This window comes from Dactylosporangium sp. NPDC051484, assembly GCF_040689395.1.
In the GTDB taxonomy this organism is placed as follows: Bacteria; Actinomycetota; Actinomycetes; order Mycobacteriales; family Micromonosporaceae; genus Dactylosporangium.
Map to the genome: position 1 here is coordinate 168,715 of NZ_JBFAZX010000012.1, position 42,649 is coordinate 211,363.

General features: G+C 72.3%; 41 protein-coding genes and 1 tRNA gene. 23 read left to right on the forward strand and 19 right to left on the reverse strand.

Features of this window, described 5'->3' with window-relative positions:
* Nucleotides 1-194: 194 nt before the first annotated feature.
* Entirely contained in the window at nt 195-3,389 is a 3,195-nt protein-coding gene (locus AB0367_RS21555) for a glycoside hydrolase family 3 C-terminal domain-containing protein (protein WP_366228137.1), read from the forward strand.
* Nucleotides 3,390-3,459: 70 nt separating this feature from the next.
* Here AB0367_RS21555 and AB0367_RS21560 read toward each other — a convergent pair whose 3' ends face one another.
* A complete protein-coding gene (locus tag AB0367_RS21560) occupies nt 3,460-4,014 on the reverse strand; it encodes a hypothetical protein (protein ID WP_366228138.1) in 555 nt (184 codons plus the stop codon).
* A gap of 176 nt (nt 4,015-4,190) precedes the next feature.
* Nucleotides 4,191-5,375 carry a DUF2786 domain-containing protein gene (locus AB0367_RS21565; RefSeq protein WP_366228139.1) on the reverse strand — a complete coding sequence of 395 codons (1,185 nt, stop codon included), beginning with the start codon at nt 5,373-5,375 and terminating at the stop codon, nt 4,191-4,193.
* Nucleotides 5,376-5,632: 257 nt separating this feature from the next.
* Here AB0367_RS21565 and AB0367_RS21570 point away from each other — a divergent pair, with 257 nt between their 5' ends.
* From AB0367_RS21570 to AB0367_RS21580, 3 genes are all read left to right on the forward strand, one after another.
* Nucleotides 5,633-6,574 carry a TIGR01777 family oxidoreductase gene (locus tag AB0367_RS21570; protein WP_366228140.1) on the forward strand — a complete coding sequence of 314 codons (942 nt, stop codon included), beginning with the start codon at nt 5,633-5,635 and terminating at the stop codon, nt 6,572-6,574.
* Between the two features lie 108 nt (nt 6,575-6,682).
* Nucleotides 6,683-7,354: an HAD family hydrolase gene (locus AB0367_RS21575; protein ID WP_366228141.1), complete on the forward strand. Its 672-nt coding sequence runs from the start codon at nt 6,683-6,685 to the stop codon at nt 7,352-7,354.
* Nucleotides 7,351-8,271 (forward strand): hypothetical protein, encoded by a 921-nt coding sequence (locus tag AB0367_RS21580; RefSeq protein ID WP_366228142.1) that lies wholly within the window; start codon nt 7,351-7,353, stop codon nt 8,269-8,271. The genes AB0367_RS21575 and AB0367_RS21580 overlap by 4 nt, the downstream gene beginning before the upstream one ends.
* A 4-nt stretch (nt 8,272-8,275) precedes the next feature.
* Here the strand turns inward: AB0367_RS21580 and AB0367_RS21585 are convergent, their stop codons facing one another.
* The gene (locus AB0367_RS21585; protein ID WP_366228143.1) at nt 8,276-10,144 is read right to left on the reverse strand and encodes a hypothetical protein; all 1,869 of its coding nucleotides are present in this window, start codon (nt 10,142-10,144) and stop codon (nt 8,276-8,278) included.
* Nucleotides 10,145-10,325: 181 nt separating this feature from the next.
* Between AB0367_RS21585 and AB0367_RS21590 the strand changes: the two genes are divergently transcribed.
* A complete protein-coding gene (locus AB0367_RS21590; protein ID WP_366228144.1) occupies nt 10,326-11,423 on the forward strand; it encodes a hypothetical protein in 1,098 nt (365 codons plus the stop codon).
* Nucleotides 11,424-11,527: 104 nt separating this feature from the next.
* Here AB0367_RS21590 and AB0367_RS21595 read toward each other — a convergent pair whose 3' ends face one another.
* Complete coding sequence (locus AB0367_RS21595; protein ID WP_366228146.1) at nt 11,528-11,890, reverse strand: GntR family transcriptional regulator; 363 nt, start codon at nt 11,888-11,890, stop codon at nt 11,528-11,530.
* 177 nt (nt 11,891-12,067) lie between these two features.
* Between AB0367_RS21595 and AB0367_RS21600 the strand changes: the two genes are divergently transcribed.
* Nucleotides 12,068-15,547 carry an AAA family ATPase gene (locus AB0367_RS21600; protein WP_366228147.1) on the forward strand — a complete coding sequence of 1,160 codons (3,480 nt, stop codon included), beginning with the start codon at nt 12,068-12,070 and terminating at the stop codon, nt 15,545-15,547.
* A gap of 15 nt (nt 15,548-15,562) precedes the next feature.
* Here the strand turns inward: AB0367_RS21600 and AB0367_RS21605 are convergent, their stop codons facing one another.
* Nucleotides 15,563-16,282 (reverse strand): hemerythrin domain-containing protein, encoded by a 720-nt coding sequence (locus tag AB0367_RS21605; protein ID WP_366228148.1) that lies wholly within the window; start codon nt 16,280-16,282, stop codon nt 15,563-15,565.
* Nucleotides 16,283-16,425: 143 nt separating this feature from the next.
* Here AB0367_RS21605 and AB0367_RS21610 point away from each other — a divergent pair, with 143 nt between their 5' ends.
* The 6 genes from AB0367_RS21610 (at nt 16,426) to AB0367_RS21635 (ending at nt 23,077) form a co-directional block, all read left to right on the forward strand.
* Complete coding sequence (locus AB0367_RS21610) at nt 16,426-16,944, forward strand: DUF6220 domain-containing protein (RefSeq protein ID WP_366228149.1); 519 nt, start codon at nt 16,426-16,428, stop codon at nt 16,942-16,944.
* Nucleotides 16,941-18,785 (forward strand): multicopper oxidase family protein, encoded by a 1,845-nt coding sequence (locus AB0367_RS21615; RefSeq protein WP_366228150.1) that lies wholly within the window; start codon nt 16,941-16,943, stop codon nt 18,783-18,785. Before AB0367_RS21610 ends, AB0367_RS21615 begins: the two co-directional genes overlap by 4 nt.
* Before the next feature lie 27 nt (nt 18,786-18,812).
* On the forward strand, nt 18,813-19,715 hold the full coding sequence (locus tag AB0367_RS21620; RefSeq protein WP_366228151.1) for an NmrA family NAD(P)-binding protein: 903 nt from the start codon (nt 18,813-18,815) through the stop codon (nt 19,713-19,715).
* 119 nt (nt 19,716-19,834) lie between these two features.
* Nucleotides 19,835-20,491, forward strand: a complete 657-nt coding sequence (locus AB0367_RS21625) for a helix-turn-helix domain-containing protein (protein ID WP_366228187.1) — start codon at nt 19,835-19,837, stop codon at nt 20,489-20,491.
* Between the two features lie 49 nt (nt 20,492-20,540).
* Nucleotides 20,541-21,332: a YwiC-like family protein gene (locus AB0367_RS21630; RefSeq protein ID WP_366228152.1), complete on the forward strand. Its 792-nt coding sequence runs from the start codon at nt 20,541-20,543 to the stop codon at nt 21,330-21,332.
* A gap of 278 nt (nt 21,333-21,610) precedes the next feature.
* A complete protein-coding gene (locus tag AB0367_RS21635) occupies nt 21,611-23,077 on the forward strand; it encodes a protein kinase (RefSeq protein WP_366228154.1) in 1,467 nt (488 codons plus the stop codon).
* A gap of 15 nt (nt 23,078-23,092) precedes the next feature.
* Here AB0367_RS21635 and AB0367_RS21640 read toward each other — a convergent pair whose 3' ends face one another.
* On the reverse strand, nt 23,093-23,608 hold the full coding sequence (locus AB0367_RS21640; protein ID WP_366228155.1) for an MscL family protein: 516 nt from the start codon (nt 23,606-23,608) through the stop codon (nt 23,093-23,095).
* 214 nt (nt 23,609-23,822) lie between these two features.
* Here AB0367_RS21640 and AB0367_RS21645 point away from each other — a divergent pair, with 214 nt between their 5' ends.
* The 4 genes from AB0367_RS21645 to AB0367_RS21660 are packed head-to-tail and all read left to right on the forward strand — an operon-like array spanning nt 23,823 to nt 26,368.
* Nucleotides 23,823-24,599, forward strand: a complete 777-nt coding sequence (locus AB0367_RS21645) for a PspA/IM30 family protein (protein WP_366228156.1) — start codon at nt 23,823-23,825, stop codon at nt 24,597-24,599.
* Nucleotides 24,596-24,874: a hypothetical protein gene (locus AB0367_RS21650; protein WP_366228157.1), complete on the forward strand. Its 279-nt coding sequence runs from the start codon at nt 24,596-24,598 to the stop codon at nt 24,872-24,874. Before AB0367_RS21645 ends, AB0367_RS21650 begins: the two co-directional genes overlap by 4 nt.
* Nucleotides 24,875-24,884: 10 nt before the next feature.
* Nucleotides 24,885-25,799 carry a zinc metalloprotease HtpX gene (gene htpX, locus AB0367_RS21655; RefSeq protein WP_366228158.1) on the forward strand — a complete coding sequence of 305 codons (915 nt, stop codon included), beginning with the start codon at nt 24,885-24,887 and terminating at the stop codon, nt 25,797-25,799.
* On the forward strand, nt 25,796-26,368 hold the full coding sequence (locus AB0367_RS21660) for a hypothetical protein (protein ID WP_366228159.1): 573 nt from the start codon (nt 25,796-25,798) through the stop codon (nt 26,366-26,368). The genes htpX and AB0367_RS21660 overlap by 4 nt, the downstream gene beginning before the upstream one ends.
* A 77-nt stretch (nt 26,369-26,445) precedes the next feature.
* Here the strand turns inward: AB0367_RS21660 and AB0367_RS21665 are convergent, their stop codons facing one another.
* Complete coding sequence (locus AB0367_RS21665; RefSeq protein ID WP_366228160.1) at nt 26,446-26,883, reverse strand: MarR family transcriptional regulator; 438 nt, start codon at nt 26,881-26,883, stop codon at nt 26,446-26,448.
* Nucleotides 26,884-26,997: 114 nt separating this feature from the next.
* Here AB0367_RS21665 and AB0367_RS21670 point away from each other — a divergent pair, with 114 nt between their 5' ends.
* On the forward strand, nt 26,998-28,476 hold the full coding sequence (locus AB0367_RS21670; protein ID WP_366228161.1) for an MFS transporter: 1,479 nt from the start codon (nt 26,998-27,000) through the stop codon (nt 28,474-28,476).
* A 90-nt stretch (nt 28,477-28,566) separates the two neighbouring features.
* Here the strand turns inward: AB0367_RS21670 and AB0367_RS21675 are convergent, their stop codons facing one another.
* Complete coding sequence (locus AB0367_RS21675) at nt 28,567-30,132, reverse strand: MFS transporter (RefSeq protein WP_366228162.1); 1,566 nt, start codon at nt 30,130-30,132, stop codon at nt 28,567-28,569.
* Nucleotides 30,133-30,187: 55 nt separating this feature from the next.
* On the opposite strand from AB0367_RS21675, the gene AB0367_RS21680 reads away from it, so the two are divergent.
* Nucleotides 30,188-30,856: a TetR/AcrR family transcriptional regulator gene (locus AB0367_RS21680; RefSeq protein WP_366228163.1), complete on the forward strand. Its 669-nt coding sequence runs from the start codon at nt 30,188-30,190 to the stop codon at nt 30,854-30,856.
* 10 nt (nt 30,857-30,866) lie between these two features.
* Here AB0367_RS21680 and AB0367_RS21685 read toward each other — a convergent pair whose 3' ends face one another.
* Nucleotides 30,867-31,073 (reverse strand): encapsulin, encoded by a 207-nt coding sequence (locus AB0367_RS21685; RefSeq protein WP_366228164.1) that lies wholly within the window; start codon nt 31,071-31,073, stop codon nt 30,867-30,869.
* On the opposite strand from AB0367_RS21685, the gene AB0367_RS21690 reads away from it, so the two are divergent.
* Nucleotides 30,995-31,351 (forward strand): hypothetical protein, encoded by a 357-nt coding sequence (locus AB0367_RS21690; protein ID WP_366228188.1) that lies wholly within the window; start codon nt 30,995-30,997, stop codon nt 31,349-31,351. The genes AB0367_RS21685 and AB0367_RS21690 overlap by 79 nt on opposite strands.
* A 32-nt stretch (nt 31,352-31,383) precedes the next feature.
* Here AB0367_RS21690 and AB0367_RS21695 read toward each other — a convergent pair whose 3' ends face one another.
* Nucleotides 31,384-31,716, reverse strand: coding sequence for a hypothetical protein (locus AB0367_RS21695; RefSeq protein ID WP_366228165.1), 333 nt, complete (start codon nt 31,714-31,716; stop codon nt 31,384-31,386).
* Between the two features lie 128 nt (nt 31,717-31,844).
* On the reverse strand, nt 31,845-32,177 hold the full coding sequence (locus tag AB0367_RS21700; protein ID WP_366228166.1) for a DUF1622 domain-containing protein: 333 nt from the start codon (nt 32,175-32,177) through the stop codon (nt 31,845-31,847).
* 365 nt (nt 32,178-32,542) lie between these two features.
* On the opposite strand from AB0367_RS21700, the gene AB0367_RS21705 reads away from it, so the two are divergent.
* Nucleotides 32,543-33,097, forward strand: a complete 555-nt coding sequence (locus tag AB0367_RS21705) for a hypothetical protein (protein ID WP_366228167.1) — start codon at nt 32,543-32,545, stop codon at nt 33,095-33,097.
* A gap of 351 nt (nt 33,098-33,448) precedes the next feature.
* Here AB0367_RS21705 and AB0367_RS21710 read toward each other — a convergent pair whose 3' ends face one another.
* The 3 genes from AB0367_RS21710 to AB0367_RS21720 form a co-directional block, all read right to left on the reverse strand.
* On the reverse strand, nt 33,449-33,682 hold the full coding sequence (locus AB0367_RS21710; RefSeq protein ID WP_366228168.1) for a hypothetical protein: 234 nt from the start codon (nt 33,680-33,682) through the stop codon (nt 33,449-33,451).
* Between the two features lie 228 nt (nt 33,683-33,910).
* Complete coding sequence (locus AB0367_RS21715; RefSeq protein WP_366228169.1) at nt 33,911-34,516, reverse strand: hypothetical protein; 606 nt, start codon at nt 34,514-34,516, stop codon at nt 33,911-33,913.
* A 503-nt stretch (nt 34,517-35,019) separates the two neighbouring features.
* Nucleotides 35,020-35,091 (reverse strand) — tRNA-Val (locus AB0367_RS21720).
* 75 nt (nt 35,092-35,166) lie between these two features.
* Between AB0367_RS21720 and AB0367_RS21725 the strand changes: the two genes are divergently transcribed.
* Nucleotides 35,167-36,213 (forward strand): SAM-dependent methyltransferase, encoded by a 1,047-nt coding sequence (locus AB0367_RS21725; protein WP_366228170.1) that lies wholly within the window; start codon nt 35,167-35,169, stop codon nt 36,211-36,213.
* A gap of 25 nt (nt 36,214-36,238) precedes the next feature.
* Here the strand turns inward: AB0367_RS21725 and AB0367_RS21730 are convergent, their stop codons facing one another.
* The 5 genes from AB0367_RS21730 to AB0367_RS21750 all read right to left on the reverse strand — a co-directional run bounded on the left by AB0367_RS21730 (nt 36,239) and on the right by AB0367_RS21750 (nt 40,537).
* Complete coding sequence (locus AB0367_RS21730; RefSeq protein ID WP_366228171.1) at nt 36,239-37,912, reverse strand: family 20 glycosylhydrolase; 1,674 nt, start codon at nt 37,910-37,912, stop codon at nt 36,239-36,241.
* Nucleotides 37,909-38,139: a hypothetical protein gene (locus tag AB0367_RS21735; RefSeq protein WP_366228172.1), complete on the reverse strand. Its 231-nt coding sequence runs from the start codon at nt 38,137-38,139 to the stop codon at nt 37,909-37,911. Before AB0367_RS21735 ends, AB0367_RS21730 begins: the two co-directional genes overlap by 4 nt.
* Before the next feature lie 127 nt (nt 38,140-38,266).
* Nucleotides 38,267-39,172, reverse strand: a complete 906-nt coding sequence (locus tag AB0367_RS21740; protein ID WP_366228173.1) for a DMT family transporter — start codon at nt 39,170-39,172, stop codon at nt 38,267-38,269.
* An 85-nt stretch (nt 39,173-39,257) separates the two neighbouring features.
* A complete protein-coding gene (locus AB0367_RS21745) occupies nt 39,258-40,178 on the reverse strand; it encodes a LysR family transcriptional regulator (protein ID WP_366228174.1) in 921 nt (306 codons plus the stop codon).
* A gap of 11 nt (nt 40,179-40,189) precedes the next feature.
* Nucleotides 40,190-40,537, reverse strand: a complete 348-nt coding sequence (locus AB0367_RS21750) for a YkvA family protein (protein WP_366228175.1) — start codon at nt 40,535-40,537, stop codon at nt 40,190-40,192.
* A gap of 30 nt (nt 40,538-40,567) precedes the next feature.
* Here AB0367_RS21750 and AB0367_RS21755 point away from each other — a divergent pair, with 30 nt between their 5' ends.
* Together AB0367_RS21755 and AB0367_RS21760 are read left to right on the forward strand one after the other, a co-directional pair.
* Entirely contained in the window at nt 40,568-41,677 is a 1,110-nt protein-coding gene (locus tag AB0367_RS21755) for a damage-control phosphatase ARMT1 family protein (protein ID WP_366228176.1), read from the forward strand.
* Nucleotides 41,678-41,842: 165 nt separating this feature from the next.
* Entirely contained in the window at nt 41,843-42,508 is a 666-nt protein-coding gene (locus AB0367_RS21760; RefSeq protein ID WP_366228177.1) for a response regulator, read from the forward strand.
* Nucleotides 42,509-42,649: the final 141 nt, after the last annotated feature.

Consider the following 42,649-nt stretch of genomic DNA (forward strand, 5'->3'; position numbering starts at 1 on the left):
CGTTGGAATCGGCCGCTGACGCGCCGCCGCGCTGCCCGGATTGTGGGACGCCCGCGCCGGGGATGGGCTGATTCGGAGAGCGCTCTCCTGATTGATTCCTTTCACTCCCTTGACAGTTGGCCACCCTCAGGGGAACTCTGCAGAGAGCGCTCTCTCGCTCGAAGGGCGCTTGTCCTCTCCGCCAAGAGGTCTTCATGCTCGCTGTCCTGAGACGCCGCGGCCGTATCGGAAAACTGGTGCCGCTCACCGTGGCGGCGCTCGTCGCAAGCTATCTCGTCGGCACCACGATCACCGCCTCCGCCGCGACGCAGCTGCTGTCGCAAGGCAAGCCGGTCACCGCGTCGTCCACCGAGAACGCGGGCACGCCGGCCGCGAGCGCGGTCGACGGGGACGCGGGCACGCGGTGGTCGAGCGCGTTCTCCGACCCGCAGTGGATTCAGGTGGACCTGGGGGCCGGCGCCACGATCAGCCAGGTGGTGCTGCAGTGGGAGACGGCGTATGCGATCGGCTTCCAGATCCAGGTCTCCGCGGACGCCGCCGCCTGGACCACGATCTACAGCACCACGACCGGCACCGGCGGCACCCAGACGCTCAACGTGAGCGGCACCGGCCGGTATGTGCGCATGTATGGCACCGCGCGGGCCACGCAGTTCGGGTATTCGCTGTGGGAGTTCCAGGTGTACGGCGAGACGGGGGCCGGCACGTGCGGCACCGCGAACGCCGCGCTGAACCGCACCGCGACGGCCTCGTCGAGCGAGAACGCGGGCACGCCGGCCGCGAGCGCGGTCGACGGGAACACGGGCACGCGGTGGTCGAGCGCGTTCTCCGACCCGCAGTGGCTTCAGGTCGACCTGGGCGCGAGCGCGCAGGTCTGCCAGGTGGTGCTGCAGTGGGAGACGGCATACGCGACGGCCTTCCAAGTCCAGCTGTCCGCCGACGGCACGAACTGGACCAACGCGTATTCGACGACGAGCGGCACGGGCGGCACCCAGACGATCAACGTGAGCGGCAGCGCGCGGTATGTGCGGATGAACGGTACGGCGCGGGCCACGCAGTTCGGGTACTCGCTGTGGGAGTTCGAGGTGCACGTGATCGGGACGGTGCCGACGACCACCCCGCCCACGACGACACCGCCGGCCGGGTGCCCGTGGGTCGGGTCGGCGGCGCCGATCGCGACGCGGGTCAGCCAGCTGCTGAGCCGGATGACGACGGACCAGAAGATCTCGATCCTGCACGGCAACGGGGCCGCGTCGCCGTACATCGGAAACCTGACCGGTATCCCCTCGCTGTGCATTCCGGACCTGGGCTTGCAGGACGGACCCGGCGGCGTCGGCGACGGCATGGGCGGCGTCACCCAGATGCCGTCCGCGGTGACCTCGGCGGCGACGTTCGACCCGGCGCTGCAGGAGCAGTACGGCGCGGCGATCGGCGCCGAGTTCGCCGGCAAGGGCGCGAACGTGGCGCTCGGCCCGACGCTGAACATCGTGCGGGACCCGCGCTGGGGCCGGGCGTTCGAGACGTTCAGCGAGGACCCGTACCTGACGAGCCAGATGACCGTGGCCGACGTCCGCGGCATCCAGAGCCAGGGCGTGATGGCGCAGGCCAAGCACGCCGCCGTGTACAACCAGGAGACCAACCGCAACGGACCGGCCGACAACGCCATCGTCGACACCCGCACCCTGCAGGAGATCTACCTGCCGGGCTTCCAGGCGGCGGTGACGCGGGGCGCGACGGCGTCGATCATGTGCGGGTACTCGACGGTCAACGGCACGTATGACTGCGACCACCCGTATCTGCTCAACACCGCCCTATACCAGCAGGCCGGCTTCGGCGGGTTCGTCACCTCGGACTGGGGCGCGGCGCACTCGACCGTGCCGGCCGCGAACAACGGCATGACGATGGAGATGCCCGGCGGGTACTTCTACGCAGACTTCCTGCGCCAGGCCGTCGCGGGCGGCCAGGTCAGCGCGGCGCAGCTGGACCTGATGGTGACCCGCGTGCTGACGCCGATGTTCGCGTTCGGGCTGTTCGACAAGCCGAAGACGGGCTCGCCGACGGCCAGTGTGAGCACGGCCGCGCACGTCGACGTCGCGCGGCGCGGCGCCGAGGAGGGCACGGTCCTGCTGAAGAACAACGGGATCCTGCCGCTGTCGACCGCGACCACCCGCTCGATCGCCGTGCTCGGCGTCGACGGCGGCGCGGGCGTGCAGAGCGTCGGCGGCGGCAGCGCCACCGCCACCAGCTCGGGCACGGTCTGGCCGCTGACCGGCATCCAGAACCGCGTCGCGGGGACGGGCACGACGGTGACGTACAACGACGGCACCAACCTGACGAACGCGGTCAACCTCGCCCGCAGTTCCGACGTGGCGATCGTGTTCGCCAGCAACAACTACGGCAACGAGGGCTCCGACCAGACCACGATCGACCTGCCGGGCACCCAGAACCAGCTCATCAGCCAGGTCGCGGCGGCCAACCCGAAGACCATCGTGGTGCTGCACACCAACTCCGCGACCACCATGCCGTGGCTGGACCAGGTCGCGGGCGTCTTCGAGGGCTTCTACGCCGGTCAGCAGGTCGGCACGGGGACGGCGGCGCTGCTCTTCGGCGACGCCAACCCGTCGGGCAAGCTGCCGGTCAGCTTCCCGAAGAGCCTCGCCGACGTGCCGGCCCACACCGCGGCGCAGTGGCCCGGGGCGAACAACCAGGTGCAGTACTCCGAGGGCCTGAAGGTCGGCTACCGGTGGTACGACAGCCAGAACATCGCGCCGCTGTTCCCGTTCGGCTACGGCCTGTCGTACACCACGTTCGGGTTCTCCAACCTGCAGGTCGGGGCGCTGAACAACGGCCGGGCCACGGTGAGCGCGACCGTCACCAACACCGGTGGCCGGGCCGGCACCGAGGTGGTCCAGTTGTACGTCGGGGCGCCGGCCGCCGTCGGCGAGCCCCCGCGGTCGCTGAAGGGCTTCCAGCGGGTGACGCTGAACGCGGGCGCGTCGACGACCGTCACGTTCACGCTCACGCAGCAGGACCTGGCGTACTGGAACACCACGAGCAACGCGTGGACGACCGCTTCCGGCACGTACCAGATCTCGATCGGCAACTCCTCGCGGAACCTGCCGCTGACCGGGAACCTGGCCGTGACCGCGGCGACGGTGCCGTCGAACCTGCTGCCCAACCCCTACGGGATGAGCAGCCCGGTCGGCAAGCCGGTCTCGTGGGCCTTCGGCGCGGCCGGCGCCACGTACACGGCGACCGGCCTGCCCGCCGGTCTGTCGATCAGCGCGGCGGGCGTCATCTCGGGCACGGCCACCGCGGCCGGCACCAGCACCGTGACCGTCACCGCGAGCACCGGGGCGAGCGCCACCTTCGTGTGGACGGCGACCCCATAGACCCCCTAGGGCGGGGGAGGCGGGCCGCGCACACCGATTGACGGAGTGCGCGGCCCGCCCTATGCCCGGCTCAGTACCGCGCCTGCTGCTGCGGGTACTGCGGCTGGGGGTAGGGCTGCTGCGGTACGGCCGGCCGTGCCGCGTGCTGCAGCGCCTGCACGAACCGCTGGTCGGCCTCGGCGATCTCGACGAACTGGCCGTCCCGTGACACGAACGCGCCGGTGATGACCTGCGGGTTGGCGCGCAGCGCGACGATCAGGCCGGCCAGCGCCACGAACAAGCCGACCAGCAGCAGCATCGCCCCGCTGTCGCTGCCGATCGCGGCGCCGATGACGAGCAGCAGCAGGCCGAGGGCGAGCACGCCCAGCCCGATGCCGAGGTTGCGCGAGCGCTTCGCCTTGCACTGCTCGCACCAGGGCCAGGCCGGCGCCTGGACCGTCTTGCGCAGCGCGCTGACCACGATGACGTACACGATGCCGCCCAGGATGATCAGGAGCGGCGCCCACGACGGCGGCTTCGAGATCAGCCGGAGCTTCTTCATCTCGATCGGCGCTTCGCCGTGGCGCGGGCAGATCTGCGGCAGCTGACCCGCCGCGACCTGTCCCGCGGGAACCGTGACGACCATAATCGGTTACTCCCCGTAGTGTAGAGAAAAGAGTGACGGGGGAGAATCTCACATCGTGGCGGCGAGCGCCGTCAGACGATCGGGCAGACATTGGTCGTCGTGGTTGCCGTGGTCCGCACGGGCCGGCTGGCTCGACTGGATTGCATGGTTCGGCTGGCTCGGCTGGCTCGGCCCGGCTACCGCAGGGTGGCCCGGTCGGCCGCCTCCCGGCCGGACTCCCAGCCCTCGCGGCTGTCGACGCGGCTGCCCCGGCCGCGCACGGTGCGCGGAAAGACCCGCAGCATGGTCTCGCGGACCTGCTCGTCCCGGGAGCGCAGCACCGGCAGAAGGTCCGCCGGCTCCTGGACGGCGGCCTCCAGGGCGGCCTCGGCCGCGCGGGTCAGCCGCTCGCCGATGCGCACCCCGTAGGCGACGAGGAACGACTGGCGAAACGCCTTGAGCCGGGCCCGGCCGGCCTTGCCGCCCGGCGGTTCGGAGCGCGCCATCGCGCGGCCCGCCTGCACCAGCAGGGAGGTGTACAGCAGGTCGACCGCGTCGATGTCGGCGTCGAACCCGAACACCGTGGTGAACCCGTAGTCAGGCGACCACACGGTGTGGCAGCGGTTCGCCTGTGCCACGGCGCTGAGCAGCGACGCCTTCTCGCTCTCGTACGGGTGGTCGACGCCGATGCGCCGGGCGAACGGCACCACGCCGGCCTCGGGGCCGCCCGCGCCGGCCAGCAGCGCCTCGTCGATCGAGTGCCGGGCGATGAGTTCCTGCGCCTTCGCGGTGTAGGTCTCGGCCTCGGCCGGGTATCCCGTCGACTCCGCCTTGGCCAGCAGCGCCCGCACCCGGTCGAGCAGCCGCTCGCCGACTCGTGCCGCGGCGGAGGCACTACGGCGCGGGGCGGTGCCCGGCGGCGGGACCAGCACCTCGATCGCCGGTAGCTCGGCGAGCACGACCAGCAGGCTCAGCAGGTCGTCGAGGGCCGACACCCGGTCGAGCCGGCGGCGAGCGACCAGTTCGGACACGTACGCCGTGTCGGCGCTCCACCACACCGCCGCGCCGAGCTCGTCCGCCTGCGCCAGCCAGCGCTCGTCCACGTCCCGCCGGCGGAAGCCGCGCAGGTGTGCGGCGACGGCGTCGGCGACGGCCTGGCCGAGCACGGGCCGGTCGGTGCCGCCGCGACGGACCACGGCCCGGTGCAGCTCGCCCGGCTGCCAGCCGCCCCGCCACAGCCGCTCGCACGCGTCCCCGAGCGCGGCGAACAGAGCCGGGTCGACCTCCGCGGCGGGCGCCACGGCGAGCGCGTCGAGCCCGTCCTCATATGCCACCGCGCTCCGGACGATGGCGTCGATCTGCCGGCGGCGCTCGCTGTTCACCGCGCCAAGGCTACTCAGGTGCCGCGGGAGCACCTTGAGCAGTTCCGCGACCGGGTCGTCGACACCCTCACCGACCTCCTGCTGTCCGGCCTGTCCGGCGCAAAGCCCTAACCCGACCGTCGCGCCGCCCGCTCCGCGTTGATCTTGCAGTTATGGTGCCGAACAAACCGGGCATTCAGGGAGTGTCTCGGCACCACGACTGCAAGATCAACACGGTGATGCGTTTGGCTGAGGGGGTGAGCTGCTAGAAAAGCGACGTGAGGATCGTCATTGCCGGGGGCGCCGGGGCACTGGGGCGCCGGATCGCGGCCGACCTCGCCGGGCGCGGCGACGAGATCGTGATCCTGACCCGGCGGGTTCGCGACGATGTACCGTACCGCCAGGTCTTGTGGGACGGCGTCACGGTGGAGGACTGGGCCGCCGAGCTCTCCGGCGCCGTCGTGATCAACCTGGCCGGCGAGCTCGTCGACCGCCGCCCGACGGCCGCCAACGTCGAGCTGCTGGGCCTGTCCCGGATCCGCCCGACCTTCGCCCTCGCCGAGGCCGCCGCCGTCCTCGACGAGCCGCCGCCGGTCTGGCTGCAGGCGAGCACCCTGGCGATCTACGGCGATGCCGGCGACGACGAGCTCGACGAGTCCGCCCCGGTGGCCGACGGCCCGCCGCAGATGGCCGGCGTGGCGCGGGCCTGGGAGGCCGCGGCGTCGCTGACGGAGGCGGCGACGTTCCAGCGCGCGATCGTCGAGGACACCCGCCAGGTCGTACTGCGAATGGGCATCGTCCTGGACCGCGGCACCCCGGCCCTGAACCGCCTGGCCGGCCTGGTCCGGTGGGGTTTGGGTGGCCGGGTCGGCGGCGGGCGGCAGTGGGTCAGCTGGCTGCACGTCGCGGACCTGCTCGCCGCGGTGCGCCGGTGCGTCGACGACGCGACGCTGCACGGCGTGGTCCACGTGACCTCCCCCAACCCGGTGCGCAACGCCGACCTCATGCGCGCCCTGCGCACCGTGCTGCGCCGCCCGCCCGCCCCGCCTGCACCGGCGCCGCTGGTCCGCCTCGGCGCGATGCTGCTGCGCACCGACCCGGCCCTGGCCCTGACCGGGCGTCGCTGCGTGCCGAGGCGCCTGCTCGAGGCGGGCTTCGAGTTCGAGCACCCCGATCTGCTCCCGGCGCTGCAGGACCTCCTCGCCCGCCGGGCCCGCTGAGCCCTGTGCCGGAAATGTCGCGTTGTGCGGCGGCCGGCTCGGCGCGACGTGGCAGCTGAGAGCGCCGCCGGTCGGGGAGTCACGAGAACCAGGCGGACGCTTGCGCCGGTGCGTACGATCAGCGGCGTGGCGCTGGCGATCTTCGATCTCGACAACACGCTCATCGACCGGGCGGCGGCGTTTCGGCGCTGGGCGGTGGCCTACGTCGCCGAGCGCGGACTGCCCCCGGCCGAGATCGCCTGGCTGGAGCTGGCCGACGGCGACGGCTACACGCCCCGCGCGCGGCTGCTGGACGCGATCCGCGAGCGTCACGGCGTACACCTGACGGTCGAGGCCCTGCGGGCGGAGCTGGTGGCGAGCATCGAGCCCGACCCGCGGCTGCCGGGCCTGCTCGACGATCTGCGCTCCGCCGGCTGGCGGGTGGCCGTGGCCACCAATGGCGCGACCGCGCAGCAGCACGCGAAGCTGCGCCACACGGGCCTCGTCGCGCACGTCGACGCGGTCGCGGTCTCCGAAGAGGTCGGCGCGGCCAAGCCCGACCCGCGCATGTTCACGACGGCCGCCGAGCGGTGCGGCGAGCGGCTCACCGGGGACGCCTGGATGGTCGGCGACTGCCCCGTACGAGACATCGCGGGCGGCCGATCCGCCGGGCTGCGCACGATCTGGCTCAGCCGCGCCCGCGCCTGGGACCCCGCGCAACCGGGCCCGGACGCCGTGGCCGCCGACATCGCGGCCGCCATCGCCCTGATCGCCGCCGCGCCCGGGCCGGCGCCGCGATGAGCGCCCCCGATCCGCTGGAACTGTGCGTGGAGGCGCTGGCCACCGCCCGGGTGCACGGCATGGGCGCGGACGCGCCGCTGCACGCCCTGGCCTCGGCCCTCGGCCCCGAGTACAGCGAGCACGCCTCCAGCGACGGCATGTACCGCGACTTCGGCCCGGTCGAGTGCCACTACGACCGCCTGGGCCCGGACGAGCCGTGGCAGGGCCGTTTCCTGGTGGTGCGCGCGGACCGCCTGGCCGCCCGGGTCCGCCTCGGGGACCTGCACGAGGAGCTGCGCCGGGTGGGCCAGAGCCTGCTCCAGCTCCCGCCGTCGCGGCACGGCGCCACCGACGTCATGCTGCGGGCCCCGCTGAGCGGCTCCACCCTGACCGCCGAGGACGGGGTGGCGGTGGCGATAGCGGCCCCCATGTGGCCGGTCCCCGAGTCGCCGGCCCTGCCGGAGGCCCGCTGGCGGGCGGTGTGCGAGAGCCTTCGGTACCTCCTGCCGCTCACGAGGACCGAGCGCGCCGAGTGGCTCTCCGACCGCGTGCCGGACAGTGCCGAGGCAGCCGACTGGTGGGTCGCCCTGCTGCACCCCCTGCCGGCGCTGCGCTTCCAGGAGTGGCAGCGCGCCGCCGAGTGGGCCGGCCTGGAGATCTGGCTGCTGGATCGCGCCGCGGACGCCGCCGCCTGGCCGCGCGAGGAGTGGGTGTGGCGGTGGATGTGGTTCGTGCGCAGCCTGACGGCGCGCGCCGCTGGCCCGCACGCCGCCGACCTGACGAGGCTGAGCCTGGCCGCCCTGCCGATGACGGTCGCCCAGCTGCGCTCGCTGCCGACCGACTGGCGGGCCCTCACCGCCGCGGATCTCCGCCGCGCGAGAACGGCCCGCGCCCTGCTCTCGGTGGCGATGTCCTTCGGCGCCCGGGTCATGGGCTGACCGGTCAGGACGGCTTGCGCACGTCCCACAGCCACAGGCCGCCCGTCTGCCGTCCCGGCCCGAACAGCGCGGTCACGGTCTCGCGCTCGGCGGCCCACCGCGGGTCGTCGGGCGCCAGGACCAGGGCCGCGTGCCAGTACCGCACGTCATCGCGCGCCCGCGCGCGGTCGGCGTCGGTCACCGCCGGCGCGGTGTGCTCGTACATGGCGGCGCTGAAGAGCTTGTCCGTCGGGCGCCGCACCGGGCCCACGAACGCGTGGCGGCCCCTGACGCCGTCGGCCGGGCCGAGGAAGTACCCGTGCGACAGCGGCAGCTCGGCGTTGGTCGACGCGGCCCAGAACATGCCGGTCTCGAAGTCCCACTGCGGCAGCGGCACCACCACCACCGTCTGGCCCGGGCCGACGTAGGGGCGCCACGCGCCCGAGGAGATGAACGACGGCACCGGCGGGCGCGGGTCGACCGTGATCGGCATCGGCGCGGCCGGCAGCAGGACCGCGGCGAACACGCCGACCAGTAGCACCCGCCGGGTGCGCGCCGGCACGCCGGGCAGGTCGATGAGCCGCTGCAGGCCGAGCGCGACGATGGGCACGACCGCCCAGTTGGTGGCCTCGCCGAGGCGCGTCGGCAGTACCGTGTCGAACAGCGGCAGCTTCTGCAGCAGCGCGTAGGGCCCGGGGATGCCGGTGACCTCGCCCCGCGAGCGCAGCGGCGTGCCCCAGGCGAGCACGGCGAAGCACGCTCCGGTGAGAGCCATGCAGCGGATCCGCACGTCGTGCCATTGCCACACGACAAGCGCGACGATCAGCAGGAACAGGGCCCAGCCGAGGTACCCGTGCTCCTCGGCGTTCAGCGGCGGCCCGGGCGCCCCGAGCGTGCGCAGACGCTCGGCCATGCTGTTGCCGCCGTACGAGGCCAGACCGAGCACGTCCATGCGGAACGTGGTCATGTGCGGCTCGCCGCCGCGGTAACTGCCCGGGCCGAGGAACTGCCAGTACAGCGGATAGGCCAGCACGACGAGCGACGCGCCCGCGGTGACCCCGAGCCCGGCGGCCAGGGGCCTGAGCGCGGCGCGCCCCCGGTCGCGTCGCTGCACCGCCAGGAGCAGCAGGAACAGCCCCACCGCCAGGGCGACGAGGAACAGCGTCTCCTCGTTGATGAAGACCTGGAGCACCACGAGCGCCGCGAGCGGCAGGCCGTCGCGCACCGCGCGCCCCGGCTCCAGGAGCTTGAGGCAGCGCCAGATCAGCGGCGGTACCAGGAACTGCGCGACGAGATTCGGGTGGTACGGCGCGTGCGAGGCGACGGCGGGGGCGAACCCGCCGATCAGGCCGCCGACCCAGGCCGCGGTCCGGCTGGTCACCACGTGCCGGGACAGCAGCCAGTACCACGCCGCCGCCGAGCCGGCGAGGCCCAGCACGATCAGCACGTCGAAGCTGACCTGCGCGCCGAACAGCAGCGTGATCGGCGACATGGGGATACCCAGGGCCAGCACCGTGGTGTTGCCCATGCCGTTGACCCCGAACGGGGCGTTGAGCTGCGGGATGACCAGCGGGTCCTGGCCGTGGGCGACGGCGCGCGCGGCCCACCCGAGGAACAGCTCCGACTGGGCCCGGTCGCCGGGCTGGATCGGCACCCGATGCCCGTAGTGCGCCAGCAGCGGCGACACGACGAACAACGCGCCCAGCAGGTAGCTGCCGAGCGCGAGCAGGTCTGCCCGGCGACGGGGTCGCTGCCCGGCGGCTGTGTCGCTGTCCTCGGCGATGCTGTTGGAATCCTCGTTGGCCTTCGGCACCTCGTCGCCGCCCCGCTGCGCGACGATCCTGCCCCCGGCGGGTGCGGTCGCGTCGCCGGGACCGGCCGTACCCGTCAACACCGGGCGACAATATCAGCGAAAGCATCCGCATACGCCCTATATGGCAACGGATCAGGACGTCCCGGCGGTCACCGCCCCGCTCGGCGATCGAGAGTGACGCGGATCGCGCCAAGTACCAGACAACACGCCGAACGATAAGGGACTATGCTGCCCCGGGTCTTCCGTGTGCCGAGGAGCTCTCATGTCTGACCCGTACGCACCACAACCCCCACAGGACCCTTACGGCCAGCAGCCACCCGCTTACGGCCAGCAGCCTTCACCATATGGTCAACCGCCGTCGTACGGACAGCAGCCGCCCGCATACGGCCAGCCGTCCTATGGCAACGACCCCGGATACGGCCAGCCGAGCTACGGCAACGACCCGGGCTACGGCCAGCCGGGCTTCGGCGGCGACCAGGGTTTCGGTCAGCCCGCGTTCGGCAACGACCCCGGCTACGGCCAGCCCAACTATGGGCAGCCGACGTCGGCCATGCCGGCATCGGGCGGCGGCGGGTATGGTCAGCCGGCCTACGGTCAACCCCAGCCCGCTTACGGCCAGCCCGCCTACGGCCAGCCGCAGCCGGACTACCCGGCCTGGTCCGGCGCCGCCCCCGAGCCGCCGAAGAAGCGCACCGGCCTCGTGCTGGGCCTGGTGTTCGGCGCGCTCGCCCTGGTGCTCTGCGGCGGCATTGGCATCGCGGCCTGGGTGTACGGCAGCTCCGACCCCGAACCCGAGGCCGCGGCCTCGACCGCCCCGACCTCGGCCTCTGCCTCGACCGCCCCGACGCCGCGCGCCAGCGCGTCCAAGAGCACCGGCGCCACCACCGGGAGTGGCCCGAAGGTGCAGCTCACCGCGCCGGCGACGATCAGCACCTGGAAGAAGCAGGCCAACCAGGATCAGGCGAAGGCGTTGAGCACGCAGATGTCGGACGCCGGCATCAAGAACCCGTTCGCCGCGCAGTACCAGGACACCGCCAAGCCGGCGCGCAACGCCGTGGTGTGGGGCGGCACCGGGTCGATCTTCAGCGTGGGCGGCCCGCAGAAGCAGCTCGACGAGTTCTTCAAGGGCGCGTTCAAGGAGCTCGGCGCCACCGGCGGCGACCCGGTGAACGTCGACCCCGGCAAGCTGGGTGGCAAGGCCCAGTGTCAGAAGGCCGAGAGCGACGCGGGCGTCCAGCTGGCCGTCTGTGCCTGGGTCGGCAACGACGTGCTGCTCGCGTTCATGTTCAACTCGACCGAGCCGGACGCCGCCGCGACCCAGATGAAGCTCATGCTCCCGGCGATGGCGATCGCCGCCTGACCCGGATGGCCACCGCACCCGGTCCGGCTCGTGAGGCGTCGCGCTGATCGACCGGACCGGGCGGGGACTGCGAGACCGGGCGCACCGCTGCGGCCGTCGCCGGCTCAGCCCCGGTCGACGCCCATCGCGGCCTCGACGATCCGGATCGCCTCGGCCGGCTCGACCCCAGCCGCGGCGGCGACGGCCGCGTATTGCGCCGCCGCGCGCCGGACCCGCTCCCGCGCCTGCTCACCGGCGGCCGACACGAACGACCCAGCCCGCCCGCGGGTCTCGATCAGCCCCGCGTCCTCCAGCTCCCGATACGCCCGGGCGACCGTGTTGACCGCCAGCCCGAGTTCGGCCGCCAGGCTGCGAATCGTGGGCAGGCGCGTGCCCACGGCGAGGCCGCGGTCCTGAATCCGCCGTGCGAAGTGCGCCCGTAGCTGCTCGTACGGCGGCACAGCCGACCCGGCGTCGATGACGATCATCACGTCTTCCGCTCGCCTCTCGTTTCCGGTGGTACCGCGGCAGCCAGCCCCTACCGTAGCCGCCGCAGGTGTGATCGATGTCCTCGGTACGACGGCACCGTTGCCGCGCCGATGTTGCGGTGTCAATCGGTCGCAATGCCGACCGGACGGGACCGGCCACGCCCGTATCCTCGACGGATGCGCGTGGCGGTGCTGGGCCCGGTCGAGGTCCTCGATGACGGTGTTCCGGTCGACGCCGGCACGCCGAAGCAGCGTGCCATCCTCGCCGCCTTGGTGTTGCACCGGCCGCGCGCGGTCGCCGTCGACGCGCTGGTGGACCTCGTCTGGGGCGACGACCCGCCGCCGTCGCCGCTGAGCTCGTTGCACGGGTACGTCTCCGGCCTGCGCCGCGTCGTCGAGCCCCGGCGGGCGGCGCGCGAGCGCGCGTCGGTGCTCGTGACCGTGCCGCCGGGGTATGCGCTGCGCCTGAGCGACGAGGACGTGGACGCGACCCGCTTCGCCGCGGCCATCGACGCCGTGCACCGGCGGCTCGCGCTCGCCGACGCCTCGGGGCTTCCGGCGGTACCGGCGGGCGTCGCCCCCGCGGAGCTGGCGGCCATGGCGCAGCGGCTGGGGGAGGCGCTGCTGCTCTGGCGCGGCACGCCGTTCCAGGAGCTCGAGGAGGCCGACGCCGCGGTCGCCGAGCGCGCCCGGCTGGCCGAGTTGCGGCTGGTCGCTACCGAGGACCTCGCCCTGATCCGAATGGAGCTCGGCGAGCACGCGACCGTCGCCGCGGAGCTGACGGGGCGCGCGCAGCGGTACCCGCTGCGGGAGCGGCTGTGGGCGCTGCGCGCGCTCGCCCAGGCCCGTGCGGGCCGGCAGGCCGAGGCACTGACGTCGCTGCGGACGATCCGGCACACGCTCGGAGAGCAGCTGGGCGTGGACCCGGGACCGGTGCTGCGGGCCGTGGAGCTCGCGGTCCTCAAGCAGGACCCGGCGGCAATCAGCGGGGTCCGGCCCGCACCCGCCCCGGCCCGGCCGTCCGGCTCGCCGGCACCCGCGGCGCCCGCCGAACCGCCGCCACCCGCGCCGTCCGCGGACGAGGGGGCGGGGCCGGCTGGCGCCGTCGCTGGTGACCCGCGCACCTGGCCGCTCGTCGACCGGGACGCCGAACTGGCCGCGCTGCTCGAGCTGCTCGGCCCGGTCCGCGCGGGCCGCACCGAACTGGCGTTGCTCGTCGGTGAGCCGGGCATCGGCAAGTCCCGGCTCGTGGCGGAGCTCGCCCGGCGCGCCGCCGACGACGGCTTCGCCGTGCTCGTGGGGCGCTGCTCCGAGGACGAGGGCGCGCCGCCGTTCTGGCCCTGGGCGAGCGCGCTGCGCGACCTGTCCGGCGTGCTCGGCGACGGCGTGCTGCGCGAGCTGGCCGGCGCCGACGCGGACCGGCTCGCGGGGCTGCTGCCCGCCGGAGCCGGCCGGGACTGGGCCGCGGCAGTGCCGGCGGCGGCCGGCGGGTCCTCGGCCGACGCGGAGCGGTTCCGCATCTGCGACGCCTTCGCCCGGCTGCTCGCCGCCGCGGCCGAGCGCCGTCCGCTGCTCGTCGTGCTCGACGACCTGCACTGGGCCGACCTGTCCTCGCTGCGGCTGCTGCACCACCTCGCCGACCATCTCACCGGCGCGCCCGTGCTGCTCGTCGCGACCCGGCGGGCCCACCCCGAGCCGGTCGGCGTGCTGGCCGACGTCGTCGCCGCGCTCGGCCGGCGCCACGCGCTGCGTCTCGATCTGCCGGGCCTGTCACCCGGTGGCGTCGCCGAGCTGGCCCGGGCGGTGACGGGTGAGGCCGCGCCGGCCCAGCTGGCGACGTCGCTGCGGGAGCGCACCGACGGCAATCCGTTCTTCCTCGTCGAGCTGCTGCGCCTGCGCGGCGGCGCCGACATCCCGGCGGCGGTCACCGACGTCGTGGCCCGGCGGGTGGCCCGCCTGCCCGATCCGACCCAGCACCTGCTGCGGGCCGCGGCGGTGATCGGCCGGCAGTACGATCTCGATCTCCTCGCGGCGGTTGCCGGCCACGACGCCGACTCGGTGCTCGACGACCTCGACCCGGCCCTCGCGGCCGGGGTGGTGCTGGAGGAGGAGACGGCGCCGGGCCGGTTCCGGTTCGCGCACGCGCTGGTCCGCGACGTCGTGTACCAGGCGCAGAGCGCGGCCCGCCGGGCCCGCCGCCACGGCGACGTCGCGGCGGTGCTGCGTGACGAGGGCGACGAGCGGCTCTCCGAGGCGGCCCGGCACTGGCTCGCCGCCGGGCCCGCCCACGCCGGGGCCGCGTGGCGCACCGCCGCCCGGGCGGCCGCCCGGGCGCGCGCCGTCCACGGCTACGAGGAGGCCGCCGCGCTGCTCGCGGCGGCCCGGGCGGCGCAGGCACAGGACCGGTCCTGCACCGCCGTTGAGCGCTACGACCTGCTGATGGCCCACGCCGAGGCGGGCCAATGGATCGGTGACCGCGTCACGCAGCTCGACGCGCTGGACCTGGCCTGCCGTGCGGCCGAGGAGCTCGGCGACGTGCAACGGCTCGCCAACGCCGCGGTCCGCTCCGCGGACGGTTCGGTGTGGACCATCCGGGACCGGACCGTCGTCCACGCGCCCGCGGTCGCCGCGCTGCGCCGGGCGCTGCGGGAGCTGCCCGCCGGGGACAGCGACCTGCGCTGCCGGGCGATGCTGACGCTCGGGGGCGAGCTGCACTACGCCGACGCGCCGCGGGAACGTGACGCCCTGGCCGAGGAAGGGCTGGCCATGGCCCGGCGGATCGGCGATCCGCGGCTGCTGGCCTGGGCGGCGGCGACCGCCTTCGTCGCCACCTGGCAGACGGCCAACGCCGAGCAGCGGTGGAGCCGGATCGACGAGGCGCTGCGGTTGACCGAGGGACCGGCCGGTGGCGACGCCGTCCGCACGCACCTGCTCACGTTCCGGGCGATCGCCGGGCACGAGACGGGCCGTGTCGAGGCGATGTGGCGCGACGTCGCCGAGGCCCGGGCCGGTGCGCAGCGGCTGCGGCTGCTGTACCCGCTGGTGGTCCTGAACGGCATGGAGCTGCCGTGGCGGGCCATGCAGGGCCGTCACGCCGAGGTCGAGGAGCTGCTCGCGGAGTCGGCCGCCCTGTCCGTGAGCACCGCGCTGCCCGCCCAGGAGTTGTTCGTCGTCTCGTCGCTCTTCGCGAAGATGTGGCAGGGGCGGGCGGGCGAGTTCCTGCCGATCGCCCGCGCGATATACGACGCGGCGCCGGCGATGGCCATCACCGTCTACCTGCTGACCCTCCTTCGCAGCGGCGAGCACGACGCGGTCGCGGCAGTGCTGGACCGCGACGGATGGGTGCCGGACAGCACGTCCTGGGCGGCCACGTTCGACCTGGCCATCGGCGCGCACGCCGCCTACGCGGCGCGGCGGCCCCGGTTCGCCGCCCAGGTGTACGAGCTGCTGGCACCGCACGCGGGCCGGCCCGCCACGGCGGGGTCCGGCGGCGCGCTCGGGCCCGTCGACGCATACCTCGCGCTGGCCGCGGCGGCGGCCGGCGAGCGGGACCTGGCCGCCCGCCACGCCGACGACGCGGCCGGGCTCGCCGCCGCGTGGGACGTGCCCGAGATGGCGCGATGGCTGGCCGAGCTCCGGACCGACGGTGGCTTCTGACGGGCGGGCGGCGGCTCAGCCGGCGTAGCGGAACGCACGGCGCTCCCGGCGCGCGAACGGCCGGCGCAGCGCCAGCCGCCACAGCACGCGCACCGGGGCCGCCCCGCTGAGCAGGCGTGCGGTGGCCGGCTCCGGCATGTCGTGCAGCAACCACGCGACGAGCGCGGCGATCTCGCGCGGGGTCTTGGCCTGCTCGAAGTACACCTTGGAGATCCGCTCCCACTCGGCGGGCGGGAGGTGCCGCTGAATCAGGGCCAGCGCGTCGCGCTCCTCATGGGCCAGGTGCCGGCCGAGCCGTTCCCGGGCCGCCACCACGCGCACCTCCAGCGCCGCCCGCGCGTCCGGGTCGGGCGTGGCCGCCATCCGGTCCAGTCCCTCGGCGACCGAGGCGAGCAGCGGATCGATGTCGTGGTGCTCGGCCGCCATGGCGTCGAGCACGGCCGCGCCCGCCGCGTCGGCCAAGGAGCGCAGGGCCGGCCACAGCCCCTCGTCCTCGCCCGTGTGGTGGTCGTGCAGGACGTGGCGGAACAGGCTCCAGCGGCGGGCCAGCGCGCGCCACACGGCCCGGTCCTCGACCGGCGTGTGGATCGCCGCGGCGGCGAACTGGTCCAGATCCCGGCGAAACGCCCAATGCATGACGAACATGCCGGTCAGGTCGTTGGGGCCGTCGGGTGCGGCCGCCTGGCCGGGCAGGTTGATCTGGCCGGTGGTCGGTGAGTTGGCACGACGAGTCATGCCCGCACCCTGCGCGCCCACGCTTGGCGCGGAATGGGAGCCGGCTGGGGGCGCGGCTGCGTTCTGGGGCCAAGCGTCCTTCCAGGGCCCGGTCGCAGTGTGACGGCACCGCAATCGGTACCTCTTCAGACAGGAGCACGGTGGTGCGCAAGGTTTATCTGGGCATGAGCGGCGTGGTGCTGCTCGCGGTGCTGGCCCAGTTCTATTTCGCCGCGTTCGGCGCGTTCTCCATCCCGCGCGATCACGCGTCCTTCGAGATGCACTCCGTCAATGGCATGATCGTGATCCCCCTCGCCTCACTACTGACCACCGTTGTCGCCGCGCTCGCCCGGGCGCCGGGCCGGCTGATCGGTCTCGCGGCCGCCCCGTTCGGCCTGGTGGTCGTGCAGATCCTGATCTTCGTGGTGGTCCACCTGGTGACCGAGATGACCATGGAGCAGAGCACCCCGGGTGCCCAGTGGATCCTCGGCCTCCACGCCCTCAACGGCCTCGCCGTCGTGTCCGTCGCCCTGCTCGGCGTGGTGCGGGCCCGCCGGTTCGTGCGGGCGGCATCCGCCGAGACCGCGCACGCCACCAAGGTGGTGACGCTGACGGCGGTCGAGTCTGGTTCCCGTCCGCCCGCCGCCACGGCGCCGGCCGAGTCGAGCGGGGTGACGGTGTGACCGCCCGGCTCATCGACGTGGAGGTGCTCGTCGCGACCCTGTCGGCGGTGGCCTGGCTCGGCGCGGCGTGGTGCGCCGCGGCCCGGCGGCACCGCGCGGCCGCGCTGCTGGCCGCGGTCGCTGTTCTGGCCATGCTCGCGAGGTTCGGCCTCGTGGCGGCGATCGCCCGGGCCGGTTGGTGGTTCGTCCAGGAGAAGGTGGCGGTGGCGCTGCCGCTTGCCGTGCTCACCGCCGCGGCGGCCGGCGCCGTGACGGTCGCGTCCCGGCGGTTGACGCCCGTGGCGCTGGCCGTCGCCGGCTACGCCGCGGCCGTCGGGCCCGTCCTGACCCTGCTCGCCGGGTATCCGGCCGGCTGGGCTACCGGGCTGGTCGCGGCCGGTGCGGTCGCGCTCGCCGGGATGGTCACCTGGCGGGCCGTGGGGCACCGCTCCCGGCGGGCGCCGTTCGCCTGGCTGTTCGCGCTGGCGCCGGTGGTCCTGGGCGTGGCCGTCGCCGTCCCGGCGCCCGTGTCCGCGGCGACGGAGGACGGGCGCGGGGTGGCGGTGACCTCTCTGCGCGGCCCGGATCCGGCGGCCGCGGCGGCGTCCGGCACCCCGGTCCGCCGGTTCACGCTCACCGCCCGTACCGCCACCATCACCCTCTCCTCGGGGCAACGCTTCCAGGCGTGGACGTTCGACGGACGGGCGCCGGGGCCGGCCCTCGAGGTGACGCAGGGCGACCTCGTCGTGGTGACGCTGCGCAACGCCGACATCGCCGCTGGGGTCACGCTGCACTGGCACGGCTACGACGTGCCGGTCGGCGAGGACGGGGTCGCCGGGATGACCCAGGACGCGGTACGCCCGGGCGAGGCGTTCGAGTACCGCTTCCGCGCCGACCAAGTGGGCACGTACTGGTATCACACCCACGAGGCGTCCGACCGCGCCGTCCGGCTGGGCCTGTATGGCACGCTCGTCGTCCGCCCGCCCGATGCCAAGGCCGGCGCCGGGGCCGATCTCACGTTGCCGCTGCACACGTTCGGCATCGCCCTCGCCGTCGGTGACCGCGACCAGCCCACCACGCACGTGGTGGCGCCGGGCACGCCGGTCCGGCTGCGCGTGGTCAACACCGACGATGGCCCGCACCGGCTCGCGCTGACCGGCGCGCCGTTCCGGCTGGCGGCCGTCGACGGCACCGACCTCAACGAGCCCGGCGTCCTGGAGCGGGTGGCGCTGCGGCTGCCCGCCGGCGCCCGCGCCGACCTGCTGGTGACGGCCGGCCCGGCGCCGGTGACGCTGCTGGTGGACGGCGGCCGCGCCACAGTCCGGCTCGCACCCGCCGCGGACGCACCGGCACCGGCGCCGGTCGACACCGAGGCCTGGCCGACGCTGGACCAGACCAGCTACGGCGCGCCCGCGGCGACCCCGTTCGGGCCGGACAGCCGGTTCGACAAGCGGTTCACGTTGGTGCTCGACCGCGGGGTGTCCATGGTGGATGGTCTGCCGAAGTACGCGTTCACCGTCAACGGGCGCGCCTACCCGAACGTCCCGACGCAGACGGTGCGCACCGGGGACCTCGTCCACCTGACGGTCGTCAACCGCAGCCGGGACACGCATCCGATGCACCTGCACGGCCATCACGTGCTGGCACTGCGGTACAACGGCAGGCCCTTCACCGGAAGTCCACTGTGGATGGACACCTTCGATGTGCGGCCGGGCGAGGTGTGGGAGGTCGCGCTTCGGGCCGACAACCCGGGCGTCTGGATGAACCACTGCCACAACCTCAAGCACGCGGCCAAGGGCATGGTCGTGCACCTCGCCTACGAGGGCTACCGGGCGCCCTCCCACCACGTCCACGGCGCCTGACGGCGCCACAGAAGACAGGAAGAGAAGATGACGGTACTGGTCACTGGCGCGACGGGAAACATCGGCCGGGAGGTGACGGCGGCGCTGCTGGCCCGCGGCGCCGACGTGCGGGCGCTTGTGCGCGGCCCCGAACGGGCCCGGCTGCTGCCCCCGGGCGCCGAGCCGGTCGTGGCTGACCTGCGGGACGCGGCGTCCGTTGAGGCCGCGCTGGCGGGCGCCACGGCCGCGCTGTACGTATCGCCGCACGATCCAGACGAGGAGGCGATGGCCGCCACGTTCGTGGCCGCCTGCGAGCGGCTCGGCGTGCGGCTGGTCTTCGCCGGCGTCCACGTCAGTGGGTACAACGTCGTGGTGCGCTGGTTCCTGCGGGCGCTGATCGGCCTCGGCCTGCCGCACTACCGAGGAAAGCTGCGCATCGGGCACCGCATCAGCCGGGCGAAGGCCAGGCCGGTGGTGTTCGGGGTGACGAACTACTACCAGAACGACGAGCTGATCCGCGCCGACATCCTGGCGGGCCGCTACGGCCTGCCGGCCAACAGCGCGGGCGTGAACCGGGTCGACCTGCGTGACGTCGGCGAGGTGGTGGCCCGGGCGATGACCGACCCGGCGTTCCCGTCCGGCTCGTACGCGCTGGTCGGCCCGGAGTCGATCAGCGGCGCCCGGGCGGCGCGGGTCTGGAGCGAGGTCCTCGGCCGGCCGGTGTGCTACGAGGGAGACCGCCCGGACTGGCCGGACGCGCTCGCCCGTAGCCTGAGCGGGCCGAAGCTCGCCGACTTCCAGCGCTCGTACGCGTTCCTCGCCAAGCGCGGCATGCCGACGTCGGCCCGCCAGGTCGAGGCGACCACCCGGCTGCTCGGCCGCCCGCCGCGGCGCTACGAGACGTACGTGCGGGACATGGCCGAGCTGTGGGCCCACTCGTCCGCTTCCTAGTTTCAGTGGCGATAGCGGTTGTAACGTTATCTCTCGTGAAAATAGTGGGGCATGGGCCATCCAGCGGGGTACCCGACACTGCCCGGCATCGGGCGTTGTCGGCGGTCAGCCGGGTCCGGATGCTGGACCTGGTCCGCCGCGCGGGCGAGGGCATGACGGCCGCGGAGGTCGTCGACGCGACCGGGCTGCACCCCAGCACCGTGCGCGCCCACCTGGACCAGCTCGTCGAGTCCGGGCTGCTGACCCGCCACCGCCGTGGCGACGGCTCCCCGGGCCGGCCCGCCTGGCGCTACCAGGCCGCCGCGCAGCCCGACGCCGGGGAAGCGCAGTCGCCCTCGGCCCGGCCGTATCGGGATCTGGCCGCCGCGCTGATCGGGCACCTCGCCCGAGACGCCGACGATCCGCACGCCGCCGGGGTGCGCGCCGGCCGTGACTGGGGCCGGGCCCTCGCCGCACCCCTCACGCCCGGCCGGGCCGAGGACGCGGCGCGGACCGCCCCCGTGGACGGACTGGTGCGAGTCCTGGACGGGCTCGGCTTCACCCCTGAGGTCGTCGACCGGCCGGCCCCGGGCGCCGCGGTGGTACACCTGCGATCCTGCCCGTTCCTGGACCTCGCCCTGGCCAACCCGGACGTGGTGTGCGGGGTGCACCACGGCGTCATCGGTGGTGCGCTCGGCGCGCTGGGCGCCTCCGGCGTGGACACCGAACTGGAGCCGTTCGCGGTGCCCGGCGCCTGCGTGATCCGCGTGCGCACCGGCGAGCGGCCGGATCGGTGAACACCCGGCACGCCATCCGGGGCACCGAGTAGGAAGCCAGGAGGTCACCATGGGCGAAACGGCTACCCCGGCGACGATCACGGCCGGCCCGGTCTGGCGGGACAGGCCGGCCCGCGACGCCGCCGCGGGCCGCCGGCGCAGGTTCCTGCCGCCGCAGCACGGCGCGTGGGCGATGCTCACCGTGCCCTACCTCGCCGGGTTGCTCGCCGCCGGGTACCGCTGGCCCGACCTGCCCCTGCTCGGGGCCTGGCTCGCCGGATACCTGCTGTCCTACTACGTGTTCCAGGCGATCAAGTCCCGCCGGCCGCGCCGCTACCGGGCACAGTTGTGGCTGTACGGCGGCATCGCCGTGCCGCTCGCCGCCCTCGTCGTGGCCGCCCGCCCGGCGGTGCTGTGGTACGCGCCCGCCTACGCCGTGCTGTTCGGCCTCAACGCCTGGTACGCGGCCCGCCGCCGCGAACGCAGCACGCTCAACGACCTCGCTTCGGTCGCGCAGAGCTGCCTGATCGTGCTGGTCGTGGCCGCCGTCGCCGGCCGGGCGCCAGCCCAGGCCATCGAGGCGTTCCTGCTGTGCCTGGCCTATTTCACCGGTACCGTCTTCTACGTCAAAACCATGATCCGCGAGCGCGGCAACGCCGCCTACCGGCGCTGGTCGATCGGTTACCACGTCCTGGCCCTGGCCGTCGCCGCGTGGCTGAGCCCCTGGGCCGGCGTGCTGTTCGCGGTGCTGCTGCTGCGGGCGGCGCTGCTGCCCGGCCGCGGGTGGACCCCGAAACGGGTCGGCCTCGTGGAAATCGCCTACTGCGCGTCACTGCTCGCCTGCGTCGTGTTCGCGCTGTAACACGGCGTCGTGACGGTACCCTCGTTCAGGGTTGGTCCGTAGGTTCGTCCGAAGGTTGGTCAGCCGTCGGACCCGCACCCGAAGCAAGCCGTTCCAACGGCTCCACGCCTCGCCCGGCGGGCAGGCCGACACGACGAGGCAGGCTCACGACCCATGGACGCCCTCACGACGATTCCCCGGCACCGCAAGGCGATCGCCGCCGTCGTCGTCGAGTCCGCATCCGGCCGGTGAGGCGCCCGGTGTCCCCGGGGTCATGGTCGGATGGGTCGGGCAGGGCCGTGCCCACCTCCGCGTTGGCCCCAGGGACGCGCATCCACGACCGGTTCGCGCTGCGCGAGCGGATCGGGGCGGGCGGCATGTCGGAGGTCTGGCGGGCCGATGACGTGGTCCTGGGCCGCCAGGTGGCGGTGAAGGTGCTCACCACCGCGCTGGCCATGGACCCGCTGCTGCGCGCCGCGACCTGGACGGAGGCGCGCGCCTCGGCCCGCCTGGCCCACCCGCACGTGACCCAGGTGTACGACTACGGCGAGATGACGCTGCCCGGCGGCGTCGTGGCCGGATACCTGGTGATGGAGCTGGTCGAAGGGCAGAGCCTCGCCGAGCGGCTGCGGCGCGGAGCGCTGCCGTGGCGGCAGGCGACCACCGTGGTCGCTCAGGTCGCCTCGGCGCTGGCCGCCGCGCACCGCATCGGTGTGGTACACCGCGATGTCAAGCCCGGCAACGTGATGCTGACCCACGCCGGCGCCAAGATCCTCGACTTCGGCATCGCCGCGCTGGGCGGAGGCGAACCGGCCGCCGATGGAGGCCGGCTGGTCGGCACCCCGGCGTATGCGGCACCGGAGCGGCTCCAGCCGGGCGTGGCCTCGCCCGAGAGCGACGTCTACGCCCTGGGTGTGGTGCTCTGCGAGGCGCTGACCGGGCACCGGCCCGTCGCGGTGAACAGCTGGGCGGAGGCGGCGTCCGCACACCGGGCCGGGCCGCCGGTGCTGCCCCCGGATGTCGACGGGCTGCCGCACCAGGTGCGGCGGCTGTGCCTGGCCTGCGTGTCGCCCGATCCGGCGCAGCGGCCCACCGCCGAGGAGGTCGCGCGGGAGCTGGCCTCGGCCGCCGGTCTGCCGCCGCCGGTCACGCCCGCGCTGCCGACCGTCGCGGGCGACCCGCCGGCCACCCCGCGCTCCACCCCGCGCACTGGCTACGCCGTCGGCTCGGCGCCGCTGCCACACCCGCCCACGATGATCGAGCACGACATGGCGGCGCTCAGTGTCGAACCGGGCGCCCCAGCCGTGCGACGCATGCCACGACCCCTGCTGGCCGGGCTGGTCGGCGCGGTGGTGGCGCTCAGCTTCGCCCTCGTGGTCGTGGTCGCGATGCTGGCGTCCCGTCCCGCGGGCGAGACGGCGCAGCCGGTCCAGTCGGGCCCGCCGCCCCAGAGCCAGACGGCCTCGCCGGCGCCTACCTCCGCGCCGGCGTCCCCGACCCCGGCCCCCACCACCGCGCAGAGCATCGCGGAGCAGTTCGACGCCGTGGTCGCCGACGGCCTTGCCGCCGGCAGCATCGACTCCGATACCGCGGAAACACTGCGCGACAAGCTCAGCGACCTGCGCCAGGGTGGCCGCGGCAAGGTGCGCAAGACGGCCCAGGAACTGCAGAAGCAGGTCAACGAGCTGCGCGACGACGGACAACTGGACGACCAGACCGCCGCCCGGCTCAACGCCCTGCTGCGCCCCCTCGCGCGAGGGGACTGACCGCCCCGCCTCGGTTCACCCGGACTGGGCGGGGGGCGAATCGGTGGGAGGCTGATCGGTGCCGCAGTAGCGGCACTTCCTGGCTGCCGCGGGCAGGTCGTCGGAGAGGCACGCGGGACAGGTCTTGGCCGGGGTGGGCGCACCGAAGACGGTGACACCTCGCCGGGCCTGGACGCGCTTGTAGGGCACGACGATCAGGAAGTAGACGACGGCCATGAAGATGATGAAGTAGATCAGAGCCGAGATGAACTGCCCGATGTCGAGGTAGGTCGCATGGTTCCCCGGCCCGCCGAGCTGCCAGCCGAGCCCGACCGACGTGCCTCCCTGGGCCCGGGCGATGATCGGGTTGATGATGAAGTCCGTAAATGCCTTGATCAGCGTGGAGAACGCCAGTGCGGTCACCAGACCCACGGCGACGACGATCACGTCGCCGCGCATGAGGAAGTTCTTGAAGCCTCTGAGCACTACCACACCCGCTTCCGCTTCAGAGGGCTCAGCTGCGCCTGCCAAGCGCGCGGCCCGGCCGGTCATGACCGTACAACGTGGTTCGCGAGCCTTTCGCGGATTTCGACAGGCCGGGACACGACGCCGAGTTTCGGCTAAACTCCGCGGCTCTTCTCCGGCGGGCTGATCTCTGCAAGGCGTGCCGGTGCGCCAGTGCCATCGCCGAAGCAAGATTGGAGATGGGCTTCCAACCCTGCTCGTGCCGTCAAGCCGGACGACACCGAGAGGAAGGACAGTTGTCGTGAGTATCGCGCGCCGCCTGGCCAATCTCTTTCGGATCAAGGCCAACAAGGCCCTCGACCGGGCCGAAGACCCACGCGAAGTGCTCGACTACTCCTACGAACGCCAGCTGGAGATGCTGACGAAGGTCCGCCGCGGCGTGGCCGACGTGGCCACCAGCCGCAAGCGCCTCGACCTGCAACTCACCCAGTTGCGGCAGGCCGGCGACCGGCTGCGGGACCAGGCCGCGCAGGCCGTCGACCTCGGCCGTGACGACCTCGCCCGCGAGGCGCTGACGCGCCGGGCCGCCGTCACCGCTCAGATGGGTGACATCACCGCCCAGCGGGACGCACTGATCGCCGAGGAGGCCAAGCTCACCACCGCCGCCACCCGGCTGCAGGCTCGGGTCGAGGCGTTCCGGACCCGCAAGGAGACCATCAAGGCCACCTACACCGCGGCCGAGGCGCAGACCCGCGTGGGTGAGGCGGTCTCGGGCATCTCCGAGGAGATGGGCGACGTCGGTCTGGCCGTCCAGCGCGCCGAGGACAAGACCGCGCAGATGCAGGCCCGTGCGGGCGCGATCGACGAACTGCTCGCCTCAGGCGCGTTGCAGGACGCCACCGCGACGACCGCCGGCCGCGACGACCTGCAGGCCGCGCTCGACGCGGCACACGGTGACCAGGGGGTCGACCGTGAACTCATGGCGCTCAAGGCCGGCCGGTCGGCGTCGGCCATCGGCGGCCGTCCAGAACCTCGCGCGGTGAGCGGGGGGCAGCCGGACGAGGAGGCCCAGCGATGATCATCAGGATCCTCGGGGAACGTCAGTACGACGTGCCGGAGTCCGCGCTGAGCGAGCTCAACGTGCTCGACGCTTCGGTGCAGGCGGCCGTCGACGCCGGCGACCCGAACGCGTTCCGCGCCCGGCTGAGCGATCTGCTCGCCGTCGTCCGTGAGCGCGGCACCGCCGTGCCTGACGACGTGCTGACCGTCTCCAACCTGGTCCTGCCCGCGCCCGACAGCGCTCTGGCGGATGTGGCCGCGCTGCTGGGCGACGAGGGCCTCATTCCGGGCTGAGGAGCCGGCGATGCGTACCCGGTTCCGCCCCGACCGCCAGCTGACCGCGCGCATGGCGTTGACCGTGTTCCTGCTCGGGCTGGTGTACGTGGCGTTCGTCGCCGTGCTGGTCGCGCTGCTGAAGTCGTGGGTCGCGATCGTGCTCATAGCGGGTGGCGTGCTGGCCGTGCAGTACTGGTGTTCCGACCGGATCGCTCTGGTGGCCATGCGCGCTCAGGTCGTCGACCCGCGGCAGCAGCCCCGTCTGCACGGGATCATCGACCGGCTGTGCGCCGCCGCCGACATGCCCAAGCCGCGCGTCGCTGTCGCCGGCACCGATCTGCCCAATGCGTTCGCCACGGGTCGCAACACCGAGCGCGCGGTGGTGTGCGTGACCACCGGCCTGCTGCGCCGCCTCGACACCGACGAGCTGGAAGGGGTGCTCGCCCACGAGCTGTCCCACATCGCACACCGCGACGTGGTGGTCATGACGATCGCCTCGTTCCTCGGCGTCCTGGCCGGCATGCTCACCCGCTTCATGTTCTACTCGCAGCTGTTCGGCGGACGCCGCCGCGACGGCGACCAGACGTATCTGCTGGTCATCATGACCATGCTCGTCTCCGCGGTGGTGTACACGCTGAGCTTCCTGCTGATCCGGGCCCTGTCGCGCTATCGGGAGCTGGCCGCGGACCGCGCCGGCGCGACGCTGACCGGCCGTCCCTCCGCGCTCGCCTCGGCGCTGACGAAGGTGACCGGCGAGATCGCCCGCATCCCCACCCGCGACCTGCGCACCGCGCAGGCGTTCAACGCGTTCTTCTTCACCCCCGCGATCGGGGCGCGGCCGAGCCTGTCGACCCTGCTGTCCACGCATCCGAGCCTGCGGCAGCGCCTGGACCAGCTGGCCGAGATCTCGGCCGAACTCGGAGAGGCGGCACCGAGCGCATGAGATTCCTCGACGCGTTGCTGGGGCGCACGCGGCCGGTCCAACCAAACCTCGACGCCCTGTTCGCGGTACCGGCCGCGGCCACCACCCTGCAGGCGGCCCTGGACCTGGTCCCCACCGGCGTGGGCGCGGTCTGCTTCAAACCGGCCGAGGGCCAGGCCGCCACGCAGGCCCAGACGGACGCGCTCTCGCTGCTCGCCGCGGACCGCGCGACGCATGTGGCCGTCAGCCAGGACGAGTACGGCTACGCCTGGATCGCCAGCCGGCACGAGAGCGGCGATCTGGCCGGCCTCGTCACCGACCTGCACGCGGTGAACAGCACCCTCGCCGACGCCGGTTACGGGCCGAGCCTGCTGTGCACGATCATCGGGTTCGTCGGCGCCGCCGACACCCGCCGGCTCGGCCTGGTCTACCTGTTCAAACGCGGCACGTTCTATCCGTTCGCACCCTCCGGGGCGCAGACCCGCGACAACGCCCTCGAGCTGCAGACCCGTGCGCATCTGCACGGCGAGCTTCCCGTCGAGCCGGACCTCGGCCGCTGGTTCCCGATCTGGACGACACCGGCCCTGTAAAGCGCGTGGTTTGCCGCAGCCCACAGCCCGCGGTCCGCAAGCCGCGCCAGCACGTCGTCGCGGCGAGGGGCGAGCGTTCAGCTGTCGGCGAGACGTTCCATGATCTGCGCCGCCTTCGCCAGCGTCCGGCGTTCGGCGGGGGAGAGGTGCCGTTCGATGGCCTCCTCGAGCCAGGCTTCGCGAACGGCGGGAATGCTCGAGATGAGTCTGCGACCCGGGGCGGTGATCGAGATGAGCGTCTTGCGTCCGTCTGTGGGATCCGGCTCGCGGTCGACGCATCCTTCCCGGCTCAGGGCGGCTACGGTCTCGGCCATCGACTGCGGCCGAACGTGCTCGGCCGCGGCGAGGGCGCTGACCGTCGTGGGCCCTTCCTGGTCGATGCGACTGAGCGTGGCGATCTGCGACCACGTCCAGCGCATGTCGCTGGGCGCGGACTCGGTGCGCAGCCGGGCTCGCAGCCGGACCATCGCGTGCGGAAGCTGGCGAGCAACGTCGCGGGGAAGCGGTGCCGTCATGAATGAGCACTCTATCCGGTCGACAGCTATAGACAGGCTATCTGTGCAGTTAATCTGTACAGGTAGCCTGTCTTATTGCTAGCCTTTGGTGGTGACAGGCAGAACAGGGCGCCGATGACAGCGTCAGAAGCGACGGAAACCCGCACGCACGATGAGGCCGGCATCGCGAGCGGATCCGGCACCGGTCGGCGGCGCGCGGCGTTCTCGTGGCGGTTCGTGACCCCGCTGTTCATGAGCTCGTCACTCAACCCGGTCAACAGCTCACTGATCGCGACCGCGCTGGTGCCCATCGCGCACGCCATGGGTGTGTCGGTCGGCCGGACCGCGGTTCTGATATCGGCGCTCTACCTGGCCAGCGCGGTCGCCCAGCCCACCGCCGGCAAACTCGCCGAGCAACTCGGCCCGCGCCGAGTCTTCCTCGCCGGCATCGTGCTGGTGCTCGTGGGCGGCATCGTCGGCGGGGTCGGGCAGGACATGACAACGCTGACCGTCGCCCGGGTCCTGATCGGGATCGGCACCTCGGCCGGCTATCCGGCGGCGATGGTGATCATTCGCCGCCGCGCGATCTGGGCTGGCCTGGGCGAGCCGCCCGGCGGCGTGCTCGGCGGCCTGACCGTCGCCGGTACCGTCACGGTCGCGGTCGGCCCGCCCATCGGCGGCGTGCTCGTTGCCGCGTTCGGCTGGCGCTCCGCCTTCCTCGTCAACATCCCGATCGCCATCGTCGCGCTGCTGTTGACGATGATGTGGATACCCAAGGACGAACCGCTGCGACGCAGTGCGCCGCGGGAGATCGTCAGCCGCATCGATATCACCGGCATCGCACTGTTCGGCGGAACCATGAGCGCCCTTCTGGTCTTCCTGCTGTCCCTGCCGGACCCGGACTGGATCCCCCTCGGGATCGCCGTCGTACTCGGTGTCGCGCTCGTGCTGTGGGAACTACGGGCGCCCGCGCCGTTCATCGACATCCGGCTGCTCGTGTCGAACCTGGCGCTGACCCGCACCTACCTGCGCGGCGCACTCACGATGATGGCGTTCTACACCGTCCTCTACGGCGTCACCCAGTGGATGCAGGCCGCCCACGGCCTGTCCGCCCAGGTGGCCGGTCTCGTGCTGCTGCCCATGGGCATCCTCGCCGCGATCGTGTCGTGGCCGATCTCGGCCCGCAACCTCGTGCGCGGCCCACTGGTCATCGGCGCCGTGAGCATGGTCGTGGCCTCGGTCGTCCTCGCACTGTTCACCTCGGGAACTCCGGTCGCGGCCCTCGTCGCCGTCACGTCGCTGTTCGCGATCATGCTGGGCACGACCTCCGCGGGCAACCAGACCGCCCTCTACATCCAGGCACCCGCGGAGCAGGTCGGCATCGCCGCCGGGCTGGCCCGGACCTTCAACCATCTCGGCTCCATCGCCTCGGCGACCATCACCGGTATCGTCTTCCGCCACCACGTCACCGACTCCGGCCTGCACCTGGTCGCCGGAATCCTGGCCGGCGTCGGCATCGTCGTGCTGGCCCTGACCGTGTTTGACCGAACCCTCAAGACCATCAAGGCCCAGCGCCGCACAGGGGATGGGGCGAGCCGCCCCGGTGGGCGTTGAGCCGCTGTTCGATCTGATCAGCCGGGGGTGCCGGCCGGGCCGCGCCCAGCGCCATCGGTGTGGTCGCCGCGGGTCTCGTCCGCTTGCTCGCTACGCCCCGGCGCGTCCGCGGCGGCGCGCCGGGATCAGCAGTGCCAGGAGCGCACTGAGCAGCGCGATGCCGGCGCCGATCCACATGACCGTGTGCATGCCGGACATGAACGCGCTTTCGGTCGCACGGGTGATCGCCGCAGCGGTCGGATCGTTCACCTGCGCGGCAAGGTTCAGCTGCGCGCCGAGCGGAGCGATGCCCTGCTCGGCCAGGCCCTTGTGGATGATGACCTGTTCCGCGATCACGTCGGGGACGTCGGCGCGGTGCAGTGCCACTGGCAGCGTTCGCGCGACGATCGTGGCGATCACCGTCCCGAACACCGTGGTGCCGAGCACGCCGCCGAGTTGATTCGCGGTGGTCTGCAGGCCGCCCGCGACTCCGCTGTGCTCCACGGGAGCCGTCCCGACGACGGCCTCGGTCCCGGCGACCACGACCATTCCCATGCCGAGGCCCAGCAGGATCAGCCATGGCCACTGCCGGCTGTAGGGGGAGTCCGCGGACAGGCCGAGCAGCCCGAAGAAGCTCGCCGCGAGCAGCGCCATTCCCAGAGCCAGTGGCCAGCGCGAACCCAGCCGCTCGGTCAGGCGCCCGCCCAGCGGAGAGCCGACCATGAACGTCGCCATCAGCGGCAACAGGCGGACACCGGTCTCCAGCGGTGTGCGGCCGTTGACGTTCTGCATGTACAGGCCGATGGAGAACAGCACGCCGTACAGCGCGACGTTGCCGGTCACGAGCAGGACGACACCCACCGACAAGGCGCGGGAGCGAAACAGCGACAGCGGAAGGATCGGCGCGGGGAAACGGCGCTGCCGCATCACAAACCCCGCGAGCAGTACCAGCGCCGCGGCCACACCCGCGGCCCAGTACCACCATGCGCGGCCGGACGCGCTGGTCAACGCCCACACCAGGACGAACAACGCCCCGGCCAGCACGCCGGCACCGACGATGTCGAATCGTTCGGCGCGGTCCGCGGCGCGACTCTCCTCGGCCCACCGGACCGCCAGCGCGCCGGCGGCCAGCCCGATCGGGACGTTCAACACGAAGATCGCCGGCCAGGACAGGTACTCCACCAACAGCCCGCCGATGATCGGTCCGGCGGCAGCCGCGGCCGCCGATGCGGCCCCCCACATCCCGATGGCACGGTTCAACTCGGCCGCCGGGAACGTCGAGCGCAGGATCGCGAGAGTGTTCGGTACCAGCGCTGCTCCGGCAAGTCCCTGCAGCACCCGGAAGGCGACCAATGCCGGGGTCGACGGTGACAGCGCGCACCCGAGGGACGCGAGCGCGAAACCGGCGACTCCGATCACGAAGAGCCTGCGCCGGCCGAACCTGTCGCCGAGCTTGCCGCCGACGATCAGTGTCACCGCCAGCGCCAGAAGGTACCCGTTGGTCACCCACTGCAGACCGGTCATCGACGAGCCGAGGTCGCGGGCGATCGTCGGGTTGGCGATGTGGACGACGGTTCCGTCCAGACTGACCATCACCACACCCAGCGACACCGCGACGAGGGTCAGCCGTTGCTTTCGCCTCGACGGACTGACGCCCGCCGCTTCGATTCCGTCCACGCGTCCTCCAAGTGATACATGCTGTCTCAGTTGAGACACGTTGTATCATTTACTCGTGGACAATGCCAGTGATCTCAACGCGACCGAACAGGGGCTGCGGCAGGACGCCCGGCGCAACCGGGAGGCGGTGCTGGCCGCGGCGATCCGGATACTCGCGGCCGACCCCGAGGCGAGCATGCGACAGATCGCCGCGGAGTCCGGCGTGGCGCGAGTCACCGTCTATCGGCACTTTCCGACGCGTGAGCACCTCATCCAGGCGCTGATCGACCTCGTCGTCGATGAGGAGAGGGCCGTCGTCACGAAGGCGATCACACCGGCCGCCACGGCCGCCGAAGTCTTCGATCGCCTCGGCTGCGGGATCATCCGGGTGGGGGAACGCTACCGGTTCCTCGACAACCGGTCCGGCAGCGTCACCGAGGCGCCGCTGCGCCACCCCGCCGCCGATGAGCCGCTGCTGGTCTGGCTGGCCGAGGCCGCCGAGCGGGGCGAACTGCGCACCGGTCTGCCACCCGAGTGGATGTACGCGATGATCCACGGCCTCGGCCGTGCGGCCAACGAGGAAGTGCTGGTTGGACGCAGGACCGCCGACGAAGCCGGTCGGTTGCTCGCGAACACCCTGACCCACGCCTTCGTCGCCGGCCGGGACGGTTCAGCGACCGGTCCCGGCGGTCGGTGTCACCCGGGCGCCGGAGGCGGCAGCGGTATCGCGGCCTCGGCGGTGTAGACCAGGAAGGTCAGGGTTCGAAATCGCCGCCGCGGGTGGACAGCGGGAAGGCGTCGTCGATGGCGGGCGCCCAGATGATCTCGCCGTCCACGACGCGGGCGATGCGGTCCCGGATCGGGTATCCACGGTCGGAGGCGGGTGGCCAAGCAGGAGATCGAGCGGATAGCCTGCGTGCTCGTGGACAACCAGCCAGCTCAGGCGCCGTTACTGTGCACAACCTGGCCGATCTTCACCACCGAACTCGCCGCCGCCCTCAAGGCGTACGGCGAGGATCGACTGACAGATCAGGTCGAGCGGTTGCGTATCGTCGAGGTCTGCGGCTGCGGAGACGACTTCTGCCAGAGCTTCTACACCGCGCCCAAGCCGGCTGGCGCCTACGGCAACGGCCACCGCAATGTCTGCCTCGAACCGCCGTGGCCGGGTCACCTCATTCTCGACGTGCTGCACGACGACATCGTGTACGTCGAGGTTCTCTACCGAACCCCACTGAGCTGACGAGTTGACGTGACCGGCTGCTCTCGCCGATCTTAGGTGCAGCGGCTCGGTTCCCCCTGCCGAGGGCGGGACATCCAAGATCGTGCGTATCGGACCGTGAGCAGCGAAGCCAACGCGAGGACGCTGATCACAGCTTGGGCGATTCGAGCCACTGCGGTGGCACCGGGCAGACAGTAAGTGGCGTACCAGTTGGCGGCCGCATCAGTGACGAGAACGAGAGCGGCGAGGTAGAGCCCGATCGCCCGCCGGGCCAGAAGCAGTGCTGCCGCCAGTGGGTCGAGCAGGGTCAACGAGGTGAAGTAGATCGCCAGCCAGATCGGCGCCCACGGATAAGGAGGCCACCCGCCGGTGACGAGTTGGATCACATGTACTGCGCCGCCGTACGCCAGGACAACAGCCTGACCGGCTACCGCTACGCGAATGCTCCGAGGGACGCCTCGCCAACGCCGTCGGCTCACCCGGCCATGGTGTCACGGGCAGTGCAGCGGCTTTCTTACCCAGCGGTGTCGCGCTTCTGCCATGGCCATCGCCCGTTTATCTCGACTTCCAGCGAGAAGCTCAGGAAGGTGCGGATGAGGACGATCGACCCCAGGATCGCCACGCCGGTCAGCGTGGGCGAGGTGGCGACGGTACGGATGATGTCGCCGGCCACGAGCAGTTCCAGGCCGAGCAGGATGGTCTGGCCAAGATGCTGGCGCAGACGCCGGTAGACATCACGCTCGTGCCGGGAGAGCCGGACGGCGCAGGCCACGAACGCGACCATCGCGCCGGCCAGAATGACCACGACCCCCGCGGCGTCGATGGTCAACCCGATCTTCTCGATCACGTTGTCGTAAACCATCTCGCTCTCCTTTGACGTGTCCGTCCGGCTGTCCACGGTCGGTGGCTACAAGCGGGGTGTAAGCCGGACTGTCCTTTTGTTCGCTTGACGGTTGCAGCTCTCTGACCCCCTGTTTCCCCCGGCGGAGGGGCGAGAACAGAGAGGTGGATCGCTCCTCCGTTCTCGCCCTCTTGTTCATACCCGCCCCGCTGCTCCCGCTCGGGCGTGTGATCTGCGTCCCCATCGGTTCCGAAACGCGGCTGGCGATCTTGTCGTGCGGTTCGGTTACCTCATCCGCGGACAGGCGCTCGATGCGCTGAAGGGCTGATCGGCCGATGCTCGGAAAAGCGCTCTCATGTAGCTTCATCGATATGTTGAAGTCGCTGCGCCGCCACGCGCGCAATGTGGTCACCGTCGCCGGGCTCGTCATCGGGCTGGTCCTGGGGCTGAGCAGCCCTGCCTTCGCCAGTCTCTGGGCGCTCCAGGACGGATTCGAGTCCAACCCCGCCGCCACCTGGTGGTTCCAGAGCTCCGGCAACGGCTTCGGCAACTTCGACGGGACCAACGGCACCCCGCACACCGGCAGTCGCTACGCCGACGTCTACCGGTTCGACGCGGGCTGGGCCTCTGTCGGCCGCAACGTGCACCTGACGCCCGCGGCCAACCACCCGTCGAACTGCAGCGCGCAGATCTGGCTGCAGCAGGCCCCCGGCACCCGCGTCAACTTCGAGATCATCAACCCGTCGACCTGGACGTACATCAGCCTCAACCAGATCACGCTCCCGAACGACTGGCAGTGGCACGCCTACACCTCCGGGTCGTGGAAACCCGGGCCGGTCGACGTCGTCGTCCGGGTGTCGGCGGTCAGCACCGGCGGCTTCGCGGGGGTCAAGGTCGACGACCTGACCGTCCAGTGCAGCTACTGAGTGCTCAGGCGCTGGTCGTGCCGCCTCCGCGGCGGTGATGCGCGGCGGCGCGGCCATGGCCCGTGCCGCCGTCGGCGGGGCTGGAAGCGGCCGGACGGGTGGTGCTCATGACGGGCTCCACACCTTGGGCTGTTCGGGTCCTGGCCACCCGCGGCCGGCTTGGCTCGCACCGTCCTTCGCGGATCGGCCTGCATTGTCGTCGCGCTAGGGGAAGCCTCGGCTCCTTCCCTCACCAGGCCGTATTCGCGGAGCTGACAAGAAACGCATCAAACGCGGGCGTCCCGGGGCGGTGTTTGCGCAAGATCGTCTCCCAGATTTCTCCCGACGAGTGGTTGTCTTCGGACGGCTCGGCTACGGACTAACCGGCGGATTCCAGTATTCCTGATCGATGAGACGGAACATGCAGCCGATGCAGCAGAGGATGACGAACAGCGCCACCGGGATGCCGAGCGCGAGCCACAGCAGGACCTCCCCCGTCAACTTGACCCGCGATGTGGAGGAGGGGCTCGCCTGGTTGGGGTCGTTTTCTGGTCGCACGCAGAGGATGATCCACCAGTGATCGTCGCCGGCCAATAGTGAATCCATCTACGCACGTCCAACCCGATCGAGTCGACTTTCGCCACCGTCCGGCACCGCACCCGGGTTACCAAGGGCCCGGCCAGCCGCCGTGGTGGTAACGCCACAGCGTTCGCGCCGGACGTGCCCAAACCCCTTGTGCCGCAACGGTTCGAGGTTCACAAGCGTTCGCGGCTGTTCGCTCCCGTGACCCCCTGTTTGCCCCGGTATCGCTGGAACACGACTCCCGTCGGCTGCTCATGTCTCCACGATGTCGCCGGATGCTTCGATCGCATCGACAAGGCGGCGGAAGACCGGCCATGGGATCTCCCAATTCCCGTGCATGGTCAGCGTCACGCGGTCGGCAGGACCCGGCACGAACGGTCCGCTCGCCGGCTGAGCATCCGCGATCTGGACGTCGATGTAGTTGTTGCCCACGGCGTCCGGCTTGACCTCGTACAACTCGTAGCACCACAAGCCGTTGTCCCCGAAGTGGAACTGGTTGACCTCAAACTGCCGGTCGTCGTGCTGCCAGCCGTTGAGCGTCAGGGGGAGCGCGGTGCCCTCCGTGGCGAGGCTTCGGTCCTCCGCCACCAGGTCACCAGTGGACTCCACCAGGCCGATGAACTTCGTCAGGATCGGCCACGGCACCTGGCCGCCGCCGGCGCGAACGAAGACGTGATGGGCCGGCCCCGGTGTGAAGGGACCGTCATCCGGAGTCGAGTCGGGGATGACGATCTCGAGGTACGGGCCTGTGCCGGGGGCTCCGGTTAGACCGGTCAGCTCGTACTGCCAGGCAACGTCGGGCAAGCTGTACCCGGAGCTGACCTCGTACAGCTTGTCGTCGTGAAGCCATACCCCCATCGCGTCATGATCGCAGATCTGATCAGCACGTGTCGTCGACAGTCGTCACGCATTCGTGTCGCAGCAGGGGCGGATAGGGCTGGAGGGCTACGAGCGCCACGCCCTGACGCCGCGCGGACCAGCCTCAGACAGCGGTGCCCTCACGCGGGTACCAGGTTCTCGCGATGGCCCAGCTTGTCAAGGCGGCGGACGGGCTCTTCGCGGCGCCCGCCGGGTCGGGACCCGAGCGGCACAGGTCGTCGGGTGCCGCCTGCGGCATCTCCTGTAGTCCGCCCCGCTCGACGACGTCGATCGGGTCGAAACGCTACGGTGTGGGCATGGCCGATGCGAAGCGAGGCCGGGGCCGGGCAAGCGGAGCGAAGCCAGTGCCGATGCGAAGCGAGGCATCGGGGGGTGCGGGGTGGCGCAGCCCCCCGCCATGAGCGAGCGAAGCGAGCGGGAGGAATCCACCGCCGACATGCGAAAGAGGGCGAAGCCCTATGAGCAGGCTTCGCCCTCGGCGGTGGGCGATACTGGGATCGAACCAGTGACCTCTTCGGTGTGAACGAAGCGCGCTCCCGCTGCGCCAATCGCCCGCGAACACGAACTCTACCGTACGGACCCCGGCGCTCGCATCTCGGTACTGCGGTGTCCGCTAGGGTGGGGGGCCTATGACGCTGTATGCACTGCTCATCCTGCCTTCCGCCAATCGGGTGTACGCCGACTCAGCCGTCGAGTTGACCCGGGCCGAGTTGCTGGCGTTCGACCGGGGGGTGCTTGGCCGGCGGCTGTCGGACGTCGGGACCCGGGTGGTCGCCGGGGTTCCGTATGTGACGTTCGAGGCCGGGGAGCTCTCGGCGCGCGACGCCGCCGTGCTCGGGAACCTCTCGTCGGTCTACGCGCTGTTCGAAGTGGTCGGGGAGATGTTGCGGCCGGTGGAGCTCAAGCCGCTCGACCGGTTCGACGATGATCTCATCACCATCCAGAAGTACCAGGGGAAGACGAACGAGCAGTTCACCAAGCTGTTGCTCAATGTGACCCTGCTCGCCTCCGGCTTCGCCGGGGAGATGCTTGAGCGGCGGTTCCGGGTGTTCGATCCGCTGTGCGGGCGGGGGACGACGTTGAACCAGGCGCTCATGTACGGCTTCGACGCGGCCGGGGTGGACCGGGACCAGAAGGACTTCGAGGCGTACGCAGCCTTCATCCAGACCTGGCTCAAGCGCAAGCGGCTCAAGCACAAGGCCGAGTTCGGGCCGGTGCGGCGGGAGCGGCAGGTCGTGGGCAAGCGGCTGCGCGTCGAGCTCGCGGCGGACCGGGACGACTACAAGGCGGGGGCCACCCAGCTGCTCGACGTGGTGAACGCGGATACGGTGCGTTCGGCCGAGTTCTTCAAGGACGGCTCGTTCGACCTGGTCGTGACCGACGCGCCCTACGGTGTGCAGCACGGCAGCCGCACCGCCGGCAAGGGGCTCGTGCGTAGCCCGGAGGACCTGCTCGCCGAGGCGGCGCCGGTGTGGGCGCGGCTGCTGCGGGCCGGCGGGGCGATGGGCGTGGCGTGGAACACGTTTGTGGCCAAACGGGAGCTGGCGGCGAGCCTGCTGGCCGACGCGGGGCTCGAGGTGGTCGAGGACGAGCCCTACCTGTCGTTCCGCCATCGCGTGGACCAGGCGATCATGAGAGACATCGTGGTGGCCCGCAAACCGGCGTCCGCCGCGTAGGCCGAGCGAGCGGGGGGAGCCGGGGCTACGACCAGGGGATCTCCGGGTCCGGGTGGAAGCCGACGCCCCAGTGTGTCCACCGTGGAGCGTGGGCGGCCAGCCGCGCGCGGAACGCGGGCCAGTCGCGCGCCGGCTGCGGTGACCACGCCACCTCGGCGACCGCGGGCAGGCGCGGGAACGCCAGCAGGTCGATGTCGGCCTCGGTCTCCACCGTCTCGGTCCATAGTGGAGCCTCGACGCCGATGACGTCGGGGGCGCCGGGCAGCAGCGTCGCGGGATCCCAGTCGTACGCCGTGCGGACCGTGATGTGGCCGGCCCAGTCCAGGCCGATGCGGGTGCCCGCGTCGTACTTCATGTCGAGGTACACCCGGTTCGCCGGCGACAGCAGGATCCGCTCGCCCTTGGCGAGGGCCGCGCGCATGTCGTCGTCGGGGTCCGGCAGGTTACCCCAGTACTGCACGATCCGGCCCGGCTCGCGGTCGGCCGCGCCGATCTGGTGCCAGCCGACGACCGTCTTGCCGGTCGCCGTGACGAGCGGCTGGACGCGGTCCATGAACGCGAGGTAGTCCTCCGGCGAGGTGCTCAGCGCCTCGTCGCCACCGATGTGCACAAACGGGCCCGGGGTCAGCGCGGCGACCTCCTCCAGCACCTGCCGCACGAACGTGTACGTGACGTCCAGGTCCGCGCGCAGCGTGCTGAAGCCCACGGCGACGCCGGTGTACGGCGGCGGGGCGACACCGTCGCGGTTCAGCTCGGGGTAGGCGGTCAGCGCGGCGTTGACGTGGCCGGGCATGTCGATCTCGGGCACCAGCGTGACGTGCCGCGCGGCGGCGTAGGCGACCAGCTCGGCGAACTGCGCCTTGGTGTAGTGGCCGCCCGGGCCGCCCCCGACCTGCGACGCGCCGCCCACGCTCGCCAGCCGCGGCCACGCGTCCACCGCGATCCGCCAGCCCTGATCGTCGGTGAGGTGCAGGTGCAGGACATTCATCTTGTACCGCGAGATCCGGTCGACGAAGCGCTTCAGCACCTCGACGCCGAAGAAGTGGCGGGACACGTCGAGCATCGCGCCCCGGTACGCGTAGCGCGGGCGGTCGGCGATCCGTCCACCCGGGACGGTCCACGGTCCATCCTGGACGGTACGGGCATCCACATCGGAGGGCAGGAGCTGCAACAGGGTCTGCACCCCGTAGAACAGCCCCGCCTCCGTTCGCCCCCGAACGGTAACCCGCTCGGCGGTGACCTCCACCGTGTAGGACTCATCCGGAAAATCCGAAATCTCGGCAGTGTCCGAACGGTCGTGCTCGATCGCAGCGCCCGGCCGCTCCCCGGCAGGCGACGGGACGGGACGGACCGCGGCAGGCGGGCGATCCGCAGCGGACGGAAGGGCGGGGCCGGTCGCGGCCGGAGCGAGCTCGGCGTGCACGTCCCCCCGGCGGCCGCGGTCGAGCACGGCGGACAGCGGGGGCCCGGCGTGCTCGGCGGACAGCGGCGGCCCGGCATGCTCGGCGACGAGGACGAGCTCGATCGTGGCACCCGGGCGGTCCACGACGGGCAGCGCGTATCCGGTCGGCCGTCGCAGGAGATCGGCGAGGTATCCGCCCAGCACCGCCGAATCGGAGCGGATCGTGGCGTCGGGGCGCAGCGTGAACGTGACCGACGGGTCCAGGACCACCTCGGCGGGGACCGGGATGACGTTCATCGCGGGAACGCCGCGAGCGGGACGGTGCCGAGCGCGGCGGTCGCCGGGCCGTCGAGGGCGTCGCCGACCTGCCGTCCGCGCGCGAGGGCGACGAGGGCCGCGCCCGCCCGGGACCGCGTCGCCGGCCCGTACACCGGCACGGCCGGCATCGACGTGAGCTCCGCCGGTGGCGAGGCGGCGAACGCGATCCGTTCGGCCGGCGCGCCGGTGATGTCGATCGTCAGCACGTCACCATGGTGCCAGCACGCGGGCGCCACGGCTCGCCCGATCGGCGCACTGCCGGCTGGCCGGCCGGTCCCGCGCCCGGGCCGGTGCCCGGGCCGAAGCCGGCGACGGTGACGCCGACGCGCGGCGTCATGCGTCGGCCGGCACGGGCTGCGGCGCCGCGGCGGGCGCGGGGCGGCGGATCAGGAAGATGCCGGCGAGCACGGCCACGGCGCCGGCGAACACCGTCCAGCCGACCGGCTCGTCGAGCACGACCGCGCCGAGCAGGACCGACACCACCGGGAACAGGTAGGTGACGCTGGAGGCGACGGTCGCCCCGTCGCGGGTGATGAGCTCGAAGTTGAGCACGTAGGCCAGGCCGGTGCAGACCACGCCCAGCACCAGCAGGCTGATCAGCGAGTCGGTGTGCAGGTGCACCGGCTGCAGCCCGGCGAAGGGCATCGCCAGCAGCAGCAGGCCGGAGGCGGCGGTGAGCTGCGCGGCGGCGAGCATGAGCGGCGGCACGCCGCGCCCGGTGAGGAACCTGCCCATGTACGCGAAGCTGGCGCCGAGGCTGACGGTGCCGATCGTGAACGCGATCACGCCGCCGGCGCTGTTGGCGCCGTGCTGCTGCCACGGCGCCGCGACCAGCACCGTGCCGCCCGCGCCGAGCGCCAGGCCGAGCGCGCGCAGGACGCCGAGGCGGGCGCCGCCGCCGAGGGCGAGCAGGGCCAGGACCGTCCAGACCGGGGTGGTGGAGTTGATGATGCCCGCGGCCGACGAGGACGCGGTGCGCTCGCCCCAGGCGAACAGCACCCACGGCACCGCGTTGCCCAGCAGCGCCGCGACGGTGAGATGGCCCCACAGCTTCCACCCGCCCGGCGGCCGCAGCCCCTTGGCCAGGCCGATGAGCAGCAGCGCGGCGGCGCCCATGACGAGCCGTACGAAGACCATCTGCACCGGCGACACGTCCTGGCCGGCCAGCTTGATCCACAGGAAGACCGAGCCCCAGATCAGGCCCAGCAACCCCAGACGGCCCATGCTTGCCGCAGACATCCGCGTCCCCTTTCCCATGCGGTACGCAGGCAGCGTCACATCGCGCCCGGTCCGGGGTCCATCGCGGAAGTGTGGGCGGATCCGTTCAGGGATGCTGAAGGTTGAGCCGGTCGCCGGCCTCGCGCAGCGCGTCCAGCACGGTGCGCAGGTGCGGCGCGCTCTGGCCGCCCCGGCGGGTGACGGCGGTGATGTGGCGGACCGGGCGGTGCGCGCCGATCTCGCGCACGACGACCCCGGGCCGCGGGCTCACCCGGGCCAGGCGGGACACCAGGGTGACGCCCATGCCGAGCGCGACGGCGGTCATCGCGCTGTCCCAGTCGCCGATGCGGTGCACCACGTCGGGCGTGAACCCGGCGGTGGCGCAGGCGGCGACGGACACGCCGAGGCAGACCCCGGCGTGCGGGAAGATCCACGGCTCCTCGGCCAGGTCGGTCAGCGCGACCTCGGCGGCGGTGGCCAGCGGGTGGTCCTGCGGCAGGGCGACGTCGTAGACGTCGGCACACAGCGGGGTGCGGTGGAAGCGCGGGTCGGTGGCGGGCGGCCCCTGCGCGGACTCGACCACCAGCGCCACGTCGAGGTCGCCGCGGATGATCAGGTCGTACGCCTCGGGGTGCTCGACCTCGGTGACGTGTATCGACAGGCCCGGCGCGGTGCCGCGCAGCCGGCGCAGCGCGGGCAGGGCCAGGCCGGACAGCGTGGCGGCGAACCCGCCGAGCCGGATCGTGCCGACCGTGCCCGCGGCGGAGGCGGCAAGGTCGGCGTGCGCCAGCTCGACGCGGGCGATGATCTCCTCGGCGTGGCGCAGCAGGACCTGCGCCGCGGGGGTGAGCCGCAGCCGCCGGCCGGCCGGCTCGGTGAGCGCCACACCGGCCTCCCGGGCCAGCGCCGTGAGCTGCTGCGACACCGCCGACGGGGTGAGGTGCATGGCCTCGGCGACCGCGCCGACCGTGCCCCGTCGCTGCAGTTCGCGCAGCACCCGCAGCTTGCGTACGTCCAGATCACGCACGAGCCGGCTGCTCAGCGGGTGCGCTGCGGGGGGTGGCGCCGCAGCTGCGGCGGGGGCGGCGCCGCCTGCGCCTGCTGCTGCCGGTTCTTGCGGGTCTTGGCGGCCAGGCGGCTCAGGTAGATGAGCGCGCCGCCGAGGACGCCGACGTCGTCGATGTAGATCGGGTCGGGCAGCAGGTCGAACGGGAAGACGGTGTAGATGATCGCGCCCCAGAACACCCACTTGCCGCCGACGCCCATCGTCTGCAGATACTTGCCGGTCTTCCACACCCGCACGGCCAGGACGATCGCCAGCACCAGGAAGGCGATCAGCACCAGCGCGCCGACCGCGAAGAGTGCGTACAACACCTCGTCCGACATAGCTTCGAGTCTAGGGGCGATACTGCCCCCATGCCCGTCGAGCCATCCGCCATCCTCAGCAACGTGCCCGGTTCGTTTCCCGAGTCGGTGCTCCGCGAGCGGCACCCGGCGATCGTCGAACGGGTGCTGGCTGGGCATCCGTACCCTCCCGAGGTACGACTGCGGCTTGAGAAGCTCTTGATCGAGCCCGTCGTGGAACCCCTGCCCGGCGGGGCGCACGACGCGCAAGCCTGGGCCGCGTGGGGTGAGGGCATGTACGGCCGGTCGTGGTACGACGTGCCGTTTCTGTGGGCGGAGAACTTCTTCTACCGGCGGCTGCTCGAAGCGGTCGGCTACTACGCGCCCGGGGCGTGGCGGGGCATCGACCCGTTCGGGCCGCAGAAGGCCGCCGACCTGCCGGGCCCCGCGGAGCTGGCTGAGCTCGACGCCTTGCAGGAGTTGCCGGAGCAGGAGCAGGCGGCGGGACTGGTCGCGGCGGCGCTGTGGGGCAACCGGGCCGACCTGGGGTTCCGGCTGGTCGCCGAGGCGGCGCACCGGGTCGACGAGCTGATCGTCGACGACCGCGAGCGGCTGTGGGAGCTGGCGAACGGGGGCACGGTGGTGCTCGTCGCCGACAATGCCGGCCGGGAGCTGCTGCCCGATCTGGTGCTCATCGACTTCCTGCTGCGCACCGGCCGCGCCTCGCGGGTCGAGCTGCACGTCAAGCCGGCGCCGTACTTCGTCTCCGACGCGCTGAGCGCCGACGTGCTCATCGAGCTGCGCCGCTTCCCCGCGGGCAGCGCGATCGGCGGCCGGCTGGACGCGGCGCTGCGGGACGGTTCACTGCGGCTGCACACCGAGGAGTTCTACTGCGCGCCGCTGACGTACCACGCGGCGCCGGACGCTCTCGCGGCCCGGTTCGCGGCGGCGGAGCTGACGATCCTCAAGGGAGATCTCAACTACCGCCGCCTGGTGGGGGATCTGCACTGGCCGTCGACCACGTCGTTCGAGGAGGTCACCGGGTATTTTCCCGCCCCGGTCGCCGCGCTGCGGACGATGAAGTCGGACGTGGTGGTCGGACTGTCCGCGGGCGCCGAGCGGAGCCTGCCCGCGTCATGGCGCACCAGCGGCGCCTTTGCCCTGGTTCAGGTGCGCGGCTGAGGCGGTCGTGGCGGTCGAGGTGTATGTGGGGCCGGCCCAGAACTTGCAGGAGTTCGTCATGCTGAGCACTCTGCCGTCAAGGACTTGGCGGGCACTTGCGGTCCGCTTGCGAAAGCCCTCAAGGGTGTCGGGCGTCACGTGCAGGGTTCGTGCAAGGGTTGATCCGTGAGCCGGATTCTCATCGTCGACGACGAGCCACAGCTGGTCCGCGCGCTGCGGATCAACCTCGTGGCCAGGCAATACGAGGTCGTCGTGGCGTCCGGCGGGGCCGAGGCGCTGCAGCGGGCCGCCGACGCCAGGCCCGACCTGATCGTGCTCGACCTCGGGTTGCCCGACATCGACGGCGTCGACGTGATCCGCAAGCTGCGCTCGTGGACGCCGGTGCCGATCCTGGTGCTGTCCGGCCGGGCCGACTCCCGCGACAAGGTCGAGGCGCTCGACGCCGGCGCCGACGACTACGTGACCAAGCCGTTCAGCGTCGACGAGCTGCTCGCCCGCGTCCGCGCCGTCACCCGCCGGCTCGGCCCCGCCGACGAGCTGGAGCCGGTCCGCATCGGCGGCCACGAGGTCGACTTCGCCGCGCGCACGGTCAGCGGTGGGGTACACCTGACCAGGACGGAGTGGCAGCTGCTGGAGGTCCTCGCGCGCAATCCCGGCAAGCTGGTCGGCCAGCGGCAGCTCCTGCAGGAGGTGTGGGGGCCGACGTACCTCAAGCAGACCCACTACCTGCGGCAGTACGTCACGCAGCTGCGCCACAAGCTGGAGGAAGACCCCGCTCGGCCACGCCACCTGCTGACCGAGCCCGGCATGGGATACCGCCTTCGGCCTTAGGGCCTGTGTCGAAGTGGTGGCCGGGCTGCGGCGGACGACACAGGCCCTAGGGCCTGTCTGATGGATCATGGTTGACGGCGGTCGGGTTTCGCGCGGAGCCAGATGATGATCGAGGCGATCCCGACCGTTGCCTCGTAACGG

Bases quoted from the DNA above. Each gene is read 5' to 3' on its own strand.
- AB0367_RS21555 (WP_366228137.1), top strand. From the start codon at position 195: ATGCTCGCTGTCCTGAGACGCCGCGGCCGTATCGGAAAACTGGTGCCG.
- AB0367_RS21560 (WP_366228138.1), bottom strand. From the start codon at position 4,014: ATGGTCGTCACGGTTCCCGCGGGACAGGTCGCGGCGGGTCAGCTGCCG.
- AB0367_RS21580 (WP_366228142.1), top strand. From the start codon at position 7,351: ATGAGCGCCCCCGATCCGCTGGAACTGTGCGTGGAGGCGCTGGCCACC.
- AB0367_RS21590 (WP_366228144.1), top strand. From the start codon at position 10,326: ATGTCTGACCCGTACGCACCACAACCCCCACAGGACCCTTACGGCCAG.
- AB0367_RS21595 (WP_366228146.1), bottom strand. From the start codon at position 11,890: ATGATCGTCATCGACGCCGGGTCGGCTGTGCCGCCGTACGAGCAGCTA.
- AB0367_RS21600 (WP_366228147.1), top strand. From the start codon at position 12,068: ATGCGCGTGGCGGTGCTGGGCCCGGTCGAGGTCCTCGATGACGGTGTT.
- AB0367_RS21605 (WP_366228148.1), bottom strand. From the start codon at position 16,282: ATGACTCGTCGTGCCAACTCACCGACCACCGGCCAGATCAACCTGCCC.
- AB0367_RS21620 (WP_366228151.1), top strand. From the start codon at position 18,813: ATGACGGTACTGGTCACTGGCGCGACGGGAAACATCGGCCGGGAGGTG.
- AB0367_RS21625 (WP_366228187.1), top strand. From the start codon at position 19,835: ATGCTGGACCTGGTCCGCCGCGCGGGCGAGGGCATGACGGCCGCGGAG.
- AB0367_RS21630 (WP_366228152.1), top strand. From the start codon at position 20,541: ATGGGCGAAACGGCTACCCCGGCGACGATCACGGCCGGCCCGGTCTGG.
- AB0367_RS21640 (WP_366228155.1), bottom strand. From the start codon at position 23,608: ATGACCGGCCGGGCCGCGCGCTTGGCAGGCGCAGCTGAGCCCTCTGAA.
- AB0367_RS21650 (WP_366228157.1), top strand. From the start codon at position 24,596: ATGATCATCAGGATCCTCGGGGAACGTCAGTACGACGTGCCGGAGTCC.
- htpX (WP_366228158.1), top strand. From the start codon at position 24,885: ATGCGTACCCGGTTCCGCCCCGACCGCCAGCTGACCGCGCGCATGGCG.
- AB0367_RS21660 (WP_366228159.1), top strand. From the start codon at position 25,796: ATGAGATTCCTCGACGCGTTGCTGGGGCGCACGCGGCCGGTCCAACCA.
- AB0367_RS21665 (WP_366228160.1), bottom strand. From the start codon at position 26,883: ATGACGGCACCGCTTCCCCGCGACGTTGCTCGCCAGCTTCCGCACGCG.
- AB0367_RS21670 (WP_366228161.1), top strand. From the start codon at position 26,998: ATGACAGCGTCAGAAGCGACGGAAACCCGCACGCACGATGAGGCCGGC.
- AB0367_RS21705 (WP_366228167.1), top strand. From the start codon at position 32,543: ATGTTGAAGTCGCTGCGCCGCCACGCGCGCAATGTGGTCACCGTCGCC.
- AB0367_RS21710 (WP_366228168.1), bottom strand. From the start codon at position 33,682: ATGGATTCACTATTGGCCGGCGACGATCACTGGTGGATCATCCTCTGC.
- AB0367_RS21715 (WP_366228169.1), bottom strand. From the start codon at position 34,516: ATGGGGGTATGGCTTCACGACGACAAGCTGTACGAGGTCAGCTCCGGG.
- AB0367_RS21725 (WP_366228170.1), top strand. From the start codon at position 35,167: ATGACGCTGTATGCACTGCTCATCCTGCCTTCCGCCAATCGGGTGTAC.
- AB0367_RS21730 (WP_366228171.1), bottom strand. From the start codon at position 37,912: ATGAACGTCATCCCGGTCCCCGCCGAGGTGGTCCTGGACCCGTCGGTC.
- AB0367_RS21740 (WP_366228173.1), bottom strand. From the start codon at position 39,172: ATGTCTGCGGCAAGCATGGGCCGTCTGGGGTTGCTGGGCCTGATCTGG.
- AB0367_RS21750 (WP_366228175.1), bottom strand. From the start codon at position 40,537: ATGTCGGACGAGGTGTTGTACGCACTCTTCGCGGTCGGCGCGCTGGTG.
- AB0367_RS21755 (WP_366228176.1), top strand. From the start codon at position 40,568: ATGCCCGTCGAGCCATCCGCCATCCTCAGCAACGTGCCCGGTTCGTTT.